The sequence below is a fragment of the Marivita geojedonensis genome, assembly GCF_002115805.1.
GTDB lineage: Bacteria > Pseudomonadota > Alphaproteobacteria > Rhodobacterales > Rhodobacteraceae > Marivita > Marivita geojedonensis.
Genome location: NZ_JFKC01000013.1, coordinates 56,130 through 102,872, shown reverse-complemented (window position 1 = coordinate 102,872; position 46,743 = coordinate 56,130). Strand labels below are relative to the sequence as shown.

Below are 46,743 nucleotides of genomic sequence, written 5' to 3'. Positions count from 1 at the left end.
CTCTGAGATATGAGGAGCAAGTTCCACTCTCCGACGTCATCCAAACGACCTACTTCCACAAGCTCGATATGGTTCCGGCGGGCCTAATGCTCTCGGAATACGAAACTGAGACGGCAAACGCCCTCGCCCGTCGGGTGCAGCCCATATTTGCGGAGCGCCTCGCCTTGGCGCTCGAGGAAGTTGAGGCGAGTTACGACATCGTGCTGATCGACTGCCCGCCTCAACTTGGCTTTCTGACCCTAACGGCGTTGGCAGCCTCGACGGGACTCCTGGTAACGGTCGTGCCAGGCATGCTCGACATTGCTTCAATGAGCCAGTTCCTGAAACTTGCTTCGGAAACGGTAAAGGCTGTCGAAGAAGCCATTGGCAAGCGCGTTACATGGGACTTCGTAAAGTTCTTGATCACGAGATACGAGCCGTCGGACGGGCCTCAGACCCAGATGGCGGGCTACCTGAGATCGATCTTGGCAGGACAGGTCATGACTGAGCCAATGCTGAAGTCTACAGCAATCTCGGACGCCGGTATGACCCAGCAAACCGTCTACGAAGTTGATCCGAGCCAGTTCATCAGGAAAACGATTGATCGCGCTCTGACCAGCGTGAACGGCGTTGGCGATGAGTTGGAACAAACAATTCAAATGGCATGGGGGCGTCGCTGATGGCCCGAAATATCTTCAATCAGCCTCCAAAGGACGAGAAGGAGAGCGCGGCCCCCTCCCCTACCCCGCCAAAAGCGACAAAACTGCCAGGATCTGTTGGCGGCTTGCGCGACTCTTTGCGGGAGATCACCGCGAATTCCATTCGGGACATCGAGCCCGATCAGATTGACATGGATGGTCTGCGCGATCGGTTGGTTCTGGAGGATTCCAGTATTGATGAGTTGGCCGAAAGCATTCGCAAGCATGGGCAACAAGTGCCGATTATGGTCCGACCATCAGCGCAACCGGACAGATACCGCATCATCTACGGACGACGCAGGCTTGCAGCGATCCGCATGGTCGGTGGAACGGTCAAGGCGATCGTCCGAATTTTGGATGACGACGCATCTCTGATCGCACAGGGCCAAGAGAACAACCTCCGACTAGACCCGTCTTTCATTGAGAAATCTCTTTTTATCAAAGAGATGCAGGAATCAGGTTACAAGCCAAACGTCATCCAGGATGCTCTCGGCTTGACACGGCAGGGCGTGTCCAACCATCGCGTCGTCATAGAGCAACTGCCAGAAGGGCTTGTACAGCTGATTGGGCCGGCACATGGCATCGGACGACGGCAATGGGGTGACCTGGCTGCTTTCTCGAAAAAGATAGATCTGGTGAACACGGCCAAAGAGGTGATTGCCGCCCTACCCGACGACACTCCAAGCGCGGAAAAGTTTCAGGCAGTCTACTCGGCTTGCTCGAACAAGGCACGTAGCGACAAGAAGCAAGCCAACGGCAGCCTAACGTCCGTCGTCAAAGATGCGGACGGTAGCTCTGTGGGAACGCTGACAATCGATCAGAAAACGATCGCCATCAAGATCGCCAAGAAGGACAACCCAGAATTCGGCCAATGGATCGAAGAGCGCGCGGAGGCAGCGCTTTTGAAGCTCTTCGAACAGTGGCGGAATGAGAGCGGCTCTGGGTCCTAACCCAAGCCACACAGAGTAACGCGAGCAGAGGAGAAAAGCGAAGGCCAGAAGAAAAGAGCCCCCCAAAGTTTCCCCTGGAGAGCCCTCATCATTCGATTAGCACTCATGATGTAGCAACCTCCAGCAAACCGGTCAAGAGTCACCGATTCGGTGGACGGATTTTTATTGCCTTTTCCTGAGCGAAATCTTGGGAAGAGACTGGGAAGCTGTAGGCCGAACGGTCGTCGTGAACAAACCATGGCATTTACAAAACTATCGATCAGAACCGCTGGTGCTGATGCATCACGCGGCTCAATTTCTGCGGATGAAACCGACATCTGGACCATCTTCAGGGCACTTAGAGATGCACGTTGCGTATTCGGTCTGCGTCCTGGCCATATCCAAACACTTCAAGCCATGCTCAGTTTCTTGAAGCCCGGCCATGGCGAAACGGTTTTCGCGTCCAACGACTCCATTTGCCAGCGCGTCGGCGGAATCGACGAACGGACACTCCGCAGACACATCAACCGCTTCGTCGAACTCGGTTTCATCAAGCGCAATGACAGCTCGAACCGAAAGCGCTACCGCGTTCGCTCGTCCGGCGGGGAGTGCATCAGTTATGGACTGTCTCTAACCCCCCTCCTCCAACGTGCGAGCGAGCTTATCGCCATCGCACATGAGATGGAAAATAACCGGCGGGATCGGATATTTGTCCGCAAACAGATCCTTACAAAGCTCGCCCATTTGGAAGAGCATGATCCCAGCAACACATTCATCAACCACGCACGGAAAGCTCTACGCAGGAAGCTGAGCCTGCCCGAATACCACGCGCTGCTCGCAGACACAGACAGAGAATGCCAGAGTTTGCATACCCCAGATGACCCGCCAGAAACTATAGAATTGCCCGCCAATGACGGACAAACTGTCCGGCACCAATCTAAGTCTGAAAAAGAAAAAAAAGATTTAGATAGCAACATAGACAATGAAGCTCTGAAACCAGACTTGCTAACGTCAGTTTGCGATCAAGCTACATCATTCTCCACAGAGAGGCTTAGAAACTGGTTGGACATTGAAAACCATGCTCGAACACTTGCACCCATGATGGGCATTCACCCAGAAACATTCGAGAAAGCCAAGGAAGCTGTAGGAGCTCAGAAAGCGTCATGCGCGATCTTCATCATGCTACAGCTTGGAAAACGCATCAGGGACTTTGGAGCGTATTTTCACAGTATCACCTTGGGTCAACGTCGAGACCAGTTTGATCCAGTGGTTTTGATCAAGCGTCTGTCCAAACCTGCTATGCAAACCGCCTATTGTCCACCGCGGTGGACGTCTGGCCGGCAACTAGTCCAATGACGCGCGGGCTCTCCACGTGGATCAAAGCGACCGAGCCAAATTACACTAGGGCGATAACGCACGGTCAATCCGTGTTCCTCCGACCCGCTGATGTCCACCGCGGTGGACAGATCAGACACCAAGTCTCACAACTCACATGCGTGACAGCCGCTCTTCGTCATCCACCACTTCCAAAGAACCGATATTGTCAGTCCAGGCCCATAAAACGATGTTCAAGCCCGATGATAACGCGCCCTTCGCAAAACTCTGGATCAGAAGCCCCGCAAACCGATCCGCTATGAGGGCGCGTGCTAAATCCTGTGTCGGCACAGGTTGGCCATCGAGCATCTTCATGCGCCATGCAGGGTCGGCAAGCATCGCCTCGGTCGCGTTATACCGGTCAAGTCCGTCCTGATCGCGGGTATCGAAAATAGGCCCAAGGTCGGCTTTGTAGGACACCAGGATCGTGGGTTGCAGGCTGCCTACCTGGTTGGCTTCTCTAAGAGCGGTCGCGGGATCCAGCGAGGTGTAGAGGGCAGGGGTGCCCTTGGCATTAAAGCGCCCTCCATAGAGTTCAGCGCCTCGTCCGGACAGAGGTTCACGCGCATAGACCGGGTTCAGGGCGCGATAGAGTGGCCCTGTGTAGCGTCCCTCTTTCAGCGGCATCAAGCAAAGACGCCCGCATCGACCGCATCGATGTATTCCAGAACTTGCTGCGCTTTGCCTTCCTGAACCAGCTGCATGGCTGTTCGGCCATCAAAGCCGGGCAGGGGCTCTGACCGGTACCATGCATAGGCCATCAATTCCGAGCCGAAGCGGGGTTCGACTTTGTTCAGCACCTCTACCAATTCGCGCAGGCGGCGCTGCGTCTTGTCCGAACCGATGCGGGCTCGCCTCTGCAACGCGTCTTTGCCCAAGCCGACAGTCAATGCGATCTCTTCTGCTGATGTGCGTAGCACCGCGGCGATCTTGCGCGGTTCGAATTGCCCAGCTTCAGCAAAGTTCGTGATGTGCATGATCTATGTTCCTACAGTGATACTGACGGTATATAGCGGCAACATTGCTGAATTTCAAGCTGACAGGAGATGCTGCGCCTTCTTTTTCCGTGCTAATCCGTAACGCTGCATTGCTCTAAACGAAGCAAATCCTGATTTTTCGGCTTGAGAAGTCGCCGTTGGAGCGCTTTTGCCGATCGAGAACGTCAGATAAGTTATTGATACTATGAGAAAGACTGCAGCAGTCGGACCGGGGTTGCCGATATGGCTTGCCGATCTTGGATCGGAACCGCCACTTACTGCATGCAGTCACTGGGGTCCGCGGTGGTGTCGGACCCTCGGCCGTTCCCCCGGACCAGTTGGCTGGTGAAAAGGGAAAGTGGACTTCGGATTTTTGTGACTGACGGATGAGGGCCTTTGGGGTCCCTCAGATGGGTCCGGGCCGGGTTCCGGTCTGCCGTTCCTGATGAAGGGCATTCCCATGCAAACAGGTGTCTTGCGCGTGCTCCGCGCAACCGCCGCCTCCTGGTGGCGGCATAAAGAGCTGCGCCGAACTGGCCACACGGCGCTGGCACAGCGGCTCGAGCGGAAAGCCGTTCTCCGCGATCTCGGCTATCTCAAGCAGGTCGCGTCATTGCCAAATGCGCATGTGATCTGCGGGGAGGGTGGGACGTTCATCCATCTCGGTTGGACCACCGTGTCGAGTTTCGCGCCGATCGAGCGTTTTCCCTTGGCCGCCCTCGCGGCCGCACGAGGAACCCCGTTCATCGACATCCGACCCATCAGTGACGTCATCGCCTTCGCCAACCTGCCGCGGGTGACCCGGGACGGATCGGTCGACCCTGACTATTCGGGTCCCGGCAGGTCTGTCTCGCGGACCAGCTACATCGACATGGTCGAAGAGCTCGGTGCGAGCATCACCAACGATCCGCGGCTCTGTCGATCAACTTAGTCGTCACTCCCCCTCACCAACACTCGAAAGGAGGCCAGCCATGGCCCGATCCCGCACGCCCAAATTCGATGCCTCCGAGGTCATCACAAACGAAATCATCCGTATCATTGAGCGCGGCGTCCTGCCTTGGCGCAAGCCCTGGACCGCTGGCGGCAGCTCTCGTCCCCTGCGCGTGGGCGGTGAACCCTACCAGGGCGTGAACAACTTCCTGCTGACGATGCGAACGGTGATGGCGGGCCACAGCTCGCCCTTCTGGATGACGTTGCCGCAGGCCAATGCCTTGGACGCAAAGGTTCGCAAGGGCGAGAAGTCCTCTGTCGTAGTCTACTACGGTCAAAGCCGGAAAGACGCCGGCGGCGAGGACGACCGCAGCGATGGGGATGATAGCTCTGAGGAAGCCCGCATCTTCCGCTTCCAGAAATCCTACCGCGTGTTCAATGCCTGCCAGATCGAGGGCCTGCCCGAGAGCTTCTATCCCGACCCTGAGCTAACACCCGAACATCCGCCGTCCGAGCCCATCCCGCACATGCAGGCGTTTTTCGACGCCATCGACATCACGACCGTCTTCACGGGGACGGAAGCGTACTATTTGCCCCCCGTGGACAAGGTCTTCATGCCGTCGATTGCGCGGTTCCAGGACCCGCGGAATTTCTACGGGGTCTGGGCCCATGAGCTGGCCCATGCCACCAAGGCGCGCCATCGGCTGAACCGCGACTACGGCCTCTCGCGCTTCGGAAACACGGCCTATGCCCGCGAAGAGATCGTCGCCGAGCTGACCTCGGTGTTCCTTGGCCAGACGCTCGGCTTTACGGCCCATACGCTCGAGATGAACGCGGCGTACCTCTACAATTGGCTGCGCGTTCTGCGCTCGGACAAGGGCGCCATATTCAAGCACGCCGCTGACGCGCAGCGCGCCTGCGACTACCTGATCGCTCGGTCGGAGGCGGGGAGGGCAGGGGAGGACGCCGAGGCCGCCTGACCACAGGGAGAACGGAGACGCCCATGTCACGCAAGGAACCCAAGACGCTGCGTGTGGCCTGCTTTGAAGGTGGCCGCCGCAAGATCATCACCTTCAAACGCGGAGCATATTGGTGGAGCCCTTCCGAGGGCGCCTATCCACTCTCGGCAGCGCTCGAGACCATCAAGGAACAGGGCGGCTGGATCGAAAACATCCCCAACCCCAATTACAGACCCAAGGGGCTGTTCGGATAGGGCGACTTCGGCCTCGATTCATCCGCCGTGCGGAAAAGGAAAAGTGGGCTTTGGATTGGGTGTTTCAACTTCTCAGAGGAATGCCCAATGACCATCACCGCACAACCCCACGCAGACCGCCCTGATCCGAGTGTGATCGCGGCGCAGAACGACGCGTTTCGCAAGCTCGCGTGCCTCGGGGTGCCGCCTGAGCAGCCCATCCAGGGCCGGATGCATGTCACCCGCTCGATTATGGAGGCTGGTGACGGCTTCATGGCCGAGGCGGTGAAGGCCACGGGCGTGTTCGAGACCTTCGAGCCCGAGAACGATCCCGAAGGATGGCATGATTTCGGGGCGGTCGAGATCCGCGGCGAGACCGTGTTCTGGAAAATCGATCTGTATGAAGCGGATTCCGATTTCCGCTACGGGGCCGAGACCCCGGACAACCCCGCCACCACCATGCGCGTGCTGACCATCATGATGGCGCGCGACTGGTAGGGCAGGGGATACCCCCTGCTGAAACCCCAGGCGATGAAGGCCCACTGACCCTCAAAGGGAGAGTGGGCCTTTAGTCGTGGTGATCCCTGAAGCCGGGGATTGGTCACGCGCAAAAACGCGCGGGCCGCTCCAAATCCATCGAGAAGGATATCCCATGACCGCAAGTTTCAAACCCGTTTCTGTCGCCATCGGCGATCTGACTGCACATCCCGCCAATGTGCGGAGCAACTCGCCGGAAACATATGACCCCGAGAACATCGCGCATCTGAAGGCCAGCATCGCGGTGCTGGGTCTCCTCCAGCCGCTCCTCGTCCAGAAGATCGACGGCAAATATGCCGTACTCGCCGGCGGGCGCCGTCACGCTGCCCTGAAGGATCTGGTCGTCGACAAGGCCGCCAAAGGCTTCACCACGAAAACCAAGGTCGACTGCCGCCTCGTGCCCGAGGATTGCGACGTCACCACGGCCCTGTCGCTCGCCGAGAACATCACGCAAGCCCCGATGAACGCTATCGACGAGTTCGAGGCCTTCGCTCGGATGATGGAGGTCGACGGCCAGACGCCCGAGACCATCGCAAAGACCTTCGGCACGACCGTCGCCGCCGTCAAAGGCCGGTTGCGCTACGGGCTGATCCACCCCGACATCCGTGCGGCGGCCCGGGCAAAAACGATCACGCTCGACACGATGAAAGCCTTTGCCGAACATCCGAGCCAGGAGGTGCAGCGCGAAGTCTATGAGGCGCTCACCAAGGAGGACAGCTACCTGCAGGCCTACACGGTGCGGCAGGCACTTAAGTCGCGCGGTGTGCAGGTCAGCGACGATATCGGGGCCTTTGTGCGCGCGGAGTATGAGGCACGGGGCGGGGCCGTCGCGGCCGATCTCCTGGAAGAACATTCTGTCCTCGAGGATGCTGCGCTGGTCGAGAGTATCCTGCTCGAGAAGCTCACAGCGGCCGCCGAGGAAGCCTGTGTGAAAATGGGCTTTGCTTGGGCCGAAGCCGTCGTGCGCTACGATTATGCGGCGATGGCCGACTATGGCCGTGTCTACCCTGGCCCGATCGAGCCGGATGAGGCTGCCCAGAAGCGCATCGACGAGATCACCGCCGCGCTCGAGCAACTCCAGCTCGAGATGGAGGATGAGGGGCTCGAAGACGATGCCTACAATGCGCTCTACGACCGCGTGGACGCCTTGGAAGAGGAAGCTCGCGACCTGCAGGAAGCCTACAGCGCCGAGGACCTTGCACGTGCAGGTGTGATCGCATCGTGGTCGAATGGGCAGGTGACGCTCCATGTGGGCCTCGTGCGCCCCGAGGACACCGTCAAAGAGGAGGGTGCGCGCGGCTCCTCGGCCAACCTGACCGGAGAGGAGGCCCCGGACGCCGGCGAAATCACCTATCCGGCCTCGCTGGCAGAGGACCTCAAGACCGAGCGGGCCATGGCGCTCGGGGCCGCGATGGCACTGCATCCCGAGGCCACGCTCGATCTGACGCTCTTCAAACTGGTGAGTGACGTTCTGGGTCGCGGCATGAGCGTCACGCAGGCGATAAAGGTCGAGGCCCGGAAGGAATACCGCAACCACGCCAAGATGGACGAGATCGACGAGACCTCGCTCGAGCAGGTGGCGGCGGCGCATGATGCGCTCGATCTGTCCTGGCTCGATGACACCCGCGCACCCGCCGCGCAGTTCGCGGCGTTTCGCGCGCTGAAGCCGGGCGAGAAGGCCAAGCTCGTCGCTTTTGCAACCGCCAGCACCACGCAGTCCTGCTTCGCGCGGGACCGCCAGCGCGACAGCCTGATGCATGACTTCGAGATCGAGATCATGCCCGATATCCGCGCCCATTGGGCGCCGAACGCGGCGCTCTTCAATCGCTTCAAGAAGGCCTGGCTCCTGAAGATCCTCGGGGAGGATCTAGGCCTCGCCCAGGAGGCGGTGACGCTGGCCTCGTCGAGTAAGAAGGAGATCGTCGCCTTCTGCGACAAGCTCTTCGCCGAGCCCTTCGCCACGCTCACCGACGCACAGCGTGCCGCCGTGGCCGCCTGGTGCCCGCCGATGATGCAGACCGCCGGTGTCGCCTGTGATGAGGCGGAACCCATTGAGGAAACCCCCGAGCCTGACAGCGAGGTCGCGCGAGCGGCCTGAGTCCAAACGCGACCCGCGCGAGCCATGCCGCCCGCGCGGGTCGATCCTCCCACACTCAACCGAAAGACATCCCCATGGCTATTCTCAAGTTCTCTACCTCCGCAGTTGCGGCGCAGATTGCGCATGCGCGCGCCTGCAAGACCTTCCTGCCCAACTGGAACGGACCCGTGGACAGGCCTGCCCTGATCCTCATCGTCGGAAATGGGGTGCATCTGCGCTCGAACGGCATCGATGGCACGACCACCCGTATCGTCACCACCGAACAGGCCGATCCCTCTTTCGCCTTCGCCGACGGCATGAACCCGTTTCGGGACACAGATTGGATGGCGCAACGCCGCATGGCGTTTCGCGATCTGACCGGCCAGTTCTACACCGACATCCTCGACGATGTGCAGGTGCTCATCGACCGGGGGAGGGGGGCCATCCGGCTCGCCACCGATGGTCACAGCATCCGCGTCTTCGTGCGCCGGGCCTCGGACTATCTCATCGGCGGGACATACGACGTGCCCTCCGGTCTTGGCGGCACGTTTCGGGTCATCCTCAAGGATGCCTGCGACACCTTCGCGATCGTGCAGAACTGCGGCAATTGCGAGGATTTCGACGCCATGCAGCCCTATCGCGTGCCGCTCGATGCGCTCATGGAACTCGATGATCGGAGGGTGGCGTGATGGGTTGGCTCTTCTACACGGACCGTCGCGTCAAATCCTACGCGGATGAGAAAGCGGAGATCACAAGGCTCTGCACTTTCGAGAGCGACACGCGCAAAACCGAACTGGTCAAAGCCTGCAAGGTCGGCTCAACCTGGTATGCGGCGGCAAAGGTCACCAATCTTGATGGCACCCCTGTCGAGGACGCGACCTATGTGACCGATCCTGATGGCTCCATCACTTTCGGGGCTGTCTTCCTAACGCGATACGATGACGGCTGCTGGGGTTACAAGGACATGGAGGAAAGCGCTGGCCCGAACGAGTCTCGTGCTCCCCTTGGGCTGATCGAGCTTCTCTCCGATCTGAAAGACCCGGACAGCTACGCCCAGGACTGGCGCCAGCGTTGCCGGGATTGGGCGTCGATCCCGGACTACAAGGAAGGCGACAAGATCAGGCTCGCCACCCCTGTGACGCTCACCGATGGCAGCACCTGCCAGATCGTCACCGCGACCCACTACAAGCGGGGGCGGCAAAAACGCCGCTGCTACCGGATCGAGGAAACCGGCGGGCTCGTACGCCTCTCGAAGGCCACGCTTGCGGGTTCTGAGCTGCTCAGCTCCGCGAAAGGTGCTGCCAGTCCTGTGTTGGCGGAGTATCTCGCGGGACGAGAATAGGTGCTGCGCCGGACGGTTCATCGACCTTTCGGCGACAGCAGATCCTGCGGCTTGCCTTGACAGGGCAATGCAAATGCATTACCTATCGCAGGAAGCAAAGACCCTTTTCTTTCAGGAGACTGCCATGACAGCCCTTGTGCAAGATGTCTCGAAGCTCACTGATCGGTATCAGACGACCGTGCCGGCGGGTGTGCGCAAACAGCTCAAGTTGGGCAAGGGCGACCAGATTCGCTACTGCACCGAGCCGAGTGGCAGGGTCTATATCGAGCCCGTGCGCGCCGAAGAGGATGATCCCGCGCTCGGCGCATTTCTCGATTTTGTCGAGGCCGATATCAAGGCGCATCCGGACCGCATTCGGGCGTTCGATGGGGCTTTGCGCGACCGTCTTGCCGCACTGGTCGGAGACGTTGACATCGATCTGGATGCGCCGCTATCGCTCGAGGATGAATGAGCGGCGATAGCGTGCCCGCAGGGGCGCCCCTTGTCGTAAACGGATGGTCGATTTATGCGCATCCGCTCTTTCTGGACCAGCTCGAAGGGCTGATCGAGGAAGTTGAAGCGCGTAAGGCACGCGATCCCAACACCTGGCGCAAGAAAAACTCCACGAAACGGCTGGCCGCCATCTTCAAGCTGGTCACCGAGGCCATACCGGCAGATCCGCGTGCCGCCGCCTTCCGGCAAGGCGGCACGCTCGGCGATCACCGCAAGCACTGGTTCCGGGCGAAATTCTTCCAGCAGTATCGGTTGTTCTACCGCTTCAACAGCGATGCCAAGGTCATCGTGGTGGCCTGGGTGAACGACGATAAGACCCTGCGCGCCTACGGCAGCAAGACGGATGCCTATGCGACGTTCAAAGGGATGCTGGAAGATGGAAATCCACCTGACAGTTTCGACGCACTCTTGAAAGAAGCATCGGCGGCGGGCAAGCGGTTCGAGGCGTCCCTGGACGCGGTACCTGATCGGTGAGTGGCCCGGTTAGCTGTGAACCTTACGGCCTTGCCGTTTACGGCACCACTGTGGGTGATGTAGCATCGACCCATAGCATAGTCGGAGAAAGCGCAATGGACCCAACGGGTAAGGAACAGCCGCACCTCGGTCTCGAGGAGCATTTCCGTGGCGGCTGATGTCAATTCGTATGACGCGTGGTTTCGCGCGCAGGTACAGACCGCGCTTGAGGATGCACGCGGTGGAACTTCACAGGTTCAGGTAATGCAGGCCGCGCAGGCCTTGATTGATGCGAAGCGGCAGGTCGAACCCAAGTCCTGACCAAGCCTTGGAGGTCAGCGCGGTCTGATCCCGTCACCACGGAAAAGTGAAAGCGGGCTTTTTTGTCCTTTGGAACTCAGACCCTGATCCAAAGGAAAATCCCCATGACCAAGCCCAAAACGGCGAACCCGACTTTTTCAATCTCCGACGCTGATCTCGCCTCTGCGCTGGCGCAAATCGGCGCGGAGATCGACTACCAACCCCTGCGCAGCTCAGCGCTCGCGCGGATCATGCGCGAGACGTTTCATGGCAGCGATGCCGGGGGCGCCTGGGACTGGCGCATGGCCTATGACCTGATGCAGGCTGCGGCCGTCCAGGTGCTGCTGCGTGGGGCCGACGCGGCAGGTGACATCGCTGCTGCAAAGCTGCTTGCCTCACGGCTTCTGACCGAAACCCGCCGGTCGGAGCAGCAAATCCGGCTGCAGCAGTTTTCCACGCCGCTGGCATTCGCGGCCCTGACGGTGCGGGCCGCAGCGATCCTCAAGGGCGAGACTGTGCTGGAGCCGTCGGCTGGCACCGGTGCCCTGGCCGCGTTCGCTGCCCGGGCGGGTGCCACACTTCTGCTCAACGAGATCGATCCCTTTCGTCAGCGTCTCCTGCGCGCGGTCTACGGCGGTGAGGTGAAGGGCCATGACGGGGAGCATATCGACGATCTGCTGCAGACGCCGGTTCTACCCAACGTCGTGGTGATGAACCCGCCCTTCGCTTCTTCGGTCGATCGCTCGCGAGACAAGCACATCGCTGCCAAACATCTCATCGCGGCCGCGAAGCGCTTGGCACCCGGCGGGCGGCTTGTGGCGATCATGCCGCTCGGCTTCACGTCTGAGCGCGATGCCGCGCATTGGTCCCGCGCCTGCGGTCTCCTCACGCCGCGACTGGCGCTGACGATGCCGGGGCAGGTCTATCGCAAGCTCGGCACCTCTGTGGAAACCCAGCTGATGGTATTCGACAAGGTGCAGGAAGAAGGCGAGATGATCCGCGCTACAGTCCAGGACCTTGAGGAAGCCCTTCCTTTTGTCGACGCCGTGGCCGCGACCCGGCCCGAGATGCGCCCCGGCCAACGGGCTGAAGCGATCCCTCATGCTCGGCCGACCGTTCCATCATCTGCCCCGCGCAAGGCCGCTGCCAGTGTTGTCACCACCTCCAAACCCCAGGTCATTGCTGTTGTCCCGCTCAGTTTCACGAGCCTTGATATCCCGCGCCACAACACCCCCGTCTCGGATATCTATGCGCGCTACCGTCCGCAGCGGATCGAGATCACGGGCGCGCAGGAGCATCCCACACCGTTGGTCGAGAGCATCGCGATGGCCTCTGTGGCCCCGCCGGTGCCCTCAGGTGCCGCTAGCGCGGAATTACGTCTGCCTGGTAAGCTGATCGAGGAGGGACATCTCTCCGAGGCGCAGCTGGAAACCATCATCATGGCGCATGATGCCCATGGGCGTGACCTGCCGGGGCGGTTTACGATCGATTATGACCAGACCAAGCTGACGCGCTCCGATGATGACCCGGAGGCACGCGCCTATCGCCTCGGCTATTTCCTCGGCGACGGCACCGGGTGCGGCAAGGGGCGCGAATGCGCGGGGCTCATTCTCGTGAACTGGCTGGCCGGCCGCAGAAAGGCGATCTGGGTCTCCAAATCCGCCACGCTCATCGAGGACGCGGTCCGCGACTGGACCGATCTTGGCGGCTCGCCCGCCGACATTCAGCCGCTCTCCAAATGGAAACCGGATCAGCCTATCCCGATGGGCGACGGTATCCTCTTCGTCACCTACGCCACGCTGCGCTCGTCGGGCAAATGCGGCACCACGCGGCTCAGCCAGATCCTCGACTGGATGGGCGCGGAGTTCGACGGCGTGCTGGCCTTTGATGAGGCCCATGCCATGCAGAATGCGGCCGGGTCAGAGCAGGGCAGGGGGGTGAAACCCTCGCAGCAGGGCCTTGCTGGCCTCCGGTTGCAACTGGCCGCGCCACGCGCCCGCGTCTTTTACATCTCGGCCACGGGCGCTACGAGTGTGCACAACCTGGCCTATGCGGCGCGTCTCGGTCTCTGGGGGCAAGGCCCCGAATACCCCTTCCCAAGCCGCGAGAATTTCGTCTCTGCGATGGAAGCAGGCGGTGTCGCCGCCATGGAGGTGGTCGCGCGCGATCTCAAGACGCTCGGGCTCTATACTGCCCGCGCTCTCAGCTTCGATGGGGTCGAGTATGACGTGCTGGAACATGCGCTCACCCCGGCCCAGATCGAGATCTACGACGCCTATGCGTGCGCGTTTCGGACGATCCACCACAATCTCGAAGCTGCACTGACCGCGACTGGCGTCAATGACGCCTCGGGGGAGACCAATGCCTCGGCCGCACGCGCCTCGGCCAAGTCCCGCTTCGAGAGCACGAAGCAGCGCTTCTTCAACCATCTCCTGATGGGCATGAAGGCGCCAACCATCATCCGCGCCATCGAGGAGGATCTGGCGGCGGGCAATGCTTGCGTCATCCAGGTGGTTTCGACCGGCGAGAGCCTGCTGAAACGCCGGCTTGAAACGATGGACGCGGAAGACGAGCTCGTCGAGGGCGCGTTGACACCGCGGGACTACGTCCTGGGCTATCTCGAGCAGGCCTTCCCGATCCATGCGCAAAAGCTGGTCGAGATCGACGGCAACATGGTCGCCGAGCCTTTGCGCGACGCGAATGGCGCGCTGGTTGTCTCGCGCGAGGCGCTTGCCTTGCGCGATGCGGCCATGATGGAGTTGATGACACTGGCGCCAATCCCCTCGGCGCTGGACCAGATCCTCTGGGCCTTTGGCGACGAGGCCGTCGCTGAAGTCACGGGCCGATCGATCCGGCCCCTCAAGGCCGAGGACGGCCATCTCTTCATCGAAAAGCGCAGCCCCAGCAGCAATTCCTCCGAGACCCAGGCCTTCATGGATGGCGAAAAGGATATCCTGATCTTCTCCGATGCGGGCGGGACGGGCCGGTCCTATCACGCGGCGCAAACCGCGAAGAACCAGAAGCGGCGGCGGCACTACCTGCTGGAGCCTGGCTGGCGTGCCGATGCGGCCATCCAGGGGCTCGGCCGCACGCATCGCTCGGCCCAGGTCAGCGCGCCCTTCTTCCGGGTCTGCACCTCGGATGTGCATGGCGAGAAGCGCTTCACCTCGACGATCGCCAAACGCCTCGACCAGCTAGGGGCCTTGACGAAGGGCCAGCGCGAAACCGGCTCGCAAGGCATGTTCCGCGAGGAGGACAATCTCGAAAGCCCGATCGCACGGGCGGCGCTGCGTGGGTATTTCGCCGATCTTGCCGCCGGGCGCGCCGAGGCGATGAGCTACGAGAGCTTCACCGACTGGACGGCCCTGCGGCTGATCGACAAGGACGGGGTGCTCCTTGAGGAGCTTCCCCCGATCCAGCGGTTTCTGAACCGGGTTCTGGCCCTGCCCATCCACATGCAGAACGCGCTCTTTGCCGAGTTCATGCGCCGGATTGCCGATCAGACTGAACGGGCGCGCGCGGCGGGCACGCTCGATCTCGGCGTAGAAACCCTGCGCGGCGAAAAGATCGAGCAGGTATCCACGGAGGATCTCTGGACCTGCCCGAAATCCGGTGCCGTGACGCGGATCATCGGGCTCGAGGTGACGGACCCGGTCCATGTCCCGGATGCTGAAGAGGCCATGTCGCGCAATCCCGACAAGCTACCGATGGTCAACCGCGCCTCCGGTCGCGCGGCGCTGATCTCGGCACGGCCTATGCAGATGTATGACGAGGACATCGTCACGTTGATGCGCAAGGCGGTGCGGCCAAACGGGTCGAGCTACCTGGAGGAGGCGCGGTTTACGCCTTCGGCCTGGGAAGACATCGGAAAGCCTGAGTTCGCACGGCTTTGGGATGCGGAGGCTGCCTCCTTGCCCAAGACCACCACAACCAAGCTCTACCTGCTGACCGGGCTGCTGCTGCCGATCTGGAAGGACATTCCGACCACCAATGAGCGCATCTACCGCGTCACGCTCGACGGGGCGACCGCCATGATCGGGCGCACGCTGAGCGAAGAAGGCGCGGCCGCGCTCCGCGCCCGCTTCCTCGTCTCCAACCCGCAAACACCGCAGGAGATGCTGACCGCAGCCCTCGGCGCCACCGCGCCTGTCGATCTGGGTCGGGGTCTGACCCTGACCCGTCGCCGCGTCGCAGGCGAGATGCGTCTCGAGCTTAGCGGCGCGGACAAGGGCATGATCGACGGCCTCAAGGCCATGGGGTGTTTCACGGAGATCATCGCCTTCCAGCTGCGGGTGTTCCTGCCGCATGGGGACGGGATCGACACATTGGCCATACTCTCCCGGATTGTTGGAACTCGACCAGACGCCGCGCAGGGCGTGGCTTCAGTGGCTGCGGAATAAATGAGGGGGGACGGCCATGACACTCGAAGAAATCAAGGCTGCGGTCGATGCCGGTCAGACCGTGCACTGGGCCAATACCGGCTACGTTGTCCACAAGGACCGGCTCGGTCAGTACCTCATCACTTATCTGCCGAACGGCAGCTGCATCGGCCTGACCGACCGGGGCGGGCACGGGTTGAACGGAAAAGAGGTGGAGTTCTTCATCGCGCGGTCGGAAGACGACGCGGATTATCCGGGCAGCCAATCAAGACCAGACGTGGAGGGGAGGGGCGTAGCACCTGGAGGCGCGGGGGCATTCCCACTCGGACGCCAGCTCTGAACCATGGGCGGGGCTGAAAGGAAAGCGAGCTTTCTGGTTTGTGATCCCAGGAGGGGTCGAGAAAGCAATCCCGGATGCGCTGGCAAGGACGTCAGGCACCGGCCAACCGAAAAGGAACCATCCCATGTTCGCAGGAACCCTCACCCGCAACGTCGAGACCGCAGCCGCCGAATACACCGGCATGATCCATTCGACGCGCTTCGATATCGCCATCCAGCTTGAAACCCGCCCCAAGATGTCGGAACGCAGCCCGGATTTCGACGTGACCGCGGTCAACAAGTCGGGCCGCAAGGTGCGCATCGGCACGGCCTGGAATGAGACCGGCAATACCAGCGGCAACCCCTACATCTCGATGCAAATCGATGTCGGCCTCGGCCCGTTCCGGGTCAACGCGGTGCAGACGAAAGAGGCGCGCGCGGCCCAGAGCGGCGAATTCGAGATCATCCCGCTGGTCTCGAACGGCCTGATGAAATCCGGCTCGATCTCAGGCGAGCTTACCGCCATGGACGCTGACAACGCCTTCACCGGCTACATCGCCAACATGATGTTCGATCTGGAGTTCATGTTGATCGAGAACAGCTACAAATCCGAGGAGACCCACCCCGATTACCGCATCGAGGTCAGCTCGCCCCGGGGCACACCGATCCGCGTCGGCTCGGCCTGGATGGCCAAAAGCAGCCGCACGGGCAATGACTACCTGTCGCTGCTGATCAACACGCCCGACGGCGACCTGCGCGTGAAGGCCGTGCAGAACGAAGAACAGCGCGGCGGGCAGACCTTCTCGATCATCCCGTTCATCGACAGCGGTGAGCAGCCGCAGGACGCAGGCGCGGGGCTGTCGCTGGTGGCCTGAGTCGGGCGAGAATCTTCGGTGCAGGAATGGTATCGGGAACCGTGGGGACACGGTTCCCCTTTTGTCGTGTCAGCTTGGCAATAAGTTCAATCTCCCATGATCATGGCCAGATCTCCGCAGACTAGCCAATGCCATTCTCGCACTACGACCGGTTGTTAGATTCTATTTCGATTGGCGCCGTTGTCTTTTCTTGCATCGATTTCCAGGACAACCCAGCCGACAAGGCCCGCAAGATGGCCATCCCAATTGCTGCCTTCGGAAAGCGTGCAAACCCCCTTCCATCAAAGACCGAGCATTTTGCGCACAAAGTTTAGCAACTGTCGCCACCAAGATACCCTTGGCCTACGCGCTTCATAGTAGGCAGAGCGCCTCTCATGTTCCCTTTCTTGCCCCGCCCGGATCTGCTTTTCGGTCCACTGATTGGACCATTGGACGCTTCCATTCGTGATCAAGTAATGGGACTTGCAGGGCAGTTGCCAGTTTCCGACAGAAGGGCGAAGGGTCGGTCCACGCGAGGCTGCTCTGACGCTCCACTCAGTGGGGCCAAGGGGTGTTCGGACCTTCTGCCCGCACCCACAGGCACAAAGGTGGGCAGCGGTATGGAACTCCTCCGACACATAAAGAATGCCTGGTTCCAGCAGCTTTGGCATGTACCGGACAGATTGTAGCGAAAAGTGTTCAATCTTCACGGGTCGACACCCCGACGCTCTTCAAGTCCGTCGTATCGAACAGAAGATTCTCCCAATCGGACGCGTCCTTGTAGAACCCGCGCAATTGCTTGTAGCGCATCACTGCAAGAGCAGCATTCAAGGCGTTCAACTCACCGATCTGAACTCTCGCACGGTATAGGTCTTCAGGATCATCTTGCAGAGGCGCGTGTGACTTTCGCATCACTTCTTCGCTGTGTTCGGATGGAAAATAGGTGACGCGGACCATACCACCCAAACCTTGATCCTTCCTTTTCAATCCCATTCCAACGTCAATGAACGGAATTTTTCGTTCCACCAGTGCCCGGAAGATCTCGGCACGTGCCGCGCCCTTGTCGACGCAAACGAATGCGAATGTGACACCGCTTAGCTCGTCTTCCGAAGAACCGTCTATGTAAGTCGGTTTGGCTGAGAGCCCGTAGCGGAAGTTGCTGTACCGGGCGAGGCTGACTTCGGCCTTCGTCTTGTCGAACTCCGAAGGGTCGACATGTCCTGGTGATCGAAAGGCGTTGTGTACGTGGAATCGATCTGCATCGAATGCACGAATTTCAGCGACGGGTGTCTTCACCATGAAGTCCAGAACATAGCTGCCTGTTCCTCCTAGGCCGATCACAGCAACAACTTCATCGTCGAAGCAGGTGATCAGGTCGGTAAGCTCCCCCCGGCTTGTCAAAGTGTCACGAAACTTGAAAATCGGATCCTTGGCAGCTTCGTCCGATAGTCGAAAAGTGTAGGGCGATGCGCCGTAGCGCTCCATCGCGGGCCCCGCGATGATATTGGTGTAACTCTCAATCTTTTCGAAGAAATCGGCAAACCGTTGGGCTACCAATGGCTTGTTGGAAAATCGCCGCTCCACGACGATATCGGAAGCCGCAGGGCCGAGATGGAGAGAGCAGGGACCACCCCCGAGGTTCGGGATCGGTTTGGCGTCAAGCCCGTGAGGAACCCCACCCGCAAACCAGACCTGGTGGTCATCCTGCCGAACCCTGTGCTCGTCGATGGCAACCAGCGTTGCAACGAATGCACCGGTCGCTAGCTCAAGATTTGCGTCAAGGTAAGGGATATCGCGAACGATGAGATAGTTACTGTCCTCGCTGACCGCGAACCCCTTCTCGATCAGGCGTCGGATATCGTCATTATGACTGGCCAGTTGACGAGACATTGAAGATCATCCCTTCTTTGACTTTCACCGAGCCGCCAGCGACCAGGACGCCCTCCGGCTTGTTCCCCTGCCCCTTGGTATACTTGATCGAATATGTCGTTTCGGGGTGTTGCTCGAAATCAGGAAACTCCAGCGCGACGAGCTGGGTGTAAGTAATTTCGCCGTTCTTCGGCCACTCATGAGGAGTGCCTTCAACCACGATGGTGACGGTTTTGTTGTCTTTCATGATACCCATTTTCCGCTCCTAGCCTTTGGGTGGGTACGGATCGTTGCCGTAGGAGTTAGCGTCACGGATTTTTCCGTTCGGCCGGTGAATGATGACTTCGCCCCTTTCGCGTATTGCGGTCGTGCGGGCAGCTTCGATTGCAGCGGCTTGAGTGGGGTGGGTCGAGCCAACTCGGGACGAACCCTCACGCCGAGCCGCCCAGCCGGAAACATGCGGTACAACGTGGATGCGCATTGACATGTATTGTCCTTTTTTCGATACGCTTCGTGTTATCATTTTTGCCTAGAAAGCGCGGGGCGGTCAAGGAAAAATCATAACGCGATGAGTTATTAAAAAAATTTTGACAGAAGCTGCGGAAATGACTACGCTTTGCGTTATGAAAATAAGGCGATCAAGCGCCAGCTGTGATGAGGGTGCGGCATGCAGGTCGGGTTTGAGACGCCATCCATCGGTGCAATGTGCAACAGTGGACGGCAGCTCATCTTAGCATTGGGCATCGAATCGGCTGATAGGGTGAAAGATCTGCTTTTTTTCTTGGACGCCGCACCAACGCTTGCCGACCTGAGTGAATCTCCACCGGTGTTGCGAAGGCAGGTCGCCGAAGACCTGCCGCCGTCATTCTCGGTGGGGAAAGCCGGTAATGGACAAGTGCTCTTCCGACCTCAGTCATTTTTCGAAGGGCAACAGTTGCACGACATCGACAGGATAAGCGTCATTTCCGTGGGAGGAACCGTGTAATGGCAAGTCAGAATGTTCAATTTCGCCCTGACTACGAACCAAGGCTCCCGGGTGAATATCTGCGTAGAATTCTTGATGAGCGAGGTATCAAGATTGTCGATTTCGCCCGAAGAACCGGGCGCCCCACCAAGGCGATAAGCGAAATCATATCTGGGAAAGTTGCCATTACACCGGAAACAGCAATTCAGTTCGAAAGAGTTTTAGGTGAAGGTGCCGGTTTTTGGCTCGCCTTAGAAGCCAAACACCAGTTGTCAAAAGCCCGTTCGCGTGAGGTGGAGGCTGAATCCCAGAGATCGGCTGTTTCCTGGGCAGATAAGTTCCCAATTGATGAAATGTTGAAGTTAAAGCTGTTGGACAAACGACCAGCCTTGGCCGATCGGGTGGATCGTATTCTCAGGGCCTTCGGCGTAAGCAGTATTTCTGCTTGGGAGCATCACTGGCAAGAACGTCTCGATCTTTCTCGTTTCAAGCAGCAGAACCATAACAAGATTGATCCATTTGGTGTCGCGGTTTGGCTCCGCTGTGCTGAAGTTGCAGCTGACAGAATCGAGACATCAACATATTCGGAAGTCGAGTTTAGGTCGCTGCTTACCGAGATCCGAGAGCTCACACTAAGCCCGTGGGACACGATTGCTCAGGAACTTGTTTCATCTTGTGCGAACGTTGGCGTTGCGGTTGCGCTCGTTCCATCGGTCGCAAAAACTGGTCTCCGAGGCGCTGCGTATTGGGCAACCAAAGATAAGGCAGTTATCGCTGTAAGTGACCGTCTGAAAAGAGAATCTAACGTCTGGTTCTCATTCTTTCACGAAGCTTGTCATATCCTCGAGCACAGCAAGAAATCGGTCTTTTTGGACGAGAATGATTCTGGCACTGGCGGTCGCGATATAGAGAAAGAAGCAGATCGCTATTCTGCTGAAAAACTTGTCCCGCGGACAATTGTTGATGAGTTCAAGGCCTCCTATGGCCCGAGAGACGTCCGCATCACGCAAAAGGAATTTAAGAGATTTGCAAGTCAACACTGTGTCGCGCCCGGGTTGCTTCTTGCGCGCCTTCAACACGAGAAAGTAGTTCCTCAGGGAACACAGCTAACAAAGCTCAAGCGGAAGGTGGAATTCGCGACTCCACTCAACTGAACATAGTGGTAGCCTGCGAGGCTTCGAGTCCAGAGGGGCGAAGGTCTGCTTTGATTTATCAAAGCTTTTGCCTTTGCAACAACGGCGAAACTCTGCCTCCAGCCTCCCCAGCTCGGCTTCGCGTGTCGCAGGGGAGAACGGCCCTTCGGTCCGTCGCGCATTCGGCCATGCGGCCTCACCGCGGCGTTGCACCCGGCATCCCGGTGTGCCCGCCTCCCGAGCACGTCCCTCCCCGGCCGCTCCGTCGGATTGCGCTCTGGTCTGTTTTGGCCTGAGGCCAAAACGATCCCGCCACTTCATCCGTCTCCCGCGTTCGGTCGGGCCGTTTGCCTGCTCGGGTCGGGCAAACCTACCGTCAAAACACACACACACGAGTGCGGAAGCATATCCTCCGGATGGCCCCCAAATCAGCCCGCGTCAAGGATCGCAAAACTTTTCGGCGAGGTTGGCGCCAGCGGCGGGGGCAGTCCCGTGTGTGAGGCCGCGCATTTGTCAGGTGCTGCGCGCAGAAAACTTTTGCGCCCGGCAAGCCGGCGGCTGCGCCGTCCCTGACCCGGGCAGATTCGGAAACCAGACATTCGGCCATGCCCCCACACTCACGTGGTGGCTCCTCAACCGAATACTGGAGACCAGACATGGCTTACGACACCGCAAACACCTACGAGACCATCGAGCTTTTCGGGCTGACCGAGAAGGACGCACAGCTGCCAATCCCGGAAGACCACATTCTTCAGGACTGCATCATCCGCGAGAGCTTCGAGGCTCTGCTCGGTCCGCTGCGTGGGACCGGCCTCGAGGCGGAAATCGAACCGCTGGCCCATGGGCTCGCCACGATCCTGCAGCGCCGCAAGGTGGCGCTTGGCAAGGAGGTCGACCGCACCGCCGACAAGATCGGCGCACTGGCAAAATCCCATGACGGATCGGAGATCGCCGAGACCGCGCTTGAAGAAGCGCAGGCGCGCTTTCTGCAGCTGCGCGAGATTGTCGGCGCCGTAGAGGTGATGAGCGAGGCGGCGGCGGAATGCTACGAGATCGAGACCGGCCACGCATTCATCCCGGCAGCCGGGTCGCGCGCGAGCGTCCGGGCGCAAGAGACAGGCGCGATTTTCGAGGCGCGGCAACTGCTGGAGCAGCACGACCGTGAAACCGCCGAGAAATCGAAAGTCGAGGGGGTGCCTCTGATCGTCTCGGGCGCAACCGACTGGACCGATGTCGATGTGATCTTCAACACGCTCGACAAGGTTCGCGAACGGATCAAGCAGAACCGGAACCAGGAGATCTTCCTCTGCCACAAGGGTGGCAAGCACGGGGCGGAGATGATCGCGGCTCGGTGGGCCCGGGCACGCGGGATAGCGCAGGCGCGCTTCGATCCGCGCTGGTCCGCGCACGGGCGGGCGGCACCGTTCAAATGCAATGACGAAATGCTGGACGACAAGTTCGCGGCGACGGGGGTTGTCCTCTTCGGCGGCAACGGGGTCGCGCTGAACCTCGGGCAGAAGGCGGAAGCGAAAGGCCTGACGGTCATGCGGGTTGCGGACCCGGCGAAGAAGGCGTCGCAGGATTGAAGGGAGAGGGTCGCCTTCGGGCGGCCCTTTCGTCATGTCTCATGGCGCGTGCGATCGGTTACACTTGATCAGCAACTCGCGGCGGCCAGCACCGTCATCGCTCTACCCGGTCCGTCAGAGTTCGGCCCATCCGCATCGGTAGGGGCTGGGGATGGTGCGCCCCTCGCACATCGTCAGCAGCGCGAGACGCGAGAGATCGAGACGTCGCACTTGAGGCTGAAGAGCTGCACGTCCCTCGGGGCGTGTTTCGGAACATCGCATCCACGCGGGCGGGCATCATCAGCACCCCGGCCAGGTTCGGCAGGACGTGGACGCGGATGGTGGCGACTGCGTGATGGCACAGGTCAATCGGGTCACTCCTTTTTGCTATGCATGTGGATCGCACGGGGTCGGCCCAGTCGTGCCCTGCGCTTCGCTCCGGCAAGCACAAATACGGCTTCCACGGCGGGGCCGCGGACCCTCCGCATTTGCGCTTGCGACCGGGCCTCTTGCCCCCGTGCCGGGTGATCCCCATCGCAACAAGGAGTAACCCAAATGACCAACCACTACGTCGCCACCGTCCCCGTCAAGTTCACCGACACCGATGGCCAGGAGCGCACCCGCTTCCAGCGCGTGGGTGCAATGTTCCGCAACACCCGCAACGGGGACGGCTCCGAGTTCTTCAGCCTCAAGCTCGACTTCCCGGTCGCGGTCTCGGAGCTGGTGATGTTCCCGCCGAGCGCAAAGGACCCGCAGGACTAAATCCTCTGACGAGGATGGGCCGCCCCAGGACGATCTTGGGGCGGCCCGATCCCTGTTCCAGGGATGCTGGTTCCTGCGCGTTCAACGGACGCACTCCCCCCGGAATGATCAGGCCGCGACAGACCGGCCAGTCAGCCTCAAGGGGGCCATCCACAAAAACCTATCGGCTAGGGCCTCCCGGTTTTTGCGGCAGAGATTTGGGGTCCCAAATCTGGCCCTCCTTGACCCTGCCTGTCCGCCCTGTCGGTGGGGTTTGCGCCCGCCCGCGGTTCCGTCCGAACACATGCGTGTTCGTCCAAGCCTTCGGGCGGGGCTGGCTGACGGGACCCCTAGGACAGGTGGGTCGCCCGGTGGTGAAGGGAGAGGCCCGCGTCCCTGCGGGCCGCGGGGGAAGCGGGCACCAAGTCTGCCTGAGACTGAATGCAACGTAAGTATATAATTGACAGCTAGGTATATTATCGTAAGGTAGGGGCAGCCTTGGTGGAAGGTGGCAGGAAATAGGGGGTCTTTCTTCCGCATGTCCCGAACAAAACGCCTGACAGAGATCGAGAAGATGCAGATCGTCCGCGAGGCCGCGGAGGGTGTGTCGACGTCTGAGCTGGCTGAGCGTTTCGAGGTCACATCGCGGGCCGTGCGCTACGTTCTGAAAGCCGATGCCGAGCGCCAGGCCGATGCCGCGATCCCGGTCTCAGCGGTCAGTGTGAAGGTTACGGCTGCGGAGCTTGCGGCGCTCGACGAGGTGCTGGCGAAGGCCGGGATCGAAAGCCGGGCCGAGGGGCTGCGGCGGCTCATTCAGGCGGCAGGCGGGGTGTTCGTTCCGGACGCGCAGATGGCGGCCGAGATGGCGCGCTACCGCGCTTCACTGCACGAGGTCGGCAATGGGGTCACGCAAATCGCCAAGCAGATGACGCGGGCCAACCGGCGGGGGCAGGGGGCCGTGGTGGGCACGAGTGCCGAGTTCACCGAATTGCGCCTTGCCCAGATGCGCGGGTTGGCGCGGTTCATTCTGGATTCCGCTGACGAGATCGATCTGCTTCTGCGCCGCCGTCGGGACGCTATGCAGCTGCAGGCCACGGCCGCGCTGAGGGAGTTTGCGCATGCGGCTGAATGATGCCGTCCATGCCGTCATGGGCGAGGTCTTTCGGGATGGCTGGAGCCGCGTCCGGGGCTCAATGCAGGGGCTGCACGTGGCCAAGCAGACCCAGCTTGTGCGCGCGGCAGCAGGGCATCGGCCAACGGTCTTCAAGGCTATCCGGGGCGGGGGGACGCATACGAAATCGCAGCTGATGAACCAGCTTGATTACCTCACCACCAAGTCCACCCATATCGTGGACAGTAGCGGGTTTCTGGATGGCAAGGCGAAGCTCGAGGCGAATGACATCAAGGATCTGACCGAGCGCTTTGCCAAGCGGTGGGATGCGGGCTTCAAGCCCAAGCTTGGCCAGACCACCCACATGCTCATGTCGTTCCCCATCGGCACGCGCGGGGAGGATGTGCGCGACATCGCGACGGATGTGGCCGAGCGGTTCTTCCAGACCGACGAGGGGCATTTCGACTACATCATCGCGGTGCATGAGGACCGCGATCACCCCCATGCGCATCTGGTGTTGAACCGTCGCTCGCAGGAAGGCGAGTTCTTCTTTCTGGGGCGCAACCACCGCTTCAACTATGACGACTTCCGCCTCGCCATGGTCGAGGAGGGGGAGAAGTACGGCGTGCGGCTGGAAGCCACGCGGCGGGTGGATCGCGGGGTTGTACATTACCCCGCTCGCACCAGCGAGGTCTACGCCGCGAAAGAAGAGGGGCGCGCGCCCCGCGAGCGCGAACGCGTGGGGCAGGACCTGACCCGGACGCTGGCGGAGATCGCCAACACCAGAACCGTCTACCATTCGCTTGCCGCAGAGGCTTCGCGCGAGGCCCGCGAGGATATTGCCGCAGCCCTCTTTCGCGCGGGCGAGGTGCTGGCGCATGGCGGGCAGGTGGACCGAACAGGAGATGTGTATATGGCCGAGGATCAAAGCTTTGAGGATTTGAGAAGCCTCTATGCGGAAAAGCTCGCGCGGGTGCAGAGCATGATCGCCGAGAAGTCCGACGCGGAACGTCCCGTGCTGGAAAAGCGCCTCATCGAGATCCAGACGCAGGTCCAGCACATGCAGCCTCTGGGTCTGCGCTCCAGTACGTTGTCTGAGGCGCCCTCGGTGGGCGGGGTCTACTCAGAGGCAAACATCCAAGAGAGCCAACTCGAGCGACTAGCCGAGCCGCGGCTGCGCTCACGGATCGATGCTGCTCTGCGGGGTACTGGGATCAGCACATCGGAAGTGGTGGCCCGGATCGAGACCGGGGCTTCCAATGCGGCGCTCGAGCATCAATGGATCGCAGATGATCTCTCCAAAGTGGCTGAGGCGCGGGATCTGAACCTCGAACGCCGCGCTGATCTGGAACAGGCGCGCGACATTCTCAACGATGTGCATGTCGCGCTTGGTACGCTTTTGGAACGGGAGAACGTGTTGCGCCGGGATGGCGTCATGGAAGCGGAACCGGTCAGCGAGCGGTTCCACTATCACGAGGACTCGGTCCGGGCGATGGAAGGGACAATCCGTCAGGAGATGCGCGCAGAGGGCATGACAGCGCAGCAGATCGAGGACCGGGACTGGGAGGTTGTCGCGCGGGCGGAGCGCCGGATCGAGACGGAGCAGCGTGCATATCTCGAGGCACACCCGGAGCTGCTCGCACGCCCTGGCGATGTGATTGACCGGTCTGAGCCTTACAGGGAGACCATTACCGATGCCGCCCACGCCAGCGAGATCACCCGCGAGGTCGACCGGATCATGGAGGGACGCGACGTCCGCACGCCCGTTGCGGATGCTGTCACGGATGAATTCAGGGAGCGCTATCCGGACATGCCGTCCCACCTCGCCCGCGGGCTTGGCGCGACCTACGCGGCCGTCGTCGAGATACGCGACACGGAGGTCATCAATCAGGTCCGCCGTGAAAACGAGATGCGCGACGCGCTTGGGTCTGGCACGCGCGACGCACTCCTCGCAGCCCGCGGTGAAACTGCGCCGCAGTCTGACCGTGCCGACCGCCTTGCAGACGAGATTACGCGTGTTCTGGAGCATGAGCGGGCGGGGGAGTTGTCCGCGCCCTTCGAGACCGAGGCGGAGCGGGACGCCTTCCGTGGCGAGATCGCGCGGGTGCTGGATGAACGCCAATTGGGCCGCCTCATATCCGGCGATGCCGATGCGCTGGACAAGGTTCTCGAGGACCGCCTCGACCGGCTCTATGTCGCCAAGGTCTACCTGCAATCCGATGCCGCCACGGCCAACACGGAGGCCTTGCGCCAGGTGGTCGATGATCTGGCCGACACCGAATACGAACGCCATCGCGCCGCTGATCTGGACAGCGAGACTGAGCGGGGTCAGATCCATTGAGCGCCTCCATGGGAAAGGTGCGGATCGCCACGGGTGTCTTGCTCGTGACGCTGGTGACCGCCGCCATGGGTTATACCATTGCTTCGGCGGTGCTGACATACCAGGACCTTGGCTTCGGGGCGGAGATCGACTTTGCCTATATCGCGCAGAACTACATGGCGATCCGCGATCGCCGCCCCGAAGATGCCCAGCTCATCCACCTGATCATCGGCAGCTTTGCCGCCGCCGGCCTGATGCTGAGCCTCGCCCTCTCAGGGTCCGCCCTGACACGCTTTGGCCAGACCCATTGGCAAAGCGCGCGCGAAATGAAGGCCAACGGGTTCTTTGGCGCACCCGGGACCGGGTTCATCCTCGGCAAGCTCGGTACTCCAAAATCTCGCGCGAAATACATCTGCTCGAAGGTCTTTCCCCATGCGCTGATCGTGGCCCCCACGGGCCGCGGCAAGACCACGGGTTTTGTCATTCCGAACCTGCTGACCTGGCAAGGCTCTGCCGTGACGCTCGATGTGAAGGGCGAGTGTTTCGAGGCCACGGCACGGCACCGCGCAGCCCAGGGCGACAAGGTCTATCGTTTTGCCCCAACCGATTGGGAGGGCAAGCGCACCCATCGCTACAACCCGCTCCTGCGCATCTTTGAACTGAAGGACCCCGCGCGACAGCAGATGGAATTGCAGCTCCTGGCCACGCTCTTCCTGCAAAGCGACAATGACCGGGTGCAGGGTCTTCTGAAAGGCGGGATCGATCTCTTCGTGGCGGCAGGCCTGCTGGCGTTCCAGCGCAAGCGTCCGACCTTGGGCGAGATCTACCGCATTGCCGCGTCGGGCGGGAACAAGCAGAAGGAGTATTTCGCGCGTGGCCACGAGGTGGAGAACAGAGCCGCGAAACTGATCTTCACGCGGCTCGCCTCGACCAACAACGACACCCTGACCTCCTATGTCTCGCTCTTGATGACCTCGGGGCTCGATCAATGGCAGAACCCGGCCATCGATGAGGCGACGTCTGTCTCGGATTTTGACTTCCGCACGATCCGCAAGAAGCCCCTTTCGGTCTATCTCGTCGTCCAGCCACTCATGGTGAAGCCTCTGGCACCCCTGATCCGGCTCTTCTTCTCCGATCTCCTCTCGGCCATGCAGGAAAAAGACCCAGGGCCAGACGAGCCTTGGCCCGTGATGATCATGCTCGATGAGTTCAATCGCTTGGGCAAGATGCCCATCGTGGTCGAGAGCATCGAGACCCTCCGCACCTATCGCGGCCACCTGGCCGTGGTGACACAAACCATCCCTGCCCTCGATGAAATCTACGGCGAGAACACCCGCCGCGCGCTGCAGGGTAATGCGGGTGTGAAACTTTACCTCACGCCCTCCGATGAAAAGACCGTCGAGGAACTGAGCAAGGCGGTCGGAAAGACCACGAAGACCGTCGTCACCCGCTCGCAGTCTATCGGCAAGAATCCCTTCGAGGGCCGCAGCCAATCCACACGGACGGAAGAAAGCTCGCTATTACCGGAAGATGAGGCCCGCCGCCTGCCACTCGACGAGATTGTCATGGTGATCGATGCCCAGATGCCGGTCCGCGCGAAGCGGATCCAGTACTTCGACGATTGGCTGTTCAAGGCGATCCATGAGGCGCAATCAGGCGAATTGCCGTTTCCGGAGCCGGGGGGAGGGGGGCCGCAGGGTGATCTGCCGCTGAGTATGCGCGCCATGCCGATGACACCGCCGCCGGACGGGCAAAGCGGACCCAACACCGAAGTGGACGCTGCACACCAGGCCGCTGCTGGTCAGCCGTCAGCGCATGTCGTGCCAAAGAAGACCGCGCCCGTCGTTCAAGCCGTCATTGCTGAGGAACAGCAGCAGATGGAGATGGATTTTGAGGGCTCGGTCGCGGATACCGGGACAGTGCGCGTGGAAGATGAGGCGCAGATGCGTTCCGCGGTCGATGGCTTGGACGACATGGAAGCGATGTTGCGGGAGGATGGTGGTCAAACGCTTGTAGCTCGATAGGTTGGCGAGGGTGGTATGTCGGTCGAGCGGGCGGGAAGCTGCCATTCGCTGCATGCACGCAACAGACTCTGGTAATTCAGCAAAGCCGCCGTTCAGCCGTTCAGAACCATCTTCCATTTCTTACGAAATCTGGTTTCGCACTGTCGCTGCTGTGAAGCTAACGGCGAGGACTATCCTTGCACCAATCAATTCGCCCTTGCCGGATCCAGAAGTGACACCGGCATTCGTTCGTTTGTCGGACCGAGGGCGAGATGGTCGGTCGCCTCAACCAGTCTGACATGGCCGTCCACCTAGGTCTCTGGTTTTTGCTCAGGGACAGCTTGATGGTTTCGCCACACCCACCCGGGCAGTGGAAGCAAGCCCATTTGTCGACGCCATCATGCACGATGGTCATCTCCCCCGGTACGATCTGATCCTGCGACGGGTGTGTGGGTGTTATCCTGGTGATCAAGTCACTTCGCGGAATGAGGCGGAAGAGCTCGAGGCTCTTCCGCAGAGTGTCGATCATCATGCCACTCACCCTATGCGATCCAGGAACGGGTCGATGTCGCCGAGACCCCAGTATTCCTCGCTGCCGCAGACCGGGCAGTCCGGCCGGGGTTGCGCCGCCTGTGAACGCTCGGAGCCCTTGTCGAGCTTGCGATAGCGTTGCCATGTCCATCCACCGCCGCCGCGGAAGTTGACGAGACCGGCAAGGAGTTCGTTCACCGCCATGGTGGCCGCCTCGGAGGTGAAGGTCACCACGGCCGGTGCCGGATTGCCCGCGCCGCGGACATAGGCCTCGGTCTTCTGCCGTTCATATTCGGCAGGGTCCGATCGCTCGAGATCCTCCTCGCGGGCCCTGACGCGATCGACTGTGCCGCGGCAGCCGTGGCACGCCGACGTGGGAAACAGCACGCTGACCCGCGCGGCCATCTCGAGGAGACCGGGCTCACCATCGTCACGGGGCATCAGGACCAGCCCGACATCGATGACCGGGATCAGGTAGAAATGCGCCACGCGGTTCAGGTAGAGGCGCCCGGCGTGATCGTCCGTGCATCCGAAGATGACGTCGCAGGATTTCAGCGCGTCACGGATATGCGGCGCATCCACCCAGCCGTTCATCGACCGGATCTCGACGTCGAGGCCCATCATCGTCACCTCGCGCGCCATGACGTCGACCTTGGGCACCGCGTTTTCGGCATCCTTTCGGGTCGCGCCATACAGGCGGTTCAGGTTGGAATGCTCGACCACGTCGTCGTCGATGACCACGATGCGCCCCACGCCGAGGCGAGCGAGGAGCTGGACCACCGGGCTTCCCGTGCCGCCGCAGCCGACCACGGCAATGGAGAGCTGTTTGAGGAGTCCGTTGACCTCCGGCCCGAAGGCCAGTGCCTGCCGGGCCAAGGCTTCCGACGGGGTCGGCACGTCGGTCGACTGGATCTCGAGCCGAGTGCCGATGACGGTCACGCGGTGACAGGGCAGGGGTATCATGTCGTCTTCCCAGACCCGTGCCCGGTAGAGGCCGTCACCGACCTGCACGACGCTCACCAAGCGTGTCCCCTCGCCGTTACGGTTCCGAGCCATGGTGAAGAGGTCGCGCTCGTTGCGATCGTCCTGGTCCGAGAAACCGTCGAAGCCTCCCGGGTGACTATGAACGATCGCCGGCACCAAGCCTTCCTCCTTGGCCCGGCGACAGAGCTGGGCGAAGGAGTTGGTATTCCAGGTGACGTGCTTGTCGCTGGCATCGACGCGGTCCTCCTGCGGGATCGCGATGACCTCGTAGGAGGTGTAACGGACCCGCCGCTCGAGGTCCCAGGGGTCCTGCGCGATCTCGCTTTTGCCGAGCAGCATGTAGGCGGCGCCCTCGTGCCCACGGGGGTGCGCAAGCAGCGCCTGCAGCTTGTCGCGGTGACGGGCGTGGAGGGTGATGTCGCTGCGCTTCATGCCGCCACCTCCAGGGCCTCTTCGACCCGCTTCAGCATGGTCCAGATGCCGTCGGTGCCGGGACGCCACTGGTTGTTATGGCGAGACCAGCGCTGCCAGTTCTGGCCATCGAAGGCCTGGCGTGCCTGCGTGCAGCGGGGCTCACGCTGGCCGGCAAGGAGCTTCAGATGCGGCACGGCGTAGAACATGTCGGGGGCGACCTCGGGATACGAGGGCGGCAGCAGGATCAAGATATCCACCTGGGCGACCTGATACTTGCCTTCCGGCAGCGTGATCCCGGTGAGGATCACGCCCTTCTTTCCGCCTTCGATGACCTCGCGAACGGTGATGCCGCGACCCTCAAGGTAGCGGTGATCCTGACGGGGGAGGAGGCTCATGCCGCACCCCCTTCCGTCGTCTGGGGCACGCCGGTGAAGAAGTGCTCCAGGCCAGCATCCGCGAGGCAGATCAGATCGGTGTCGCCGACTAGGATGTCATCCTTGCCGGGGATCACCTGCCAGACGGCGAATTTGGCGGGATCGACCCCGGCCAGCTTCTTGAGCACGCGCCCGCTGATGACCTTGTGGCCCCACTCGAGACGTTTGCCATCGATGTCGAAGCGGAAGGATTCCGCGCTCGGGAAGACCAGGAAGCGCTCGACCTGGCCGGGGCGCAGGTCCGTGGTTTCCTCGAGGCGAAGTTCCTCGAGTTCACCGTTGCGCAGCACCTGGAACACGAGGTGTTCCTCGGCCTTGCGGAAGCCGGCCCCTTCGATGATCTGGCGGCCGGTGGGCGTCGGATCGTCGATGACGGCGTCGGTGAACTTCAGGTCGTGGTCGCCGACTTTGACCTTGTAGGGTCCGTGGTCGCGGGGCTTGCGGCCGGCCTTCAGGGCGGCCTGGAGATCTTCGATTTCCATCTGTTCGGTAGTCATGGCAGTGATCCTCTTATTGCCTGCTCGACGCCCGCAGCAGGCGCCTTCAAAGGTGTATGCGCGGCACAAGAGGGTTGGCGTTCGCAGCCTTCACATTTTTTTTGGATTTTCTTGACCGCGGTAAGTCACTGCGTGTGCATATAGATTTGAAGAGCAGCGAATACGGCGATTGGCATGGCGAAAGACACACCCCAGGAGTTCCATACTCTCAAGGAATTCACTGACGAACTGGACCTTCTCTTCCGCGATGATGTCGCACTCAGGAAGCTCCTTCAGAAGGCGCGGAACTGGTGCATTCGGAACAACCGGGCTGGCGACGAGGAGGAGGTCCTTCAAGAGGCCGTCATGAGGGTGATGAAGAGCGAGATCACCGGGACGCGCCAATGGCCCAAAGGTGTTGCTCTTATCGACTTTCTCTCCGGTGTGATGAGGAGCATTGCATCAGAGCGCCCCAGGATCGGGTTTCGCAAGAACACCGACAAGGACATGGAGGCCGCGAAGGACATCGCCTCGTCGTGCAACCAGGAAGGGCAGCTCTTCGAGAAAGAATTCATGGCCCGCTTCATGGCGCTCTTCGAGGGTGATGACGATGCACAGCTATACCTCCTGGCTCTGGAGGAAGGGCAATCCAAGTCCGAGATCATGACGGGCCTCGACTGGAATGAAAGGGAATACAACACGGTGGTGCAGCGTGTCAAAAGGACACGTAACGCCCACCCGGAAATGAAAGAGATGCTCGATGGCGAAGGATAAGAAGACTTTTCAAGATCGCCTGGCGGAGGAAATCGACGAAGCTATCACGAATGCCTCAGTCGAGGATGTTCGGAAAGAGGCTGAGGAGGCCGGGGAGGACATTGCTGCTTTCGGTGATCGCATGAGGGCTTGGCTGGAGACCGCGAAAGACGAGGTCGCCGAAATGGCAATGAAGGAAGCCAAGGCCGCGGCTGAGAAGGATCGTGCGACGCGCGACCATAATGTTGTCTCCATGCCCCAGCGTAGGCCAGGGAGCCGACCCGACAGCTTCATGCCGGACACGGTGGCCGCGCGCCATGGAAAGAAGCTGTCCGAGAGAGATAGAAAAGGGATCGAGAAGGACCTGGAGGACCTGTTCGACGATGACGCTTGGCCCGACAAAAAGGGCGATGATGAATGACCCATTCTCCGCGTCGTGCTGAGGAGATCCTCCAAGCTTTGCGCCTGAAGCGACCGGAAGACATCAACCTTGAAGCCATTGCTTGGCTTCAAGGTGCCAAGGTCGACTACCGGGAAATGGACGGATGTGAGGCTTGCATCCATGGTCGAGCTGACGTCGGCCGCGCGATAATCGCCGTGAATGACGCGCATGGAAATCTACGGCGCCAGAGGTTCTCCCTCGCACACGAACTGGGGCACTGGGAATGGCACAGGGGAGAACATCTGTTTTGTGCAAAAGAGGATATCGGGGGTAGCAAGGGGCGGGAACGAGGAATGTCCCGAGAGAAGGGCGCCAACCGGTTCGCCTCAGAGCTGTTGATGCCGGGGTTCATGCTCAAGAGTGCGCTGAGTGACTTCAGGAAATTCGACATGCGAACCGTGCGTTCCCTTTCAGACGCCTTTTCTGTCAGCAAGACGGCCATGGCATACAGATTGGTGGATCTTGACTTCGAACCGAGCCTTCTGGCTTCTTACAGCCGCGGGGGCCTAAACTGGTTCAAGCGATCAAAGAGTGTCGGGGAGCGGTGGTTTCTGCGGCGGACCCTCGATCCGCAAAGCAATGCCTACGATATTCTGCATAAGGGTGCCCGAGACGACATCTCGCTTTCACTTATGGACGCGGATACTTGGTTCGATACCGAGGGCGCCGACCGACATGAGCTATGTGAGCAGTCATTCCGCGTAGGTGATGACGAGATCATGACGCTGTTGGTTCTCAAGAGTGAGTATATGATGGCGCGCTAAATGATATAAAACTCAATGGATTAGCCACTTGAGTAGGATTCAGCGTGTACCTAGACCAGCCTCACGCCGATCTAAATTTTCCCATACTATACTGACGTGATGCCTCGGATTGCCGCTCAAGCATACGTTCGTAAACTCGGCGCTCCTGTTCTAGATCACGCGTCTGATCGTCTTGTGCTTGGGCCTGCGGTTGGTTGCTCTGCATCACATTTTGATCCATTTCATGGTCCATCGTTGCCTCCCCACCAAGCATGATCACTTTGATGCAATGGCCCGTTCAGATCAAGACTTGCCTTGACGGAACGTGGTAATAGGCAAAATATTGTGTTGATAACTATGGAAAGTTTCCTTCATGCGAAGCCGTGTCGAGCTAGTTTTTGGTTTGGTTGGTCCAATCGGATGCCCGATCCACGAAGCGAGCGAAAGCCTTGCAGCAACGCTGAAGAAGATGGACTACACCCCGACAACGATTTCTCTCAGCAAGGAGATGGATCGACTACTGACTGCCAAGGGCGCAAGCTTTGCGGAAGCTCCCACATCCGTACTCCACAACAAGATCAAGAAGGGCAATGCCGTTCGGGAGGCGTTTGGCAATAATGCCGTTCTTGCATCCGAGGCTATTAGGCAAATTGTCGATTTTAGGCGCTCCACCGCTGCGGCAAGCGGCGAAACGGATGAGGCAAAACTGGATGAGCAGGCCGTTGTACCGCTTGATGAGCATGCATTCATCATCGACCAACTTAAGTTGCCCGAAGAGATTGAGCTTCTCACAAAGGCGTTCGGAAAACGCTTTGTGCAGGTCTCAGTTGTCACCCCTTTGGAACAACGAAGACGTTCGTTGATCGGAAGAATTCGGACTGAACAACATGGTTGGGACAATGAAAGATGTGAGCAGCATGCGGATCAGTTGATCGCCATCGATCAAAACGAAAAAGCCGAAGACCGAGGTCAGCGGATCTCAAAAATCTTCCATCTCGGAGATGTTTTCTTCGATGGAACCTCTGAAGCATCAATTGAGCACTCCAGCCAAAGATTCATCAAAGCATTCTTCGGAAGAAATAACGTGGCTCCAACTTCAGATGAGTTCGGTAGCTACATGGCCAAGGCTGCTTCGCTGAGGTCAGTTGATTTGTCGAGACAGGTCGGTGCGGCTATCTGCACCCCGTCGGGCGATCTTATTTCTATTGGATGCAATGAAGTTCCAAAGTACGGCGGAGGCAACTACTGGGACGAAGAGGAAAACAAGCGACGGGACATTGATCTTGGGGGTGAAGCCAATAAGAATGAGATCAACCGCATGATCTTTGATTTCCTGGGCATCCTGAAGAAGCAAGGGCTAATAACCGAAGACCGTACAGTTGAAGAGATCTTGAACGACCCGGATCATCGAAAGGCTATCAAGAAGTCGCTTGTGTCAGGTGTCACTGAGTACGGGCGTATGGTTCATGCTGAAATGAATGCACTTGCGGACGCTGCGCGTCTTGGTAGATCTGTCAAAGGTTCGACCATCTTTGTGACGACATATCCGTGCCATAACTGCGCAAAGCATCTCGTGGCATCAGGTGTCGAACGAATTGTTTTTATCGAGCCGTACCCAAAGAGCAAAACTGAGAGCCTGTTTGAGGATATCATCGTGCCGGACACGCCCGATGCAGCCACAGTTTCGATAGAACATTTTTACGGAATCTCTCCGCGGCGGTACCGCGATATTTTCGAAAAAGGGAGCCGACAGACTGACCAAGGAGAGGTTCAAAAGTGGTACAAGGGGTGCGCGGCGCCTCGCCTTGGCAACATAGAAGTTGGGGGCACACCACGAGAACTATTTGCGATAATTGAGAACTTATACAGTTAACGTGATGATAAGTGTTGAAGATCGATTCGGCTTGCCCGACCGCTTCAATGTACGACCTTTTGATCTTGACATAGCTGCGCCGAGCGATAGGCAACGCGGAGTTACCTGATCTTTATTCAGCCGATCTAAGGTCCTGTGCAATTAACAAGAATTTTTCAGCCCGTTCGTGTAGGTATTCAGCCTCTTCTTGGTTCAGCCGGGTCGCTGTGATTAGCGTTCCTGGCTGTATATTGAGGATACCAACTCCTGCCGAATCTGGTTGAGCCATTCGGAGTACTGTGAGCAAGCCTCGTTCTTTCTTTCTGGGTAGTTGCTCCTTGCCAAAGTGGAGGAAAATTATCCTTCTTTGGTTGTTGGCCTCGGTACGTAGATACCATGCGGTTGTAATCTGCAGGCCCGCGATATTCGCTTCAATGGGGCTTCGACCTTGCCATATAAGTGCATGATCTTCCTTTAGATCGAGGTAGTTTTGGCTGAGAACTCTGTAGCCAGAGGACTTATTTGGAGCTACCTTTGTATGAAGTGCTAGGAACTGCTGATCCGAAATGGCCTTATCCTCATAAGAAGCCATTGCTTCGCGAAACTGTTTGTACCGATCTTTCGCAGGATCATAAGGTAGCTCGAGATCGTCAATTATGCTCTTCGCTTTTGACTTGTCCTTTCGCTTATCCCCGTAAGCGAAATCAATGAATTGACTGACTCTGATCCTCATTCTTTCCTCCCTACCTCATGGGAACAGTCGCATACTACTGGAGAGAACAAAGAATGAACAGGCCACTAATTTCACTGTGTGCCAAAACGGAGGTGGTCTTGATGGCCACGTTTAGAAGACTCGTCATACTTCGGCGGTCGCGACAACCACTGGTTTCGGCGTTCAGCTTTTGGTTTTGAAGTCGTGCCATTTGCAGCCGCAGATAATGTCTCCTCTGAAGGGCCGCACTGCAGCACCGTGGCCATCGACCGGATGTCCGCTCAGGTGAAGGATTTTCGATGCGGGCCGTGGTGCAACGGCGCCGCGTGGTGTGTCGGCGGCCCGCGTTGGAAATCCTCCCAAGGTGGAAGCCGCGGCGGCCGAGCGCTGTCTATGGGAAAAGTGGGCTGAGGCATCCAGCAACGGTGGAGAGTGTCTGGCGTTTTGTGGGATGTCGGTCGTCTCCAAGGGTTCCCTGATCCGCCCAGGTGATGATGTTCGGTCTCGGATGGCGCATTCCGTCGGTGGTTCGTGGGCGCGGTGCCGCGTCGGGCAAAGCTGAGCCGATCCAGGACGTGAGCAAGAACCGGAATGGTGTTCGTGACTGTGACGGGCGTTTCGTCATGCGGCCTGCTCCCGGGGTGGCGCGCGCGACATTGGTTTCTGACCGCGGCGGAAGATCTCGATGATGCGCATCGGGCGGCCGCAGCATGGGCACGGTTCGCGCAGGGTGAGAGGTTCGGGCACTGTCGGGTCCTGCGCTTCCCGTTCGGGTGTACGCTGCCCGAGCAGGTCGCGGATGCGGTCGATGGTGGCCTTGCGGGTCGCGCTGGCCAGCAGGCCGTAGTGCCGGATGCGGTGGAAGCCGTCGGGGAGCACGTGCATCAGGAACCGGCGGATGAACTCCGGCGTCGACAGGCGCATGACCTTCTGCCTGTCACCGGCCTTGATGCGGTAATCCTTCCAGCGGAATGCGACGGTCTCGGCGTCAGCGCTGATGAGGCGATGGTTCGAGATCGCCACGCGGTGGGTGTATCGGCTCAGGTAGGCCAGCACAGGCTCCGGGCCGCCGAACGGTGGTTTGGCGAAGACCACCCATTCGGATTTACGGAATGGCTTGAGCCAGGCGGCAAAGCCATTCGGCTGTGCCAGTCGTTCGAGATCGCCGTAGAAGGCCAGTTCCCCGGCGCGATGCAGGGCCTGCAATCCATCGAGGAACAAGCGCCGAAACAGGCGCGACAGCACTCGGACATGCAGGAAGAACCCGGGCTTGCAGGCAACCCACCGGGTACCGTCCGGCGAGAGCCCTCCGCCCGGCACGATCATGTGGATATGGGGATGATGCGTCAGGGCGGAGCCCCAAGTGTGCAGCACGCTGGTCATGCCGACCCGGGCGCCGAGGCGCTTGGGGTCGGCAGCGATGGTTGCGACCGTTTCCGCTGAGGCGCGGAACAACAGACCGTAGACAGCCTTCTTGTTCCAGAAGGCGATCTGCGCGATCTCCGCTGGGAGGGTGAAGACGACGTGGAAATACTCCACGGGCAGAAGGTCCTGTGCGCGCGCAGCCATCCAGTCGCGCGCCGCCGGACCTTGGCACTTCGGGCAATGGCGGTTCTTGCAGGAATTGTAGGCGATGTGGTGGTGGCCGCACTTGGCGCAGCCCGCCACATGCCCGCCGAGCGCCTCGGTCCGGCAGGCTTCGATGGCTGACATCACCTTGAGCTGGGTCAGGCTGATATGCCCCGCATTGGCCTGCCGCCAAGCAGGACCGTGGGCGCGAAAGATGTCAGCGATCTCCAGCTTTGGCCGGGACAACCCGGAGTCCGGTCACTCCAGACTTCGCTTCACCGTCTGATCCTGCAGCTTGGCCAGCATCTCGTAGGGGCTGACCGTGTCACGGATCGTCTTAGTCGCGACATGGGTGTATTGCGCCGTCGTGGTGAGCTTGGCGTGGCCGAGCAGAACCTGGATCACCCGCACATCCGTGTTGGCCTCGAGCAGGTGCGTGGCGAAGCTGTGCCTGAGCGTGTGCAGCGTCGCCGGCTTGCTGATCCCGGCCATGTGCTTGGCCGAGGTGAAAGCCCGGTTCAGCTGCCGAGGCGAGATCGGATTGATCTTCGGCTTGCCCGGGAACAGCCAGCCTTCCGGACGCGCCTCACGCCACCAGTCACGCAGCAGGTTCAGCAGGCCCGGAGACAGCATGACCTTTCGGTCCTTCCGCCCCTTGCCCTGCTCGACATGGATCAGCATGCGGTCGCTGTCGATGTCACCGGTCTTGAGATTGCAGACCTCGGCGGCGCGCAAACCCGCCCCGTATGAGATGCTGAGCGCGGCCCGATACTTCAGACCCGGCCCCGGTGCTGCCATCAGGATGTCGGACACCTCTTCGACGCTGAACACCACGGGCAGCTTCCGCGGCTGGGTGCGGAACTGCATGTAGCGCTTCATGTCCTCGCGCCCGCAAGTCATGCCGAAGAAGAACCGGAGCGCCACGATCCTCACATTGAATGTGCTGGCCGTGACCCCGGTGTCGGTCATGTGCAATTGGTAGGCACGCAACTCCTCCGGGGTGGCCGTGTCCGGCGAATGCCCAAGGAACTGGGCGAAATCCTTGATGGCCCTGATGTGGGACTTCTGTGCCTTCTCACCCATCCCCCGGATGCGCATGTCTTCGATCATCCGCGCCCGCAGCGGCGAAATCCTCTCCTCCGTCATGGGAACCTCCTGTCTGTCGATTGAGAGGGCTCAATCGTCAGGCAGCTGCCCACATTCCCAAATGCACAGAACTGCGATTAGTCCCGAACGCCAGCCACAGGCACCATTGCCGCGCGAGCGGCTTCGTCCATGGGCCGTCACCGTCTTCCTAGACGACCCAACCTTGAAAGCTGCGCAAGCATCCGAGCGCCAGTCCCGGTCCCATCGCCGGGAGGAGCTGCCGTTGGCCCTCCCGCAGTGTTGGGTCGGCTTGGTAACGCTTGCACACCAAAGAATTGGCGCGCGCGCAGGGCTGCATACTCCGCGCCAGTCGCACCTCCGAGGGCGTACCGATTGTAGACTTGTTGGCTGCCAGCGAGCCCTCGGGCAAAGGCATAGCTACCGCCGAAGCCGGCCGAGAGTGCCGGCATCATGATGTTTCCAGAAATCGCACGCACCAGGAATGGCGTTGCTATGATGAATCCCTTTGCCATCAGCACCATCATGAAGAAGGGGATGAGCGCGCCGATGTTGGAGGCGCCTTCCGGGTCGCCCAGCTCTGCAAGTAGCGCACGCGAGACACCTGTGATCGTTGCGAACACACCGGCAACAACGATGGGGTACATCGCAAAGGAAATCAGCGCCGAAAGCCAGCGTGCGAAATAGTCCTTGGTCACCTCGAAGAGGGTCAGGAAGATCATGACCGGCGCGATCCCGATCAGCAGAGCGATCATGAGCCTGGACGCAACGACGATGAACGCCGCCAAGCCACCGAGGATCGAGAGCAGCAAAACCCCTAGGGTGTCCAACAGGGCACCGGCCATCCAGTTCAGTTCAGATCCAGCGGCATTCAGATAGTCGCCGAGTGCCGCGATCAGGTCATCGAACTCCTCTGCAAAGGTGCCAGACGGTCCGGGTGACCCGCCGCCGACAGAGGCAACGAGTGATCCGGAAATGCTGTCGATCCCGCTCAGGATCGCCGCAGCAAGGATGTTGAACTGCACCCAGTTGGTTGCAAATGCGCCTATCAGCCCGACCTTCACGGCGAGCCAAAATGCCGTGCGCCCGTCCATGGCGCGATACTGGTAGAGCGTGTTGATGAAAACCAGAATGACAACGAGCGTAGTGCCGAGTACCAGCATCGTTCCGACTGTTGCGGCGACCGCACCGAATTGTGTCTCGGCAGCGGTATTGAGATAGCCTTCAGCCGTTTCCACGAAGTAGGTGACGACACTCATGGAGCCCTACCAGTTTCCAGCAGCTTCGCAGATTGGCATGGCTTCGCGCCGAAGATCATTTGCCTGCCGTCGGTATTCTGACGTCGCTTCCACGATGTCCCAGTATTCAGATGCGGCGAAATTCTCGACGAAGACGCCTTCAGCTGCCTCCCAGGGCGGATACCGCGTAGGACATTCACAGCCTTGGGCTTCAACGATGCGTTGCATGCTCTGCGCCCGATAGATCTGTTGGATCAGGAGCCGTTTGTGGGACTCGCGCACATCTATGTTCTGCATCCACTCTGGCTCTGGAGGTTGATTAGGGCAGACATCCGGTTGGTTTTCGAGGGTTGGGATCAGGTTCCGTTCAGCGACGCCAGCGGTTGCGCTGAGAGCGACGAGCAGGCTTCCGATTGCAGCGGCTCGCATCATTCTGATGCTGCCTTCGTATCAGCGGTCTCGCGCTTCAAGAACGTGGTATAGCCGTAGTCACCGGCTTCAGCTGTAATGACTTCCCACCCCTCCGCGCCGCGCTCATTCAAGGCGCTTCTCATCGCGTCGTAGTCCTTTTGCTTCTTCACCTGGAAAAACAGGATGTCATATTCAAAGGTCTTCATTGGGAAGCTCCGATCTCAGTTGCGCCGGGGAGGTAGAATTCGGTAATGCCGCGCCGGCCATCGTGGCGACCGGCCTGGATGATCACATCGATGGAGTTCTCTATGTACTGGATCATGTCGGCATAGGTCATCGGGATCTCGGTCTTGAGTGCGGCGATGGCCAGACGCTGCACGGCAAGTTGCGGGGTTTCTGCGTGCAGCGTGGTCATGGACCCGCCATGGCCAGTGTTGATCGCCTCGAGGAAGGTCATGGCTTCCTTGCCGCGCACCTCGCCCAGAATGATCCGGTCGGGGCGCAAGCGTAGTGTCGCGGTGAGCAGCACATCGGCGGACTGGAATTCCGCGTCGCGATTGGCGATGAGGGTCACGGCATTGGGCTGGGTTGGCAGTAGCTCTGCGGCTTCTTCGATGGTGACAATGCGTTCCTCGGACGGTACATGTGAGAGGATCTTGCGCGCGGCGACGGTCTTGCCGGTGGAGGTGCCGCCAGAAACGATCATGTTGAGCTTGTTGTCGACGCAGAAAGCCAGCGCATCGTCGATGACGCCGGCGGCCACGATCTCGCGTAGTTCGCGCGTTTTCTCGAGGCGGAGTTCTTCAAGCTTGCGTTCCTTGCCAAAGAGGAAATCGAGTGCGATGCCCTCGAGTGGCAGGCTCGAGAAGAACCGCAGGCTGATCGACATGGCCGAGAGCACGGCGGGCGGGGTGATGACCTGTGCGCGGATCGGGCGCCCCTTGTAGGTGACCGAGACCGAGACGATGGGGCGGTCCTTGCTCATCGTGGTGTTGGCGGAGGAGGCGATCTGGTTGCCGAGGTCCCTGACCTGAACGCCCGTAAGCCTCTGGTCCAGCGCGCGCATGAAGTGATCGCCCTGGAATTCGCCCCAGCAGGTGCCATCAGGGTTAATGCAGATCTCGATGACATCGTCGCGGGCGGCGGCGTCGATCCGGTCGAGCGAGGTTTCGAGATAGCTCAGCGACATGGGCTCAGAATATCTCCAGATCGCGGTCGACCATGACCGTGACGCGTGCGCCCTGGTCGACATAAATAATGGGGCCGATTGAGAGATAGTCGCCGATGACGCTGTCCGTCGCATCGGCCAGATCATCGCCAACGTCCTCGAGCACGTCCGCGGCTGTTTCGTCCTGGACATTTGCGGCGGCGGCGCTTGGTGCGGCGGAGATCAGTGAAATCAGCGCTGCCGAGCCGAAACGCTCATCAAAGCGCGTGTCGACAAAACCCGTCACGCCGGAACGGCCCAATTCATCGCCACCGAAGGAGCTGATCTGGATGGTCTGGTTGTCAGGCAGGATGATCCGGTCCCAGGCGATCGTGACGCGGCGCTGCGCGATATCGACGCCAGAGCGATACCGCCCGATCAGACGAGAGCCGCGCGGGATCAGGAGGCGGGACCCATCGAAGCTGTAGACATCTTCGGAGACCACGGCCCGGGTCTGGCCGGGCAGGGAGCTGTCGAGAGCGGTTTCCATGACGGCCTGGATCATCGTGCCTTGGATGATTGTGTTGGACGGATTGGCAATGACCTCGGCTTGCGTCACGGACGTGGGCAGCGCTCCGTTCAGCACAAAATCCGTCACTTCGCCGAAGGTGCGTTCGGTTAGGGCCGTCTCATTCGCGCCGGAGGTGCCGCCAAAGGCGATGGTGGGCGAGGCGATGCGGCGCTCTTGAAACGCGCGTTCTTCGGCCGCGCTGCGTTCGAGTTCCGCCAGCCGCCTTGCTTCCTCCTCGCGGCGGAGCCGTTCTTCTTCCCGCGCACGCAACTCGTCCTCTGTGGGACCGATGGGTGCGGGAAGGGGGCGATTGGCCTCGAGCTGTGCGAGTTCTAGGTCCATGCGGAGTTGCTCCAGTTCGCGATCACGCGCCGTCAGTTCGTCCTGGAATCGTTGCTGTGCGGCTTCCGAGGCGGCTTGGAGCGCAGCGATCTGAGCGGTCAGCGCGTCGATCGCCTCTGCGGCGGCGGTGTCTTCCTCGACAACCGGTTCAGGGGCGTTGCGCAATTCCTCGATCTGAGCCTGCAGGGCGGTGATCTGCGCCAGAAGCTCAGCATTGGGCTCGACCGGATCGGGTGCGACGAACACAACCTCGGGCTCCGGTGGGGGGAGGGTCTCGATGGCGCCAAACCCGTCGCCTTCGTTTTGAAATACGTCCGGAGTGGCCGTGGGCAGAGCTTCCTCTTCCTCCGGTTGGGATAGGAGATAGAGCAATGCACCGCCGGCACCGATCACGAGGACGACGACCAAAGCGAGCAGCGGCGAGCGTCGCGGGGCAGGGGGCGAACCTGCGCCTTTGCCTTGTTCGAGGGCAGCGAGGCGCTTTTCGAGGTCCGCGTTTCCGGTGTCGCTCATGATCCGATCCCCGCTCGCGGTGTGGCTTCGATACAGACCACCTCCTCCCCGATCCGCAGAACCCATTGCCGGTTCACCCCCGAGACCCGGATGACGCCGTCCTCGGTCGCTTGCGTGTTGACCGTCCGTTCGCGGCCATTGGCGTAGCGAAAGATTGCGGGCACCGGCGCGTTCCGCGGGAATTCGAAATACGTGAACGTCCCGTCATCCCAGATGCGGGTTGGCGTAAACTCGGTCCGCGCGCTGGCACCGTAATTGTAGTTTGGCGCTTGGGCGGCGATGGCTCGAGTCGGGCGCCCAGCGTCATCAGGATAGCGGAACTGCACCACATAGAAGGTCGGGCTGCGAACCTCCTCGACGTTGAAATAGTAGCTGCGCCTGTTCGTGTAGACGGTCACATTGGTATGGACACCGCGCGCGACGGGCTTGATTGCAAATGCCTGGCCTCCGGGCACGCCATCGATCTCGAAGCCCTCGGTGTCGCCCGCGATGATCGAGCGGATGCTTTCACCCTCGCCGAATTCGACCGTGGTGACATGGGTGAGCGAGACATTGAGCCGGTAGACTTGGCCCTCTTGATAGGTGGCCAAGCGCACGCGATTGTCGTTGGGGCCGCCGCGCGGGATGGCTTCGGCGAAGGCGAGGCCGGGCAGCAGCACAAGCACAATTGTTACGAGGGCCTTCTTAAGCAAACTAGTTCTCCAATCTGTCGGAGCGGATGGAATATTCGAGGACCGTGAAGCCGAAGGGGTTGGTCCAGACCTCATCGATGGAGCGACGGGTCTCGGGGCGGAACTCGAACAGAAGCGTGGCGGTGAAAAGCCCGGTCTGGACGCCATTGATGGAGGTCAGGCGTTTGCGCAGGCGGACCGTGGCGCGGTTTGTGCCGATGCGGTTGATGCTGAGGATTTCCACATCAAGCCGGGCATTTGGACCGTAGACCGTGGGCGGGTAGTTCTCGGTGGCGCTGTTCCAGATTTGGCGCAACCCGCTCTCGGCCGCCCCGTCCGAGCGACGCAGAACACTGCGGATACGAAGATCATTGTCGAGCTGGTTATAGACCTCTCGGTCGGTCACATAGCGGAAGACCTCCGCCTCAATGACCGCTTGGTTGGCTGTGACCGACGTCGCTCCCACCGAGGCCTCGGGGAGTGCGAAGCCGGTTGCAGGATCATAGGGCACGACCACGGGCGGCGGATCGACATCAAGGATGGCAACGGCCGCCGCGCTCAGGCATCCGAGAATGCCGAAGATGAGCCCGATGAGCCCAAGGCGCTGCCAGAGCCGTTCGCGGCGCAGGGCACCATAGACCAGCTCTTCTTCGATAATTTCCTGTTCAGTCGCCACCCCTCAATCCCTCACGATCAGTCAGCCCGCAGGTCCGGCAGCGTGAAATCCATGAAGCGCTGTTCCTCGGCGATGGTGGCGGCATCGATCACGCCGCCCGTGCCGTCGCCCACGGTCTGCACCGCTTCGAGCTGCCACATAGCGACAAGTGCGATCGCGAGTTCCGCCGTGACGCGCGTGTTGAGATCGATGCTTTCCTTCAGTTCGTCCATGTCATCGATCAGCCCAACCAGTCGGTCAACGCGTTCCAGCGACTGGCCGGCGTCCTCATAGCTGTTCTGGGCGGCGGCCGAGACGAGTGCGCCGGTTGTGGCTTGCGTCGCCACGCGATTGGCTCCGGGATTTCCGCTGGTGGCCATCTCGGAGAGCGTGTCCTCGTCAAAGCCGAGGTCGGCCAGAACGCGGTCCATCTGGGTTTCGATTTCGCCTGCGCCAGAACCGGATAGGCCAGAGAAGTCTCCGGTCTTGATGGCTTCAATGGTGGCGAGGATGTCCCCGAATTCCTGGTCGAGCAGGCCGTTGAGTTCGTCTTCCATCTCGGTGCGGATGATTTCTGGAAGTTCGGCAAGGCGGGTGAGGGCTTCGTAGGTCCGTTGCAATTCGCCAAGTTGTTCCGTGAGAGTGGCAAGCTGTTCACGGAGCTGCGTCAGCTGCTCGTTTTGCAGGATCTCGTCTTCGATCATCTGCCGGAGCTGCTGGATGTTTTGCGCTATGTTCTGGGTATCTACGACGGGCACGCCTTGCGCCATGGCAGGAGTGAGGGTGGCGAAATGCAGGCCAATCCCAAGCGTCGTGGCCAAGGCCGTCCTCATGAGCAAATTTCCCACTAGTCTATCTCCCTGATCGTGAAGTTCATGAACGCGCCCTCGGCCATGCGGGCGCTGGCCTGGGCCAGCTCCTCGGCGGAGAGCACGCGGGTGCGGGCGGCCTGAAGCCGGGTGCGGGCGGCGACGAGGCGCACGAGTTCGGCGCGGGCATAGGTATTGAGCGCGATGCTTTCCTGAACATCTTCCGTTTCGGAAATCTGCTCGACGATATCCGCCATGCGCAGGGCGGCCTGTCGGATCGCGGCGGGCGCGTTGTTGCCATAGAAAGCCGCGCCGTGCCCGGTGATCGAGAGGTTCCCATTGGCGAGGAGCGCCGGATCGATCGTGCCGAGCGCTTCAATTCCACCGATGCGGCTCAGATAGAGATTGTAGCGTTCGGGGATGACCTGGACGTAGTGCTGGGTTTCGGCAAAGGGCGGCACCCCACCATATTCGAAAACCCGGCCGGGTCCGGCGTTATAGGCCGCGAGGGCGTTGATGATATTGCCATCGAATGTGTTGAGCTGGCTCGCGAGATAGCGCGCGCCGCCATGCACCTGAAGGTAGGGGCTGTCATAGTATTCCGGGTTGATGCCCAGATCGCTGGCGGTGCCCGGCATGATCTGGGTAAGGCCAAAGGCGCCGACAGGTGAGCGCGCGCCGATGGTGAAGCGGCTTTCCTGCCAGATTAGAGCCTGCAGAAGGGCGCGCCATTGGACCGGAGAAAGGCCCGCGCGGCCAACGCCGGCAAAGCCGCTGGTCTCCTGGGCCACGCGGATGATGAGCTGCTCTATGTTTTCTGCCGCATCCCCGAACATCTGTGCGCCACCGGGGTTGGGATCGATTTCGGCATTGCCATAGACGGCCTCGACGGAACGGTCCGGGTCGCCGCTGCCATTTTCCAGCCCGGAGACCATGGCCGGCAGGCCCTGACCGCCAAAACTTGTCTGGGCATCCAGGATGCGTTGCAGGGTGGCTAATTGCTCGCGTTCGATCTCGGCGATGAGTTCGCGCACGGACAGCTTGTCCGCCTGGATCGCAAGGTCGGCTTCACGATCGCCGGTCTCGACGATATCGCGCACTGTCAGCCCGCTGTCATTGGTCGGCACACCTTGGGACAGGGCGAGACCGGGCAGCAGGCAAAGCGTTATGATATGGCGTAGGTTAGACTTCAATGTCGCCCTCCGGCGCTCCAAGGGGCGTGAAGGTGCAATCGGGCGCAACAGGGGCCGTCGCGGCGAGGAAGGTAAAGCAATTGGCCTGCGGTTCCTGGTGCTGGGCGCAGGAAGCCAAAACGCCGAGCGCGGCGAGAAACAACAAAATGCGTGTCATGAAAGCCTCCAGAAGTCCGGGCGGTCGCGGTAATCAGCGCCGACGAGCGCCTCGCCTTTCTCCATGCCGCCGAGGATGGTGAGATTGGCTCCGAGGGCGCTGAGATCTGCATCGACCACGATTGAGCCCTGGTCATCGCGGATGAGCGCAAGGCGGCTGTCGCTGCCGGTGTTGAGAAGCACGTCGAGTTCCTTCTCATAGAGGTTCAGCATCGCGTAATCGGCAGCATGGGCGCGGATGTTAGGAAGCAGGATCTGCGTCGGCACGGCCTCGACAATCGTCTTGCCGGTCCGGGTGCGCTCGAGCTGGCTTGCGTATTGCGTCATCATCACCGCGACGGTGTTTTGCTTGCGCGCGGTCACCAGCCAGTTGGACAGCCGCTCGGCGAAATACGCGTTGTCGAGTGCCTTCCAGGCCTCGTCGATCACGATGATGGTGGGGCGGCGGTCCTCGATCTCGCGCTCGACCCGGCGGAAGAGATAGGA

General features: G+C 60.4%; 52 protein-coding genes (1 of these 52 cut by a window edge). 27 read left to right on the top strand and 25 right to left on the bottom strand.

What is annotated here, in order from left to right; translation table 11 throughout:
* The 3 genes from MGEO_RS13560 to repC form a co-directional block, all read left to right on the top strand.
* Positions 1 to 659 (top strand): AAA family ATPase (locus MGEO_RS13560; protein WP_158091021.1); only part of this gene is annotated, 659 nt, incomplete at its 5' end.
* On the top strand, positions 659 to 1,627 hold the full coding sequence (gene repB, locus MGEO_RS13555; RefSeq protein WP_233139926.1) for a plasmid partitioning protein RepB: 969 nt from the start codon (positions 659 to 661) through the stop codon (positions 1,625 to 1,627). The genes MGEO_RS13560 and repB, both read left to right, overlap by 1 nt.
* A 237-nt stretch (positions 1,628 to 1,864) precedes the next feature.
* Entirely contained in the window at positions 1,865 to 2,962 is a 1,098-nt protein-coding gene (repC, locus tag MGEO_RS13550) for a plasmid replication protein RepC (protein WP_085638682.1), read from the top strand.
* 132 nt (positions 2,963 to 3,094) lie between these two features.
* On the opposite strand, the gene MGEO_RS13545 is transcribed toward repC, so the two are convergent.
* Positions 3,095 to 3,607: an RES family NAD+ phosphorylase gene (locus tag MGEO_RS13545; protein WP_085638678.1), complete on the bottom strand. Its 513-nt coding sequence runs from the start codon at positions 3,605 to 3,607 to the stop codon at positions 3,095 to 3,097.
* The gene (locus MGEO_RS13540; RefSeq protein WP_027264271.1) at positions 3,607 to 3,957 is read right to left on the bottom strand and encodes an MbcA/ParS/Xre antitoxin family protein; all 351 of its coding nucleotides are present in this window, start codon (positions 3,955 to 3,957) and stop codon (positions 3,607 to 3,609) included. The genes MGEO_RS13545 and MGEO_RS13540 overlap by 1 nt, the downstream gene beginning before the upstream one ends.
* Before the next feature lie 445 nt (positions 3,958 to 4,402).
* Here MGEO_RS13540 and MGEO_RS13535 point away from each other — a divergent pair, with 445 nt between their 5' ends.
* From MGEO_RS13535 to MGEO_RS13475, 13 genes are all read left to right on the top strand, one after another.
* Positions 4,403 to 4,888, top strand: coding sequence for a hypothetical protein (locus MGEO_RS13535; RefSeq protein WP_085638675.1), 486 nt, complete (start codon positions 4,403 to 4,405; stop codon positions 4,886 to 4,888).
* 40 nt (positions 4,889 to 4,928) lie between these two features.
* Entirely contained in the window at positions 4,929 to 5,867 is a 939-nt protein-coding gene (locus tag MGEO_RS13530; RefSeq protein WP_085638672.1) for an ArdC family protein, read from the top strand.
* 23 nt (positions 5,868 to 5,890) lie between these two features.
* Positions 5,891 to 6,100: a DUF6330 family protein gene (locus MGEO_RS13525; RefSeq protein WP_035839522.1), complete on the top strand. Its 210-nt coding sequence runs from the start codon at positions 5,891 to 5,893 to the stop codon at positions 6,098 to 6,100.
* A gap of 87 nt (positions 6,101 to 6,187) precedes the next feature.
* Positions 6,188 to 6,577, top strand: a complete 390-nt coding sequence (locus tag MGEO_RS13520) for a DUF3768 domain-containing protein (protein ID WP_085638669.1) — start codon at positions 6,188 to 6,190, stop codon at positions 6,575 to 6,577.
* A gap of 154 nt (positions 6,578 to 6,731) precedes the next feature.
* Positions 6,732 to 8,714 carry a ParB/RepB/Spo0J family partition protein gene (locus MGEO_RS13515; protein WP_085638666.1) on the top strand — a complete coding sequence of 661 codons (1,983 nt, stop codon included), beginning with the start codon at positions 6,732 to 6,734 and terminating at the stop codon, positions 8,712 to 8,714.
* Positions 8,715 to 8,788: 74 nt separating this feature from the next.
* Positions 8,789 to 9,382, top strand: a complete 594-nt coding sequence (locus tag MGEO_RS13510) for a regulator (RefSeq protein ID WP_085638663.1) — start codon at positions 8,789 to 8,791, stop codon at positions 9,380 to 9,382.
* A complete protein-coding gene (locus tag MGEO_RS13505; RefSeq protein WP_085638660.1) occupies positions 9,382 to 10,035 on the top strand; it encodes a DUF6927 domain-containing protein in 654 nt (217 codons plus the stop codon). The genes MGEO_RS13510 and MGEO_RS13505 overlap by 1 nt, the downstream gene beginning before the upstream one ends.
* A 124-nt stretch (positions 10,036 to 10,159) precedes the next feature.
* Positions 10,160 to 10,486, top strand: coding sequence for a type II toxin-antitoxin system PrlF family antitoxin (locus MGEO_RS13500; RefSeq protein WP_085638706.1), 327 nt, complete (start codon positions 10,160 to 10,162; stop codon positions 10,484 to 10,486).
* Positions 10,483 to 11,001 (top strand): type II toxin-antitoxin system YhaV family toxin, encoded by a 519-nt coding sequence (locus tag MGEO_RS13495; protein ID WP_085638657.1) that lies wholly within the window; start codon positions 10,483 to 10,485, stop codon positions 10,999 to 11,001. The genes MGEO_RS13500 and MGEO_RS13495 overlap by 4 nt, the downstream gene beginning before the upstream one ends.
* Before the next feature lie 147 nt (positions 11,002 to 11,148).
* A complete protein-coding gene (locus tag MGEO_RS13490) occupies positions 11,149 to 11,301 on the top strand; it encodes an antitoxin PaaA2 family protein (protein WP_085638654.1) in 153 nt (50 codons plus the stop codon).
* Positions 11,302 to 11,405: 104 nt separating this feature from the next.
* On the top strand, positions 11,406 to 15,680 hold the full coding sequence (locus tag MGEO_RS13485; protein ID WP_085638651.1) for a strawberry notch family protein: 4,275 nt from the start codon (positions 11,406 to 11,408) through the stop codon (positions 15,678 to 15,680).
* A 16-nt stretch (positions 15,681 to 15,696) separates the two neighbouring features.
* A complete protein-coding gene (locus MGEO_RS13480; RefSeq protein WP_085638648.1) occupies positions 15,697 to 15,999 on the top strand; it encodes a hypothetical protein in 303 nt (100 codons plus the stop codon).
* 124 nt (positions 16,000 to 16,123) lie between these two features.
* Positions 16,124 to 16,852, top strand: coding sequence for a DUF736 family protein (locus tag MGEO_RS13475; protein WP_085638645.1), 729 nt, complete (start codon positions 16,124 to 16,126; stop codon positions 16,850 to 16,852).
* Between the two features lie 281 nt (positions 16,853 to 17,133).
* On the opposite strand, the gene MGEO_RS21940 is transcribed toward MGEO_RS13475, so the two are convergent.
* From MGEO_RS21940 to MGEO_RS13455, 4 genes are read right to left on the bottom strand one after another with little or no spacing between them, the layout of a single operon-like run.
* Positions 17,134 to 17,502, bottom strand: a complete 369-nt coding sequence (locus MGEO_RS21940) for a DUF6527 family protein (protein WP_408607519.1) — start codon at positions 17,500 to 17,502, stop codon at positions 17,134 to 17,136.
* Positions 17,503 to 17,530: 28 nt separating this feature from the next.
* Positions 17,531 to 18,721 carry a ThiF family adenylyltransferase gene (locus tag MGEO_RS13465; RefSeq protein ID WP_085638640.1) on the bottom strand — a complete coding sequence of 397 codons (1,191 nt, stop codon included), beginning with the start codon at positions 18,719 to 18,721 and terminating at the stop codon, positions 17,531 to 17,533.
* Positions 18,696 to 18,956 carry a multiubiquitin domain-containing protein gene (locus MGEO_RS13460; protein ID WP_085638637.1) on the bottom strand — a complete coding sequence of 87 codons (261 nt, stop codon included), beginning with the start codon at positions 18,954 to 18,956 and terminating at the stop codon, positions 18,696 to 18,698. Before MGEO_RS13460 ends, MGEO_RS13465 begins: the two co-directional genes overlap by 26 nt.
* A gap of 9 nt (positions 18,957 to 18,965) precedes the next feature.
* Positions 18,966 to 19,181: a DUF2188 domain-containing protein gene (locus tag MGEO_RS13455; RefSeq protein WP_233139929.1), complete on the bottom strand. Its 216-nt coding sequence runs from the start codon at positions 19,179 to 19,181 to the stop codon at positions 18,966 to 18,968.
* Between the two features lie 186 nt (positions 19,182 to 19,367).
* On the opposite strand from MGEO_RS13455, the gene MGEO_RS13450 reads away from it, so the two are divergent.
* The 7 genes from MGEO_RS13450 (at position 19,368) to MGEO_RS13420 (ending at position 28,558) form a co-directional block, all read left to right on the top strand.
* A complete protein-coding gene (locus tag MGEO_RS13450; RefSeq protein ID WP_085638630.1) occupies positions 19,368 to 19,685 on the top strand; it encodes a hypothetical protein in 318 nt (105 codons plus the stop codon).
* Entirely contained in the window at positions 19,685 to 20,818 is a 1,134-nt protein-coding gene (locus tag MGEO_RS13445; RefSeq protein WP_085638627.1) for a HigA family addiction module antitoxin, read from the top strand. Before MGEO_RS13450 ends, MGEO_RS13445 begins: the two co-directional genes overlap by 1 nt.
* 635 nt (positions 20,819 to 21,453) lie before the next feature.
* Positions 21,454 to 22,383 carry a DUF2493 domain-containing protein gene (locus MGEO_RS13440; RefSeq protein ID WP_085638625.1) on the top strand — a complete coding sequence of 310 codons (930 nt, stop codon included), beginning with the start codon at positions 21,454 to 21,456 and terminating at the stop codon, positions 22,381 to 22,383.
* 534 nt (positions 22,384 to 22,917) lie between these two features.
* Positions 22,918 to 23,124, top strand: a complete 207-nt coding sequence (locus MGEO_RS13435; protein ID WP_007120662.1) for a hypothetical protein — start codon at positions 22,918 to 22,920, stop codon at positions 23,122 to 23,124.
* Positions 23,125 to 23,641: 517 nt separating this feature from the next.
* Positions 23,642 to 24,235 (top strand): transposase, encoded by a 594-nt coding sequence (locus MGEO_RS13430; RefSeq protein WP_085638622.1) that lies wholly within the window; start codon positions 23,642 to 23,644, stop codon positions 24,233 to 24,235.
* Positions 24,222 to 26,555, top strand: a complete 2,334-nt coding sequence (locus tag MGEO_RS13425) for a relaxase/mobilization nuclease domain-containing protein (protein WP_085638618.1) — start codon at positions 24,222 to 24,224, stop codon at positions 26,553 to 26,555. Before MGEO_RS13430 ends, MGEO_RS13425 begins: the two co-directional genes overlap by 14 nt.
* Before the next feature lie 8 nt (positions 26,556 to 26,563).
* On the top strand, positions 26,564 to 28,558 hold the full coding sequence (locus MGEO_RS13420) for a type IV secretory system conjugative DNA transfer family protein (protein ID WP_085638615.1): 1,995 nt from the start codon (positions 26,564 to 26,566) through the stop codon (positions 28,556 to 28,558).
* Positions 28,559 to 28,715: 157 nt separating this feature from the next.
* Here the strand turns inward: MGEO_RS13420 and MGEO_RS21740 are convergent, their stop codons facing one another.
* The 4 genes from MGEO_RS21740 to MGEO_RS13400 form a co-directional block, all read right to left on the bottom strand.
* Positions 28,716 to 28,952 carry a DUF6527 family protein gene (locus MGEO_RS21740; RefSeq protein WP_233139928.1) on the bottom strand — a complete coding sequence of 79 codons (237 nt, stop codon included), beginning with the start codon at positions 28,950 to 28,952 and terminating at the stop codon, positions 28,716 to 28,718.
* Positions 28,953 to 29,074: 122 nt separating this feature from the next.
* Positions 29,075 to 30,484 carry a ThiF family adenylyltransferase gene (locus tag MGEO_RS13410; protein ID WP_085638612.1) on the bottom strand — a complete coding sequence of 470 codons (1,410 nt, stop codon included), beginning with the start codon at positions 30,482 to 30,484 and terminating at the stop codon, positions 29,075 to 29,077.
* Positions 30,481 to 30,861: an E2/UBC family protein gene (locus MGEO_RS13405; protein WP_085638609.1), complete on the bottom strand. Its 381-nt coding sequence runs from the start codon at positions 30,859 to 30,861 to the stop codon at positions 30,481 to 30,483. The genes MGEO_RS13410 and MGEO_RS13405 overlap by 4 nt, the downstream gene beginning before the upstream one ends.
* Positions 30,858 to 31,397, bottom strand: a complete 540-nt coding sequence (locus MGEO_RS13400; RefSeq protein ID WP_085638606.1) for a multiubiquitin domain-containing protein — start codon at positions 31,395 to 31,397, stop codon at positions 30,858 to 30,860. The genes MGEO_RS13405 and MGEO_RS13400 overlap by 4 nt, the downstream gene beginning before the upstream one ends.
* Before the next feature lie 174 nt (positions 31,398 to 31,571).
* Between MGEO_RS13400 and MGEO_RS13395 the strand changes: the two genes are divergently transcribed.
* From MGEO_RS13395 to MGEO_RS13385, 3 genes are read left to right on the top strand one after another with little or no spacing between them, the layout of a single operon-like run.
* Complete coding sequence (locus MGEO_RS13395; protein WP_085638603.1) at positions 31,572 to 32,150, top strand: hypothetical protein; 579 nt, start codon at positions 31,572 to 31,574, stop codon at positions 32,148 to 32,150.
* Positions 32,137 to 32,550 (top strand): hypothetical protein, encoded by a 414-nt coding sequence (locus MGEO_RS13390; RefSeq protein WP_085638600.1) that lies wholly within the window; start codon positions 32,137 to 32,139, stop codon positions 32,548 to 32,550. The genes MGEO_RS13395 and MGEO_RS13390 overlap by 14 nt, the downstream gene beginning before the upstream one ends.
* A complete protein-coding gene (locus tag MGEO_RS13385) occupies positions 32,547 to 33,335 on the top strand; it encodes an ImmA/IrrE family metallo-endopeptidase (RefSeq protein WP_085638597.1) in 789 nt (262 codons plus the stop codon). The genes MGEO_RS13390 and MGEO_RS13385 overlap by 4 nt, the downstream gene beginning before the upstream one ends.
* A 61-nt stretch (positions 33,336 to 33,396) precedes the next feature.
* On the opposite strand, the gene MGEO_RS21405 is transcribed toward MGEO_RS13385, so the two are convergent.
* Positions 33,397 to 33,567, bottom strand: coding sequence for a hypothetical protein (locus MGEO_RS21405; RefSeq protein ID WP_158091020.1), 171 nt, complete (start codon positions 33,565 to 33,567; stop codon positions 33,397 to 33,399).
* Between the two features lie 120 nt (positions 33,568 to 33,687).
* Between MGEO_RS21405 and MGEO_RS13375 the strand changes: the two genes are divergently transcribed.
* Complete coding sequence (locus MGEO_RS13375; protein ID WP_085638591.1) at positions 33,688 to 35,187, top strand: anti-phage dCTP deaminase; 1,500 nt, start codon at positions 33,688 to 33,690, stop codon at positions 35,185 to 35,187.
* A gap of 112 nt (positions 35,188 to 35,299) precedes the next feature.
* Here the strand turns inward: MGEO_RS13375 and MGEO_RS13370 are convergent, their stop codons facing one another.
* The 14 genes from MGEO_RS13370 to MGEO_RS13310 form a co-directional block, all read right to left on the bottom strand.
* Complete coding sequence (locus MGEO_RS13370) at positions 35,300 to 35,899, bottom strand: hypothetical protein (RefSeq protein WP_085638588.1); 600 nt, start codon at positions 35,897 to 35,899, stop codon at positions 35,300 to 35,302.
* 600 nt (positions 35,900 to 36,499) lie between these two features.
* Complete coding sequence (locus tag MGEO_RS13365; protein WP_085638585.1) at positions 36,500 to 37,693, bottom strand: IS91 family transposase; 1,194 nt, start codon at positions 37,691 to 37,693, stop codon at positions 36,500 to 36,502.
* A 12-nt stretch (positions 37,694 to 37,705) separates the two neighbouring features.
* Positions 37,706 to 38,593 (bottom strand): tyrosine-type recombinase/integrase, encoded by an 888-nt coding sequence (locus tag MGEO_RS13360; protein ID WP_085638582.1) that lies wholly within the window; start codon positions 38,591 to 38,593, stop codon positions 37,706 to 37,708.
* A gap of 137 nt (positions 38,594 to 38,730) precedes the next feature.
* Positions 38,731 to 39,810: a type IV secretion system protein gene (locus MGEO_RS13355; protein WP_085638579.1), complete on the bottom strand. Its 1,080-nt coding sequence runs from the start codon at positions 39,808 to 39,810 to the stop codon at positions 38,731 to 38,733.
* Positions 39,811 to 39,816: 6 nt separating this feature from the next.
* The gene (locus MGEO_RS13350; RefSeq protein ID WP_085638576.1) at positions 39,817 to 40,221 is read right to left on the bottom strand and encodes a hypothetical protein; all 405 of its coding nucleotides are present in this window, start codon (positions 40,219 to 40,221) and stop codon (positions 39,817 to 39,819) included.
* Complete coding sequence (locus tag MGEO_RS13345) at positions 40,218 to 40,406, bottom strand: hypothetical protein (RefSeq protein WP_085638574.1); 189 nt, start codon at positions 40,404 to 40,406, stop codon at positions 40,218 to 40,220. Before MGEO_RS13345 ends, MGEO_RS13350 begins: the two co-directional genes overlap by 4 nt.
* Positions 40,403 to 41,389, bottom strand: coding sequence for an ATPase, T2SS/T4P/T4SS family (locus MGEO_RS13340; protein WP_085638571.1), 987 nt, complete (start codon positions 41,387 to 41,389; stop codon positions 40,403 to 40,405). The genes MGEO_RS13345 and MGEO_RS13340 overlap by 4 nt, the downstream gene beginning before the upstream one ends.
* A 4-nt stretch (positions 41,390 to 41,393) precedes the next feature.
* Entirely contained in the window at positions 41,394 to 42,773 is a 1,380-nt protein-coding gene (locus tag MGEO_RS13335; protein ID WP_085638568.1) for a TrbI/VirB10 family protein, read from the bottom strand.
* Positions 42,770 to 43,465 carry a TrbG/VirB9 family P-type conjugative transfer protein gene (locus MGEO_RS13330; RefSeq protein ID WP_085638565.1) on the bottom strand — a complete coding sequence of 232 codons (696 nt, stop codon included), beginning with the start codon at positions 43,463 to 43,465 and terminating at the stop codon, positions 42,770 to 42,772. The genes MGEO_RS13335 and MGEO_RS13330 overlap by 4 nt, the downstream gene beginning before the upstream one ends.
* Before the next feature lies 1 nt (position 43,466).
* On the bottom strand, positions 43,467 to 44,120 hold the full coding sequence (locus MGEO_RS13325; RefSeq protein WP_085638562.1) for a virB8 family protein: 654 nt from the start codon (positions 44,118 to 44,120) through the stop codon (positions 43,467 to 43,469).
* 17 nt (positions 44,121 to 44,137) lie between these two features.
* Positions 44,138 to 44,947, bottom strand: a complete 810-nt coding sequence (locus MGEO_RS13320) for a type IV secretion system protein (RefSeq protein WP_085638559.1) — start codon at positions 44,945 to 44,947, stop codon at positions 44,138 to 44,140.
* A complete protein-coding gene (locus MGEO_RS13315) occupies positions 44,947 to 46,035 on the bottom strand; it encodes a lytic transglycosylase domain-containing protein (protein ID WP_085638557.1) in 1,089 nt (362 codons plus the stop codon). Before MGEO_RS13315 ends, MGEO_RS13320 begins: the two co-directional genes overlap by 1 nt.
* 55 nt (positions 46,036 to 46,090) lie before the next feature.
* Positions 46,091 to 46,258: a hypothetical protein gene (locus tag MGEO_RS21570; RefSeq protein ID WP_170102910.1), complete on the bottom strand. Its 168-nt coding sequence runs from the start codon at positions 46,256 to 46,258 to the stop codon at positions 46,091 to 46,093.
* Positions 46,255 to 46,743, bottom strand: the end of a protein-coding gene (locus tag MGEO_RS13310; protein WP_085638554.1) for a VirB4 family type IV secretion/conjugal transfer ATPase. 1,887 nt of this gene lie beyond the right edge of the window; only the last 489 of its 2,376 coding nucleotides appear in the window; its start codon lies beyond the right edge, outside the window; the stop codon is at positions 46,255 to 46,257. The genes MGEO_RS21570 and MGEO_RS13310 overlap by 4 nt, the downstream gene beginning before the upstream one ends.

What these genes read in the sequence shown, in the direction of transcription:
- repB (WP_233139926.1), top strand. Translation starts at nt 659, where the DNA reads ATGGCCCGAAATATCTTCAATCAGCCTCCAAAGGACGAGAAGGAGAGC.
- repC (WP_085638682.1), top strand. Translation starts at nt 1,865, where the DNA reads ATGGCATTTACAAAACTATCGATCAGAACCGCTGGTGCTGATGCATCA.
- MGEO_RS13545 (WP_085638678.1), bottom strand. Translation starts at nt 3,607, where the DNA reads ATGCCGCTGAAAGAGGGACGCTACACAGGGCCACTCTATCGCGCCCTG.
- MGEO_RS13540 (WP_027264271.1), bottom strand. Translation starts at nt 3,957, where the DNA reads ATGCACATCACGAACTTTGCTGAAGCTGGGCAATTCGAACCGCGCAAG.
- MGEO_RS13535 (WP_085638675.1), top strand. Translation starts at nt 4,403, where the DNA reads ATGAAGGGCATTCCCATGCAAACAGGTGTCTTGCGCGTGCTCCGCGCA.
- MGEO_RS13530 (WP_085638672.1), top strand. Translation starts at nt 4,929, where the DNA reads ATGGCCCGATCCCGCACGCCCAAATTCGATGCCTCCGAGGTCATCACA.
- MGEO_RS13525 (WP_035839522.1), top strand. Translation starts at nt 5,891, where the DNA reads ATGTCACGCAAGGAACCCAAGACGCTGCGTGTGGCCTGCTTTGAAGGT.
- MGEO_RS13520 (WP_085638669.1), top strand. Translation starts at nt 6,188, where the DNA reads ATGACCATCACCGCACAACCCCACGCAGACCGCCCTGATCCGAGTGTG.
- MGEO_RS13515 (WP_085638666.1), top strand. Translation starts at nt 6,732, where the DNA reads ATGACCGCAAGTTTCAAACCCGTTTCTGTCGCCATCGGCGATCTGACT.
- MGEO_RS13510 (WP_085638663.1), top strand. Translation starts at nt 8,789, where the DNA reads ATGGCTATTCTCAAGTTCTCTACCTCCGCAGTTGCGGCGCAGATTGCG.
- MGEO_RS13505 (WP_085638660.1), top strand. Translation starts at nt 9,382, where the DNA reads ATGGGTTGGCTCTTCTACACGGACCGTCGCGTCAAATCCTACGCGGAT.
- MGEO_RS13500 (WP_085638706.1), top strand. Translation starts at nt 10,160, where the DNA reads ATGACAGCCCTTGTGCAAGATGTCTCGAAGCTCACTGATCGGTATCAG.
- MGEO_RS13495 (WP_085638657.1), top strand. Translation starts at nt 10,483, where the DNA reads ATGAGCGGCGATAGCGTGCCCGCAGGGGCGCCCCTTGTCGTAAACGGA.
- MGEO_RS13485 (WP_085638651.1), top strand. Translation starts at nt 11,406, where the DNA reads ATGACCAAGCCCAAAACGGCGAACCCGACTTTTTCAATCTCCGACGCT.
- MGEO_RS13480 (WP_085638648.1), top strand. Translation starts at nt 15,697, where the DNA reads ATGACACTCGAAGAAATCAAGGCTGCGGTCGATGCCGGTCAGACCGTG.
- MGEO_RS13475 (WP_085638645.1), top strand. Translation starts at nt 16,124, where the DNA reads ATGTTCGCAGGAACCCTCACCCGCAACGTCGAGACCGCAGCCGCCGAA.
- MGEO_RS21940 (WP_408607519.1), bottom strand. Translation starts at nt 17,502, where the DNA reads ATGCCAAAGCTGCTGGAACCAGGCATTCTTTATGTGTCGGAGGAGTTC.
- MGEO_RS13465 (WP_085638640.1), bottom strand. Translation starts at nt 18,721, where the DNA reads ATGTCTCGTCAACTGGCCAGTCATAATGACGATATCCGACGCCTGATC.
- MGEO_RS13460 (WP_085638637.1), bottom strand. Translation starts at nt 18,956, where the DNA reads ATGGGTATCATGAAAGACAACAAAACCGTCACCATCGTGGTTGAAGGC.
- MGEO_RS13455 (WP_233139929.1), bottom strand. Translation starts at nt 19,181, where the DNA reads ATGCGCATCCACGTTGTACCGCATGTTTCCGGCTGGGCGGCTCGGCGT.
- MGEO_RS13450 (WP_085638630.1), top strand. Translation starts at nt 19,368, where the DNA reads ATGCAGGTCGGGTTTGAGACGCCATCCATCGGTGCAATGTGCAACAGT.
- MGEO_RS13445 (WP_085638627.1), top strand. Translation starts at nt 19,685, where the DNA reads ATGGCAAGTCAGAATGTTCAATTTCGCCCTGACTACGAACCAAGGCTC.
- MGEO_RS13440 (WP_085638625.1), top strand. Translation starts at nt 21,454, where the DNA reads ATGGCTTACGACACCGCAAACACCTACGAGACCATCGAGCTTTTCGGG.
- MGEO_RS13435 (WP_007120662.1), top strand. Translation starts at nt 22,918, where the DNA reads ATGACCAACCACTACGTCGCCACCGTCCCCGTCAAGTTCACCGACACC.
- MGEO_RS13430 (WP_085638622.1), top strand. Translation starts at nt 23,642, where the DNA reads ATGTCCCGAACAAAACGCCTGACAGAGATCGAGAAGATGCAGATCGTC.
- MGEO_RS13425 (WP_085638618.1), top strand. Translation starts at nt 24,222, where the DNA reads ATGCGGCTGAATGATGCCGTCCATGCCGTCATGGGCGAGGTCTTTCGG.
- MGEO_RS13420 (WP_085638615.1), top strand. Translation starts at nt 26,564, where the DNA reads ATGGGAAAGGTGCGGATCGCCACGGGTGTCTTGCTCGTGACGCTGGTG.
- MGEO_RS21740 (WP_233139928.1), bottom strand. Translation starts at nt 28,952, where the DNA reads ATGACCATCGTGCATGATGGCGTCGACAAATGGGCTTGCTTCCACTGC.
- MGEO_RS13410 (WP_085638612.1), bottom strand. Translation starts at nt 30,484, where the DNA reads ATGAAGCGCAGCGACATCACCCTCCACGCCCGTCACCGCGACAAGCTG.
- MGEO_RS13405 (WP_085638609.1), bottom strand. Translation starts at nt 30,861, where the DNA reads ATGAGCCTCCTCCCCCGTCAGGATCACCGCTACCTTGAGGGTCGCGGC.
- MGEO_RS13400 (WP_085638606.1), bottom strand. Translation starts at nt 31,397, where the DNA reads ATGACTACCGAACAGATGGAAATCGAAGATCTCCAGGCCGCCCTGAAG.
- MGEO_RS13395 (WP_085638603.1), top strand. Translation starts at nt 31,572, where the DNA reads ATGGCGAAAGACACACCCCAGGAGTTCCATACTCTCAAGGAATTCACT.
- MGEO_RS13390 (WP_085638600.1), top strand. Translation starts at nt 32,137, where the DNA reads ATGGCGAAGGATAAGAAGACTTTTCAAGATCGCCTGGCGGAGGAAATC.
- MGEO_RS13385 (WP_085638597.1), top strand. Translation starts at nt 32,547, where the DNA reads ATGACCCATTCTCCGCGTCGTGCTGAGGAGATCCTCCAAGCTTTGCGC.
- MGEO_RS21405 (WP_158091020.1), bottom strand. Translation starts at nt 33,567, where the DNA reads ATGGACCATGAAATGGATCAAAATGTGATGCAGAGCAACCAACCGCAG.
- MGEO_RS13375 (WP_085638591.1), top strand. Translation starts at nt 33,688, where the DNA reads ATGCGAAGCCGTGTCGAGCTAGTTTTTGGTTTGGTTGGTCCAATCGGA.
- MGEO_RS13370 (WP_085638588.1), bottom strand. Translation starts at nt 35,899, where the DNA reads ATGAGGATCAGAGTCAGTCAATTCATTGATTTCGCTTACGGGGATAAG.
- MGEO_RS13360 (WP_085638582.1), bottom strand. Translation starts at nt 38,593, where the DNA reads ATGACGGAGGAGAGGATTTCGCCGCTGCGGGCGCGGATGATCGAAGAC.
- MGEO_RS13355 (WP_085638579.1), bottom strand. Translation starts at nt 39,810, where the DNA reads ATGAGTGTCGTCACCTACTTCGTGGAAACGGCTGAAGGCTATCTCAAT.
- MGEO_RS13350 (WP_085638576.1), bottom strand. Translation starts at nt 40,221, where the DNA reads ATGATGCGAGCCGCTGCAATCGGAAGCCTGCTCGTCGCTCTCAGCGCA.
- MGEO_RS13345 (WP_085638574.1), bottom strand. Translation starts at nt 40,406, where the DNA reads ATGAAGACCTTTGAATATGACATCCTGTTTTTCCAGGTGAAGAAGCAA.
- MGEO_RS13340 (WP_085638571.1), bottom strand. Translation starts at nt 41,389, where the DNA reads ATGTCGCTGAGCTATCTCGAAACCTCGCTCGACCGGATCGACGCCGCC.
- MGEO_RS13335 (WP_085638568.1), bottom strand. Translation starts at nt 42,773, where the DNA reads ATGAGCGACACCGGAAACGCGGACCTCGAAAAGCGCCTCGCTGCCCTC.
- MGEO_RS21570 (WP_170102910.1), bottom strand. Translation starts at nt 46,258, where the DNA reads ATGACACGCATTTTGTTGTTTCTCGCCGCGCTCGGCGTTTTGGCTTCC.